The organism is Aminobacter aganoensis, assembly GCF_014206975.1.
Classification (GTDB): Bacteria; Pseudomonadota; Alphaproteobacteria; order Rhizobiales; family Rhizobiaceae; genus Aminobacter; species Aminobacter aganoensis.
Genome location: NZ_JACHOU010000014.1, coordinates 57,016 through 114,686, shown reverse-complemented (window position 1 = coordinate 114,686; position 57,671 = coordinate 57,016). Strand labels below are relative to the sequence as shown.

Here is a 57,671-nt window from a genome sequence, read left to right as displayed (position 1 = left end):
CGAGGCGCGTACCTTCGGCATGGCCAACCTGTTCCGCCAGGTCGGTATCTATTCGCCGGTCGGCCAGCTCTACGAGCCAGAGGATGCCGGCTCGATGCTCTACTACAAGGAAACCAAGAACGGGCAGCTGCTCGAGGAAGGCATCACCGAAGCAGGTGCGATCTCGTCCTGGGTGGCCGCCGCGACGTCCTACAGCGTGCACAACCTCGCCATGCTGCCGGTCTACATCTACTACTCGATGTTCGGCTTCCAGCGCGTCGGCGACCTGATCTGGGCTGCCGCCGACCAGCGCTCGCGCGGTTTCCTCATCGGGGCGACCGCAGGCCGGACGACGCTGGCGGGCGAGGGCCTGCAGCATCAGGACGGTTCGAGCCTGCTGGTGGCCTCGACCGTTCCGAACTGCCGCGCCTACGATCCGACCTTCGCCTATGAGCTGGCGGTCATTCTCGACCACGGCGCCCGCGCCATGATGGAGCAGGGCAAGGACGAGTTCTACTACATCACCGCGATGAACGAGAACTACGCCCAGCCGTCGATGCCGGCTGGCGTGGAAGCCGACATCATCAAGGGGCTGTACAAGATCGCCGGCCACAAGCCCAAGAAGAGTGCCGGCCTTGTCCGCCTGCTCGGTTCCGGCACCATCCTGCCGCAAGTGATCGAGGCGGCGCAGATGCTCGCCAATGATTGGGGCGTCGCCTCCGAGGTGTGGAGCGCCACCAGCTTCTCCGAGCTGTCGCGCGATGCCCGCGAGGCGGAGCGTCACAACCGCTACAACCCGCTCGGCGAGCCGGTGGTCAGCCATCTCGCCCACTGCCTGCCCGGCAAGGCGCCGATCGTCGCCGCCACCGACTATGTCCGCGCCTATCCGCAGCTGATTGCGTCCTATGTCGAGGCGCCGTTCACCGCGCTCGGCACCGACGGCTTCGGCCGCAGCGACACGCGCTCGGCGCTGCGCGATTTCTTCGAGGTCGACCACCGCCACATCGCCGTGGCAGCCCTGGCTTCACTCGCCGCCGAAGGGTCGGTGACGCGCCAGACGGTTGCCGACGCCATCGCCCGCTACGGCCTCGACGTCGCGGCCGATGCGCCCTGGCTGCGCTGATCCGGGTCGAGTTCCAGTTCTGAAAGAGTTGATATGAGCCAGCAAATGGAAGTCAGGTTGCCGGACATCGGCGACTACAAGAATGTCCCTGTCGTCGAGTTCCTGGTGAAGCCGGGAGACGTCGTGGCGGTGGAAGACCCACTGATGACGGTGGAATCCGACAAGGCGACGATGGAGATCCCGGCACCTTTCGCCGGAACCGTCAGGGAGTTTGCGGTGTCGATCGGCACCCGCGTGTCGCAGGGCGCGCTGTTGCTGACGATCGATGCAACGGCGCCGGCAACGGCGCCTGCAGCACTGGCGCCGGAAACCAGTAAGCCCGAAGCGGCTCCGGCAGCTCCGCCCGTCAAGGCCGAGCCTCCGGCTCAGGTGCAGGCGTCACCAGCGCCAGCACCAGCGCCGGCGCCCGTGAGCAGTGGGCCGGCGGTGGCCATGGAGACCTCGGCAGGCGCCCATGCGACGCCGTCGGTGCGCGCCTTTGCGCGTGAGCTCGGCGTCGACCTTGGCACGGTGAAACCGTCCGGCGCCAAGGGCAGGATCCTGCGCGAAGACGTTACGGCGCACATCAAGGAACGCCTGGCGGGCGGATCCTCGGTGCAGGTGTCGGGCTCCGGCATCGGTGCCGGCCTGCCGGCCTGGCCTGCGGTCGACTATGAGAAGTTCGGCCCCGTCGAACGCCAGCCGCTGTCGCGCATCCAGAAGATCTCGGGCGGCAATCTCACCCGCAACTGGCTCACCATTCCGCATGTCACCAACTTCGACAAGGCCGACGTGACCGGGCTCGAGGAGTTCCGCAAGGAACTCAATGCGGCAAACAAGGACGCCAAGGTGACCATGGTCGCCTTCCTGATCAAGGCGTCGGCGCTGGCGCTCAAGGCCTATCCGCGTTTCAACGCCTCGCTCGACGGCGAGGAGCTGGTGCTCAAGAACTACGTCCATGTCGGCTTTGCCGCCGACACGCCGAAGGGGCTGATGGTGCCGGTGATCCGCGATTGCGACCGCAAGGGCGTGCTCGAGATCGCCACCGAGATGCGGGCGCTGGCCGACAAGGCGCGCGGGGGCGGTCTGTCGGCCGCCGACATGCAGGGCGGCTGTTTCTCGGTGTCGTCGCTCGGCGGCATAGGTGGGGCAGGTTTCACGCCGATCATCAATGCGCCCGAAGTTGCGATCCTCGGTGCCGGCCGTTCGGCGATGGAAGCCATATGGGACGGCAAGGCCTTCCAGCCGAAGCTGATCATGCCGGTCTCGTTGTCGTGGGATCACCGCGTCATCGACGGTGTCGCCGCGGCCAGGTTCCTTGGCCACATCGCTGCCCTCCTGGGCGACTTCCGCCGCGCGATCGTTTGAGGCCGAGATGAGCATCACCGAAATCAGGGTGCCCGAAATGGGCGACTTCAAGGATGTCGCCGTCATCGAGGTGCACATCAAGCCGGGCGACGACGTCGCCGTCGAGCAGACGCTGATCGTGCTCGAATCCGACAAGGCTTCGATCGACGTGCCGGCGCCCTTTGCGGGACGCATCGCTTCGGTCGAGCTTGCCGTCGGCCAGCGCGTTTCCAAGGGCGCGTTGATCGCTACTGTGGAAGCGGCAGCTGCCCCAGGCGAAACCAGGCCGGCGGCGAAACCGGAAGTACCGGCCACCGACGCCACGCCGACCCCGGCAGCCACGCCGTCGCCGGCCCCGGGTGCGGCGCCCGACTGCGACGTGCTGGTGATCGGCGGCGGACCGGGCGGCTATTCCGCCGCCTTCCGCGCTGCTGACCTCGGCCAGCGCGTGATCCTGGTCGAGCGCGAGCCGACGCTGGGTGGCGTCTGCCTCAATGTGGGCTGCATCCCCTCCAAGGCGCTGCTCCACGTCGCGGCGATCAAGGAGGAGGCCGAGCGCCTCGCCGACCATGGCGTTGCCTTCGACACGCCGACCCTCGATCTGGACAAGCTGCGCAACTTCAAGGCCGGTGTCGTCTCAAAACTGACCGACGGGCTGAAGGGCATGGCGCGGTTGCGCAAGGTCGAGGTGGTCAGGGGTACGGCGACATTTGCCGACGCCAACGCTGTCGACGTTGCCCTGTCCGACGGCGCGAGCCGCAGGATCGTCTTCGCCAAGGCGATCGTCGCCGCCGGCTCTGTGCCCGTCCGGCTGCCGTTCCTGCCGGACGATCCGCGCATCGTCGATTCCACCGGCGCGCTCGAACTGCCCTTCATCCCTGAACGCATGCTGGTCATCGGCGGTGGCATCATCGGGCTCGAAATGGCCACCGTCTACAGCGCGCTCGGCGCGCGCGTCGACGTGGTCGAGCAACTTGACAGGCTGCTGCCCGACGTCGACCGCGACGTGGTTGAGATCTGGCGCAAGCGAAACGCCCACCGCTTCGATGCCATGCTTCTCGGCGCGCGCGTCGAAAGCGTCGTCGCGGAGACGGACGGGCTCGCGGTGACGACGAGCGGCGAGGGCGCTGGCGTCAGGCGCTACGACCTGATCCTGCAGGCGGCGGGCCGGCGACCGGCAGCCGAGGCGCTGCAACTCGCTGCGGCCGGCGTCACGCTCGATGCCAGGGGCTTCATCGAGGTCGACGCGCAGATGCGCACGCGCAACCAGAACGTCTTCGCCGTTGGCGACGTCACCGGAAATCCGATGCTGGCGCACAAGGCCGTGCACCAGGGCCATGTTGCCGCCGAGGCGGCGACAGGGCTCAAGAGCTTCATGGACGCCAAGATCGTGCCGTCGGTCGCTTATACCGATCCCGAGATCGCCTGGGTCGGCGTGACCGAGGACGCGGCCAAGGCTGCGGGGCGCGCCATCGAAGTTGGCAAGTTCCCGTGGGCGGCGTCCGGTCGGGCCATCGCCAACGGCGCCGACTACGGCCTGACCAAGCTGGTGTTCGACAAGGAGACGCACCGCATCATCGGCGGGGCCATCGTCGGACCTTCTGCCGGCGACATGGTCGGCGAGATCTGCCTGGCCATCGAGATGGGGGCGGATGCTGTCGACATCGGCAAGACCATTCATCCCCACCCGACTCTCGGCGAGACCATCGGCATGGCCGCCGAGGTCGCAGAAGGCGTCTGCACCGACCTGCCGCCAATGCGAAAGCGTGGCTGATGCAGCGGGCTTGAGCTGACTGCGAAGAGTGGTCCCGGAACGAAAAGAGCGGCGCGTCGGCGCCGTTCTTTGTCGAAGCCAGGCCTCGTTGGCCACCGGCATTTTCCGTGCAGATATTGCCACCGTCGTGATGGTGGAGCGCGCCTTCGGGCCCTGACCATCATGCCGCGCCGCGCTTCCGAAAGAGGTGCACCGCTTCACGCTTGGGCATTGTCCTGTTTTCAGGACGGTGCAGCCCAATTTCGATGGCTACCACCTCCTTTGTCCCGGACATACCTTCTTCCATCGAGGCGAATGCCTTGGGCGCGAGCAACGAATCGATAGGAAGCTGACATGAATCCGAGACTTTTTGCCGCCATGGCGGCCATGCTCTGGGGCTTTACCTACATCATCACCACGACGATGCTGCCGCAGAACCCCATGTTCATCGGCGCAGTCAGGGCGCTTGGCGGCGGGCTTCCGCTGCTGCTGTTCGTGCGCGAATTGCCACCCCGAGGATGGTGGTGGCGGCTCGTCATTCTCGGAACGTTGAACAGCGGGCTGTTCTTCGGGCTGCTCTTCGTTGCCGCCATCCGTTTGCCGGGTGGTGTCGCCGCGACGTTCCAGGCGCTGGGGCCGCTGTTCATGATCCTGCTGGCTTGGCCCTTGCTCGGGGCCATCCCCTCCGCACGGAAAGTCGGTGCCGTCGCCGTTGGCGTTTTTGGTGTTGCGCTGATCGTTCTCAAAGGAAATGCCGGCATCGACCTGCTTGGTGTGTTGGCAGCACTGGGTGCGGCCCTGTCGGTCGCACTGGGTGGCCTGCTGGTGCACAAATGGGGGCGTCCGAAGTCTCTGCTGGCCTTCACCGGTTGGCAATTGGTGGTGGCGGGTGTCGAATTGTCGGTCGTTGCCGCGCTGCTGGGCGACGTTCCCGCCACATTGACTGGCACCAACGTGCTGGGCCTCGCCATCCTGGCGATCCTGATCACCGCCGTCGCATTCATATTCTGGTTCAAGGCCATCGAAGGGGCCGGCGCAGCCGCGATCGCACCGTTTTTCCTGCTGACGCCGCTCACCGCGTTCTCGCTGGATGCAGTGTTCCGGGGAATGGTGCCGTCAATGATTCAGAGCGTCGGCGTGCTGCTCGTCGTGGCGAGTCTGCTCTATGGCCAGCATGTCGACCGGCGCGCCTTTCGTATCGCCCATCACCACGCTGGAAAGGGCAAGAAGACTGACGGCGATTAACGCGCACTGACACGCCTGGAGCGTCGCACGTGATCTGCAATCAGAGATTTTGAACCAAGGATTTCGGGAGTGACCATCATGCAAGACCAATCCGCCACCAAGCTGGTGCTGCCCGGCATGGGCAGGTTCTATGGCCATGTCGCCCAACCGTTCGCCTTCCTGGGGTTGCGCCTGGTAGTGGGGGCCATGCTCGTGATCGAAGGCTGGCCAAAGATCCAGTCGCCTTTCGCCATGGCTGGTTTCACCGAGGCCATCGGCTTTTATCCCGGATGGTTCTGGTCAGCCGTGCTGGCTGCGTTGCAGTTTGTTGGCGGGCTGATGATCCTGGCCGGCTTCCTGACCCGCCCCGTCGCGCTGGCCAATGCGCTCATGCTGGCTGTCACCTTCTGGTTCCACTGGAGCAATCCCTATGGCGCCATGGCCTTGACGCAGGAGGGCATTGTGGCCGCCCAGGCTGCCGGCCAGGCGCTCTTCACCGCCGACGGCATCCGCAACCTGGCTGCTGACGGCGGCGCGATGTTCCTGCATCAGGTGCAGTTCAAGGCGGAGGGGTTGTCGGCCTTGTGGACGGTCGCTGCGCTGTTCCTGGCCGCCTTCGGCGCCGGTCCGCTATCGGTCGACCGCACCTTGCTGAAGCGTGAATTCTGACGAACAGCCGTTACCGGCTCGCCGGAAAAGCACCGTCTGCCGTCGTATGGTTGTGATGTGGGGCGAATGCGTGCCGTCCGTCACCACTCGGCGAAGGAGCCGTCGGCGTGGCGCCAGACCGGGTTGCGCCAGCGGTGTCCTTCCTTGGCGCGTTCCTTGACGTAGTCCTCGTCGACATCGACGCCGAGGCCGGGGCCATCGGGGATGGTGACGTAGCCGTCCTCGTAGCGAAACACGTCCTTGTTCCTGGCGTAGTCGATCAGGTCGTTGGACTTGTTATAGTGGATGCCGAGGCTCTGCTCCTGGATGAAGGCATTGTAGCTGACCGCGTCGAGCTGCAGGCAAGCAGCCAGCGCGATCGGCCCGAGCGGGCAGTGCGGTGCGACCGCCACGTCATAGGCTTCGGCCATGGCCGCGATCTTGCGGCATTCGGTGATGCCGCCGGCATGGGACAGGTCGGGCTGGATGATGTCGACCACGCCTTCCTGCAGCACGCTCTTGAAGTCCCAGCGACTGTAGAGCCGCTCGCCGAGCGCGATCGGCGCCGACGACAGGGCGGCGATCTCCTTGAGCGCCTCGCGGTTCTCGCTCAGCACCGGCTCTTCGATGAACATCAGCCGGTAGGGTTCGAGCTCCTTGACCAGCACGCGCGCCATCGGCCGATGGACGCGGCCATGGAAATCGACGGCGATGCCGATATGTGGGCCGACGGCCTCGCGCACCATGGCGACGCGCTCGACGGCGGCGTCAATCTTGTCGTGGCTGTCGACGATCTGCAATTCCTCGGTGCCATTCATCTTGAGCGCGGTGAAGCCGCGCGCCACCACGTCCCTGGCGCCGTCGGCGACGTCGGAGGGCCGGTCGCCGCCGATCCAGGAATAGACTTTGATGCGGTCGCGGCATTTTCCGCCCAGCAGCTCGTGCACCGGCACGCCCAGTGCCCGGCCCTTGATGTCCCACAGCGCCTGGTCGATGCCGGCGATGGCGCTCATCAGGATCGGGCCGCCGCGGTAGAAGCCGCCGCGATACATGACGTTCCAGTGGTCCTCGATGAGCCTGGGATCCTTGCCGATCAGATAGTCGGACAGTTCGTGCACTGCCGCCTCCACAGTGTGGGCGCGGCCTTCGATGACCGGCTCGCCCCAGCCGCTGACGCCTTCGTCGGTCTCGATCTTCAGGAACATCCAGCGGGGCGGAACGATGTAGGTCTTGAACGCGGTGATCTTCATGGCTCGACGCTTCTTTCCAATGCTCGCGCGGTGTCAGCTCGGGTTCTTCTGGGCCTTGGCCCGCGCAAGGTCGCGCGCCGCGAGGTCCAGGATTTCGTTGGCGGCCTTGCGCGCTGCCGGGCCGTCGCGCATGCGCAGTGCCTCGACGACGCCATAGTGCACCTTGACGGCTTCATCGCGCCGGTCGACGGAGTTCGCTGTCGCCTCGAGGGCGAAGTTCAGCGCGGTTTCGATCAGACCGCCGATCTGCCGGAAGATCGGATTGTGGCAAGCGCCATAGAGGACCTGGTGGAAAGCGGCGTCCGAACGGGCAAAACTTGCAACGTCGCTGCCGGCCGCCTCCATGCCTTTCCAGGCCACTTCCAGGTCGGCGATTTCATGCAGGGAAGCGCGCTGCGCCGCGAGCTCGGCGACCAGCGGCTCGATGGCGCGCCGCGTCTCGAGGATGGAATCGAACAGCTTCGGATCGAGGGTATTCGGCCGGTGCCATTCCAGGACCTGGGGGTCAATGATGTTCCAGTTTTCCCTCTCGCATACGACGGTGCCGATCCGCGAGCGGCTGAGCACCAGTCCTTTGGCAGCCAGTATCTTCAAGGCTTCGCGGATGACGGTACGGCTGACGCCGTGTTCGACGCCAAGGTCGTTTTCGCTCGGCAGGTTTGCGCCGGAGGGATAACGGCCGGACAGGATGTCGGCGGCTATTGCCCGCACCACGTCCGGCATCACACGCGGACGGCGCGCTTTCGACGCGGTGCCCATCGTACCAGCCCTGGCGCTGTCCATGCATTCCTCCCTGATGGTCAGTTCGTTGTTCTTATGTGTGCCCCACAGGCCGGACAATCCTCCGTCACCGCACGCAACACATCTCCTCCGAAAAGAAACTAGCTCATTCATCATACCAAGGCAATTGACTGGTATGATGAATAACGCTAGCTTTTGTCATCCGGGCTGCCTGCCCGGCGCGTTTTTGGGAGGAAACCATGCGATTTGTGAAGAAGGCGCTCGTTGCGGGCGCCCTTGCCGTCCTGTCCGTCACCACCATTGCTTCTGCCTATGCGCAGGAAACCAAGATCGGCTTCATCGTGAAGCAGCCCGAGGAGCCGTGGTTCCAGGACGAGTGGAAGTTTGCCGACCAGGCCGCCAAGGAAAAAGGCTTCACGCTGGTGAAGATCGGCGCCGAGGACGGCGAAAAGCTGATGTCGGCCATCGACAATCTCGGCGCGCAAGGCGCCCAGGGTTTCATTGTCTGCACGCCTGACGTGAAGCTCGGACCTGGCATCGTCGCCAAGGCTGCCGCCAACAACCTCAAGCTGATGACCGTGGATGACCGACTGGTCAGTGCCGACGGCAAGCCGATCGAAGAAGTGCCGCATATGGGCATTTCGGCAACCAAGATCGGCGAGGCGGTCGGCCAGGCCATCGTGGACGAGATGAAGGCGCGCGGCTGGAAGGCCGAGGAAGTTGGTGCCATCCGCGTCTCCTATGACCAGCTGCCGACGGCCGTCGACCGTGTCGAGGGTGCAATTTCGGTGCTGAAGGCGAATGGCTTCAAGGCCGAGAACATCTTCGACGCCCCGCAGGCCAAGACTGACACGGAAGCCGCGCTCAATGCCGCGACCGTCGTCCTCAACAAGAACGCAGGCGTCAAGAAGTGGGTCGCCTTCGGTCTCAACGACGAAGCGGTCCTGGGTGCCGTGCGCGCGTCCGAAAGCGTGGGAATCCCGGCAGACGGCGTGATCGGCGTCGGCATCGGCGGTGCGGACTCGGCCATCAACGAGTTCAAGAAGCCGGCAGCCACCGGGTTCATCGGATCGGTGATCATTTCGCCGAAGCGGCACGGCTACGAGACGGCGCTCAACATGTATGACTGGGTCGCCAACAACAAGGAGCCGGAAAAGCTGATCCTGACCGCTGGTGCCCTTGCCAAGCGTGACGACTTCGAGAAGGTCCGTGCGGAACTCGGCATCGAGTAATCGCACCATTGAACGGTGTCCGGCGGCGGGGTTCACTGTTGCCGGACATTTTGGAGGACCGTCGATGTCGTTTCTCGAATTTTCGCATATCTCGAAATCCTATCCCGGCGTGCAGGCCTTGTCGGACGTGTCGTTCGATGTCGCAAAGGGCGCCGTGCATGGCCTGATGGGTGAGAACGGGGCCGGCAAGTCGACCCTGATCCGCATCCTGTCGGGCGACCAGCACTCCGACACCGGCGAGATCAAGATCGACGGCCAGGTCCAGAAATATTCTTCGACGCGCGATGCGTTTCATGCCGGCGTCATCGTCATCCACCAGGAACTGCAACTGGTGCCGGAACTGACGGTCGCCGAGAATTTGCGGCTTGGCCGCTTTCCCGCAAACGCCGGTGTCATCCAGGCGAGGCAGATGTTCACCGAGGTCGGCGAGAAGCTGAAATCGGCCGGCATTGACATCGATCCGCGCCGCAAGGTCAAGACGCTTTCGATCGGCGAACGCCAGATGGTCGAGATCGCCAAGGCGATCATGCTCGACGCCAGGGTGATCGCGCTCGACGAGCCGACCTCGTCGCTGTCGTCGCGCGAAAGCGAAATCCTGTTTGCGTTGATCGAGCGCCTGCGCGCCGAGGGCAAGGTCATCCTCTACATTTCGCACCGGCTCGACGAGGTGTTTCGCCTTTGCGACAGCCTGACGGTGTTGCGCGACGGCAAGCTTGCCGCCCATCACCCGAGCCTCAAGGACGTCACGCGCGAACAGGTCGTGGCCGAGATGGTCGGCCGCGAGATATCCAATGTCTGGGGCTGGCGGCCGCGCGAACTGGGCAAGGTGCGCCTGAAGGTCGAAGGCATGTCGGGCGAGAAGCTGCCCGTGCCAGCCAGCTTCGAGGCGCGCGCCGGAGAGATCCTCGGTTTCTTCGGCCTCATCGGGGCCGGGCGTTCAGAGCTGATGCGTCTCGTCTATGGCGCCGATGGGCGTCGTGGCGGCTCGATGGCGATCGATGGCCAGCATGTGGAGATTGCCGATCCGCGCCAGGCGATCCGCGCCGGGATCGTACTCTGCTCGGAAGACCGCAAGCACGACGGTATCGTCCAGGGCCGTTCGCTGGAGGAGAACATAAATATCTCCTCGCGGCGCCACCATGCGAGGTTCGGCATCCTCGACCTGCGCAAGGAAGTCGAGATCGCCGAAACCTTCATCAAGAAGCTCAAGGTGCGGACGCCCTCGCGCAAGCAGGATATCGTCAACCTGTCGGGCGGCAACCAGCAGAAGGTCATTCTCGGCCGCTGGCTGTCCGAGCAGGGCGTGCGCGTCCTGATCATCGACGAGCCGACCCGCGGCATCGACGTCGGTGCCAAGTCCGAGATCTACGAGATCCTCTACCAGCTTGCGGAAGACGGCATGGCGATCGTCGTCGTCTCGAGCGAGCTTCCCGAGGTGATGGGGATCTGCGACCGCATCCTGGTGATGTGCGGCGGCCGCATCTCTGCGCATATCGACCGCGAGCAGTTCAGCGAGCGGGCCATCCTGGCCGCGGCCCTGCCCGACAAGAAAACGCCAGACGCAATCGCATCCTAGAGGGACCGCGGCATGACAAATTCCTTCAAGAAGATCTTGCTCGGCGACCAGGGGCTGGTTGTCATTTTCGTACTCGCCTTCGTTCTGGTGTCGATCTTCGTCCCCAACTTCCTGACCGAACGCAACATGCTGGGTCTGCTGCAGTCGGTCGTGACCGTCGGCATAGTCGCCTGCACCATGATGTTCTGCCTGGCGGCGCGCGATTTCGACCTGTCGGTCGGTTCTATCGTCGCTTTCGCGGGCATGGTCGCGGTGATGGCGTCGAATGCGACGGGATCGATCACCATAGGCATACTGGCCGCGCTCCTTTGCGGTGCTACCGTCGGCTTGATCAATGGCGTCGTCATTGCCAAGTTCCGGATCAATGCGCTGATCACCACGCTTGCGACGATGCAGATCGTTCGAGGCCTGGCGCTGATCTCGTCGGATGGCCGCGCTGTCGGGATCAACGATCCTAATTTCTACCAGCTCGCCCTGTCCAAGTTGCTCGGCGTGCCGACGCCGATCTGGGTGCTGCTGGTACTGTTCGTGGTTTTCGGCTTCGTGCTCAATCGAACCGTCTTCGGCAAGAACACATTGGCCATCGGCGGCAATCCGGAGGCTTCGCGCCTCGCCGGCGTCAATGTCGATCGCACTCGTATCTGGATCTTCACGCTGCAGGGGGCCGTCTGCGCCATAGCCGGCATCCTGCTCGCCTCGCGCATTACCTCAGGGCAACCCAATGCGGCTGTCGGCCTGGAACTGTCGGTCATCTCGGCCTGCGTGCTCGGCGGCGTGTCGCTGGCCGGTGGCCGGGCCGCGATTGCCGGTGTCATCGTCGGCGTGATGATCATGGGCATCGCCGAGAATGTCATGAACCTGCTCAACATTCCGGCCTTCTACCAGTACATCGTTCGCGGCGTGATCCTGCTGCTGGCCGTGCTGCTCGACAATCTTCGTTCGAATGCGCTCGGACGGCGTTAAGTTGCCCGATGCCCGATTTCATCACGCTCGAAAATGATCGCCTGGCCTTGCGTGTCTGTGCGCAAGGCGGAGCAGTCCTCGACGGGGTGACCCAAGACGGCCGTCCATTTCTGCGGCCCTACGCGGGTGGCGCGTTCGACGTGCTGCGTTCGGCCTGCTTCCCGTTGGTTCCGATCGGCAACCGCGTCGAAGGCAATGGGTTCGAACTCCGCGGCAAATGCTATCGCTTCCAGCCCAACACCGCCGAGCCAAGCTATATCCATGGCGACGGCTGGCTCGCGGAGTGGAGCGTCGAGGACACGTCGTCCGTGCATGTGAGGTTCGCCTTGCAGCAACTGCGGCCAGCCAACTCGCCTCATGCCTATCGTGCGGTCCAGACCGTTGCCATCGATGGAGCGACGGTGCGGCTGGAGCTTTCAGTGACAAACCGAGGCAAGGAAGCACTGCCATTCGGCATCGGGTTCCATCCCTATTTTCCGCGCACCGAGGCCACGAGCCTCATGGCTCCGGCGGCGACATGGTGGACAGAACGCGAGGGCTATCTGCCCGGAGTACGCACGCCGATCCCCGTCTTGGCCGACTTCTCTGCCCCGCACCGCTTTCCGCGTCGCAGGCTGAACAATTGCTTCGAAGGCTGGAGCGGTGAAGCCAGGATCGTCTGGCCGGAGGTTGGGCTTGCCGCCGACATTGCGGCCGATCCAGTCTTCTCCAGATACATGCTCTACGCGCCCGAAGACGATACGAGCTTCTTCTGCCTGGAGCCGATGTCCCACACCCCCAACGCGCTGACGCTTGCCGGACCGGCGGCGCTGCACATGCTTGCGCCCGGCGAGGCACTGTCTGGGGGCTTCTCGATCACCGTTTCGAACCTAGAGGTCGTCCCATGAGCCAACGTCTTGCTGGTAAGCGCATCTTCCTCACAGGCGCGGCACAAGGCATCGGCCTTGCCATCGCCGAGGAGTGCCTGAAAGAAGGCGCGCGACTTTTCGTGGTCGACCGAGATGGCACCCTGTTGCGCGAGGCCATGGCGCGGCTCGGGGCAGGCGAGGGCATGTTGGCCCATGCCGAGGCAGACATTGCTGACGCCCAGGCGATCGCCGCCGCGATGGCCGCGGCCGGCAACGCCATTGGTCCGGTCAATGCGCTGATCAACAATGCCGGCATCAACGTCTTCAACACACCGCTGGAAACCACCGACGACGAATGGCAGCGCTGCTTCGACGTCAATCTCAAGGGTGCATGGAACTGCTGCAAGGCGGCGTTGCCGGGCATGATCGCCGGCGGCGGCGGAGCGATTCTCAACATCGCCTCGACCCACTCCTTCACCGTCATTCCGCACACCTTTCCCTATCCCCTCGCCAAGCACGCCTTGCTCGGAATGACCAAGTCGCTGGCGCTCGAATATGCGGCCGCCGGCGTGCGCGTGAATGCGCTGGCGCCCGGTTATGTCGAGACGCAGAAGAACATCGACTACTGGAACAGCTTTCCCGATCCGGCAAAGGCGCGCGCCGAGACGATGGCGCTGCATCCGGGCAAGCGCATCGCCTCCACGACCGAGATTGCCAAGGCCGCGGTGTTCATGATCTCCGACGAATGCCCGTTCATGAATGCCGCCAGCCTCGTCGTCGACGGGGGCTTGAGTGTGCTCCAGCACGCCGTCGACTGACGCTTGGTTGAGCATCCCGGATCAGGGCGTTAGCGGGCAACGCGGTTGCACCTGCCGCGTAGCTGGACACCGGTAGGGCCCGGTGCTATCTCCTGCGCAGCAGCCGGGTGTCGGTTGCTTACGCAACAGGGACGACCCGTTGCGACCTAGCATTGAGGGGACGACCCCGACAGGGGTCAACGTGATGTCCTCTCCTGCAATAGCCAACACCTCTCCTTCGCCCGCATCTCTAGGTGAGTTGTTCCCCAAGGTGACCATAGCCCGGCTTCTGATCGCCTGGGCGGTCGTGATCGCGTTCCAGATCGGGGGGGCTTCCTGGCTTGCCGAACCGATCTCGCCTGTCGTCGCCATCGTCTGTTTCGTGGTGCTGTTTGCCACGATCCTGACTGCGGCTTTCGGAGTTGTGCGTGAGGCCGATCACCTCGCCCACCAGCTTGGCGAGCCTTACGGCACGTTGATCCTGACCCTGTCGATCGTGTCGATCGAAGTGATCCTGATCGCAGCCGTCATGCTGGGGCCAGGCGAGGCACCCACGATCGGCCGGGATTCGATCTTCGCCGTGATGATGATCATCCTTAATCTGGTGACTGGCATCTGCCTGCTGGTGGGCGGTCTTCGCTATGGCGAGCAGGAGTACAATGCCCAGGGCGCGCTGGCCTATGTTTCGATGACGGTGCTGCTTACGGGAACGGCACTCGTGCTGCCGAACACGCTGAGCACCGGGAACGGCACTTTTTGGCCGGCTCAGGCAGTCGCCTTTGCTGCCTTTACCGTCGTCCTCTATGGCGCGTTCTTGCTGATGCAGATGCGCGGCTATCGCCGGCTTTTCATGCAGCCCGAGCCGGGGGCGCTGTCGATATCTGTCCAGAAGGGCAGTGGGCAGGATGCCGGCGCAGCGCATCCGAAATCCGTTCTGGACACCCGAGGCAACATAATCCGGTCGATCACCCTGGTCGGCATGATGCTTCCGATCATCCTGCTGGCCCATGATCTGGCGATCCTGATCGACCACGGCATAGAGCTCGCGGGTGCGCCTGTGGCTCTCGGTGGAGTCTTGATCGCGATCATCGTCTTCACGCCCGAGTCGATCACGGCGATCAAGGCGGCCCTGCGCAACGAAATGCAACGTGCCGTCAATCTTTGCCTCGGTGCGTTCGTCTCGACTGTCGGCCTTACGGTTCCGGCGGTGCTGGTGGTCGGGCTTGTCACCGGGAAGACCGTCGTCTTGGGCATCACCCCGACGGAGACGGTGCTGCTGCTCCTGACGATCGGCCTGACAGCCTTTACATTCCTCGGGCAGCGGACTTCGGCCGTGCAGGGCCTGATGCACCTGATGTTGTTCGCGGTGTTCAGCGTCCTGCTGTTTGTTTCCTGAGCCATGACATGACGGCAGCCTGTTGAGCGGCTGCCGTTGTCTCGCGAGATGCGCCGTCGCGCCCGCCATCTGGAGTGCCTGGCTCCCTGGGGAGCACAGTCTCCATGTCGGGCATCGGAGAGGGACAGTCGTGAGTGACGACCGGCACTTCTTCGCAACGGTCGAAACAGCTCAGCACCGCGGCGGGCGTTGTCGCTTGCCGGATGAGGTGTCGCGTTGTCTGGTCGCGGAAGGTGCGAGCCACGTAGGACAGGGCCGGCAGGAAAGTGCCCAGGTTGCTGCGTGGCCAAAGCAAGCCGAACAGGATGTCTACCGGAGCGTCGTCGATCGCGCCAAAATCGATTGGCTCTTTCAGGCGCGCCATGCAGGCGACCGGCTTGGAAAGCCCATCCATTAATGCGTGTGGAATTGCGATACCCCATCCGACTCCCGTCGCTCCCAGGCGCTCGCGCGCCAAAAGTTCGAGGCGGATGGGCTTGTCGTCGATGCCCGCTTTGGTTGCGAGCATGACCGCAAGCTTGGCCAATGCAGAATGCTTTTCCTTGGCGACAAAGGCCAAGTCGATGCCGTCTTCCGCAAGGATCTCTTGGAGTTGCATGGCGGCCTCCGTGCGTACTTGCCAGCGTCGTGCAGCACGCGAGTTGCAGCGCCGACAGACTCAAAGGGAACGGGAATGGGGGCCTGGCTCTCCCGGACGCCCGGCCAGGGGTTCGTCGACGTCCGGGCTAGGTTCCTGCTTTGAGCTTCCCTGGCTCAGTTCGTAAGAACGGCATGAATTTCATGTCTTATTGGTAGCTGTTTCAGCCTGTCAATCAAGCCGATAGATTCGAAACGGCCTGCGATAAAGAATATTTGAAGCTAATTTCGAAAAAAATGTCGCGCAATTGATGAGGGCAATTTCAGGGTTCTTATCCGTCTATTGGCGTCGTTCAGAAGACGCGTTCGGGTAATGCATGGATGGCTTTCCGATATTGTTCCTTGCGACGGAAAAGGCTGAATTCCGGGCGTTTGCGCGTATCATCGGTTCTTCGTGGCACCACTCAGGGAACCGAACAATAGAGGGCGCGCAGCTCTTGCGACGCTGAAATGACCTCAAGATGTTGTCAACTTCCAGTGGGAGCCCAAAGGAATGTTGCAAGCTGTCGTTGACCTCGGCCATCATGTGTTTACCATGCCTTAACCGTGTTTGTTTACCACCTGGTTATCATTACGGCGTGGTCCCTCGACCCGCCCCGCGTGCATGAACTGGTCTAAGAAAACGGGTTGGCGATAGCTGATGTCCTACTACAGAACGGCTGTAGCGGTTTTGAGTGCCTGCGTTGCCCTTGCCGGCTGCGCCAGCGGCGCTGCTCGCCAGGCGTCTGCTCCCGAGCCCGCCAAGGTCGTGACCGGTACCGTCAGCAATTTGGCGTCGATCAATACCCATCCGGAAATATTGGCCGCCGATGCGCGGCGCGATGCAGCCGGCGAGGAGATTGCACGCGCGCGGTCGACCTTGCTGCCAAACGCTGGCATCGAGGCGAGCGCCGGAGTTGCCGCCGGCGATGGCGACGAATTCGACTCCCGCACGACCGGCAATGCCTATTCCTACGCGCTGACGGTCGACATCCCGCTCTACCAGGGCGGCAGGGGACAATCGGCGGTGGCCGCGGCCAAGGCGGACTACCGTGCCAGCGGCGAGGTCGCCAATGATCGGCGCGTCTCGGCCGCCTATGAACTGGCACTGGCGCTGATCGAGGTCCACCGCCAGAAGGGCGCCGTGGAGATACTGGGCAAGCAGGCAGCCATTCTAGGCAGCCTCAAACGCGGTATCGAAACTGAATTGAAGGCTGGCGCGGCGAGCCGTGTCGACGTCGATGACGTTGGGCGCCAGCTGTCGCGCCTGTCGGTCGAGCGTGAGCGCGCCAGGCTGCTGATTGCCCAGGCAAGCCGCACCGCGCTCCGGCTCGGGATCGCGCCCGAGACGAAGCTGCCGGAAGTCTCCAGGCTCCAGCTGCCGAGCGAAGAGCAGGATCTGATCGAACTGGCCGTCAACAACAATCCGCGCGTCAAGGAGCGCGATGCCCGCGCCGATGCGGCGAAGGCCCGGGTCAGCCAGGCGAAGGGCGACCTGCTGCCGACGGTGTCAGCCGGTCTGAGCGTGCGGGGTGGCGAGGATACGCTTCCCGGCGTCGACCGCCATGTCGCGGGTCGTGGCGAAGTCCGGTTCTCCATGCCGATCTACACGGGTGGCCGCGTCAGCGCCGGCATCAGGCAGCGCAACGATGAAAACCGCGCGGCGGTGTTCGAAGCCGATGCCGCGCGAATCGGTGTAACCGCCGCGATCCGGTCCGCCTTCGACCGCCGCGTTCTGGCAAAGCGCATGCAGACCCTCGCCCAGGCGGAACGGCGCAATGCCGCGTCGGCCCTCGAGGGCGTGCGGGCCGAACGCAAGGTCGGCGAGCGCTCGACTTTCGACGAGATCAGGGCGATTGCCGACCTCGCCAGCTCGGAAATCAACCTCAACAATGCGCGCTACGACCTGATCGCCGCCGAATACACGATCGCGGCGGAAACGGGGCTGGTCGGCGAACTGTTCGGCGTGCCGGGCGTCCAGCAGACGGCGGACGCCGAATAGCTATTCCGCCGCCATGCCGTAGGCGCGCGCCGGTTCCTTGAGCCGCTTCCGGATCCGGTCGGCGAGAATGCGCACGAAGGGCTCGAGCACCATGCTGTCGTGGTCGCCGGGTACCTCCTGCACGGTCAGGTCGGCGGCAAAGGGCGTCCAGCCATTGTCTTCCATCGCGACGTTGCGGCCGTCCTGCAGCATGCGGCCACCGCTCAGGCGATAGATGACGTTGAGCTTCGGTCGAAGCAACAGCACGCTGCCCGCATAGGGCTTGAGCTCGTAGCGTGGCAATGCGGCGCGGAAGGCGTTTTCGATCGCCAGGTTGTGGAACTGCTCGGAGGCCTGTTCGGCGTCCTCGGCATCGGCGCGGCCCGCGACTTTCTCTTTCCAGCGGCGGCGATTGTCGATCCAGTTGGCAATGAAATTGTGCCGCTCCCGGCGTAGATCCTGAAGCTTCATCGAGAACCGGTCAAGCACCGACAGTGGCGGCTGTGTTGGCAAGGGCGTGTCCAGCAGGATCAATTGCGCGACCTCTTCGCCTTCGTCGCGTAGCTGCAGCGCCATCTCGTAGGCGACGAGGCCACCGCCGGAGAAGCCGCCCAGCAGATAGGGCCCGTGCGGCTGGATGGCGCGAACTTCCCTGAGATTGTCGCGCGCCATCTCGACGAAGTTGTCGTGAGGTTCCTGGTCGCCATAGAGACCGCGTGCCTGGAGTCCATAGACCGGCCGGTCGGTGCCGAGCTGCATGGCCAGCTGGCGCAGATTGAGCACGTTGCCGAACATGCCGGCGCAGAGGAAGAACGGTGTAGCTCCGCTCGCCCGACCCGCGCTCATCGTGACCAGGTGCGTGGCCTTTTCGATCCTGGCTGTGTCGTTGTCGGAGGTGGCGGAACCTGTGGTGCCAGCATCCATAGGCGTGACCTGCTTTCCGATCAGCGCCGCGCATTCGGCAATGGTCGGCGCCTCAAACAGCACCGAGATCGGCAGGTCGAGTGCGAATTGCTTCCTGATCATGCGGAATAGCCGCACCGCAATCAGCGAATGGCCGCCAATGTCGAAGAAGCTGTCGTGGACGCCGATCTTCTCGACGCCGAGCAATTCGCTCCAGAAACCGGCGAGCGTGCGCTCGATCTCATCCCGGGGCGCGACATAGTCGTTGTCGAGATCGGGGCGTTCGAAGACCTCGCCCGAACCCTGCACTTCGGCGCGCGGTTGGGCCGCGCGCTTGCGTAGCGCGCCGAGGTCCATCGAGCTGACGATCGGTTGCGGCTGGCCGGTGGCGAGCGCGCGCAGCATGGCGTCGAAACCCTCGGCCGGCAGGATGCCTTGGCTCACCTGTGCGGCAAGCTGCAACGCGGCCGGCGACAATGGCTCCTTGTCGTCGCCCGCAGGCTTGCGTGCGCGGTCAACGCGCTGGGCCGAAGCCAGGGCAAGGTCGTCGTCCAGCCGCTTCATGACGAAACGTTCGATCTCAGCGACGATGTTGCCGTCTGGTGTGGCGATGGTGATGTCGAAGGTCGCGAAGCCGTCACCGAGATCCGATGCCTCGCTCAGCCTTGCCCAGCTGACGATCGCCTCGGGCAGCCTCATGTAGAACGCGATGCTGCCATAGGACATCGGCGCCCACAGGGCGTGGGATGTTGCATGGCCGGGGGCGAGGTCGAGCGCAAAGCCGGTAGCGATGTCGAGCAGCGCCGGATGGGCTATGAAGCCGGCGATGTCGCCGCGATAGGCCTCGTCGAGCCTGAGTTCGGCAAGGGCCTCCCGATCCCCGCGGGCCAGCGAGCGCAACACCTTCCAGCGTGGACCGAAGCGGATGTGATCTTCCTGTACCGAGGGAAGGGCAGCCTTACCCTCGGCGCGTTGCCCGGCGATCAGCCGCGCCGAGGCGGCGGCGACATCGGCAGCGGCATGCGGCTTGGCGAGACGCTTGCGCAGGCTCGCTTCGGCATGAACGGTGAAGCCTTCCGACATGAGTTCGGCGTCCGCTGCGGTGACGAGCGCGTGCTGACGATCACCATCGTTGGCAAGCCGTACGCGCAGGATCTTGTCGCGCCCGTCATCCACTTCGAGCGGGCGCAGGAAGAAGAGATCGGCAATATCGCTGCCCTGGTCGATGCCATACTCCTTCATAGCCTGGGCAATGATTTCTATCGTGCCGGTACCCGGAAGGATGGCCTGGCCGGAGACCAGCCGGTGCTCGTCGAGCATCCAGTGGCTGCGCGGTGAAATGCGCGCCTCGAGCCACACATCGCCTTGCGCGTCTTCCACCCAGTCGGTGAAGAATGGTCCCTGAGCTTTGCCGCGATGCGGGCTTGGCGCGTCGGCTTGCCCGGCCTGGCCGGTGGCGCGCGCCGCCAGTCCGACAGCGTTCCAGACGCCCCAGTGGAGTGCTACGGTCTTGCGCGAGCCGTCGCCAAAACGGCTATCGGCATAGGCGTTGAGGTAGGCATTGGCGGCGACGTAGTCGACCTGCCCGGCGGGAGCCGTGTCGGTACTGGTCGACGAGAACAGGACGAAAAGATCGAGAGGCCTGTCGCGGAAGACCTCGTCGAGAACCACGGTGCCGCGCAGCTTGGGCGACAGCACAGTCTCCATCTCTTCCAGAGACTTCAACTGGATCAGGTTGTCGTCGACGAGACCGGCCGCGTGGAACACGCCATTGATGCCGCCGAATGCGGCGCGTGCCTGGTCGGCCACTGCAGTCATGTCTTCGAGGTTGCCCACGTCGGCGGTGACGTAGAGCACTTCCGCGCCCTTGGCCTCCAGCGCCTGGATCGCTTCGATGGCGCGGCGCGTCCGGTCGTTGCGCGAGAGCGGGAGGGTCAGGGTCGCCCATTTCTCCCGAGGCGGCAATTCGAGCCGCCCGGCCAGGACCAGCTTTGCCTGGAAACGCGATGCGAGTTCGCCGGCGACGACCTGAGCGAGATCGCCGAGACCACCGGTGATCAGATAGACGCCGCCTTTGCGTAGCAAGGCACTGTCGGCATTGGCTTCGGCGAGCGCCAGTTTCTTGTAGCTGCGTATCCAGCGCTTGCCCTTGCGGTGGGCAACCGTTTCAGAAGCGGGCGCAGCGAAGATGTCGTCCCACAACTGGTCGAGTTGCTGGCCCTGCAGCGCGGTATCCAGGTCGCCTGCAGGCTTCCGCGTTCGCATGAAGCCGCTCGTGCCTGGCCGAGACGGCGCAGAATGTTCAAGATCGACGAGGCGGACCGTGGCCCCCGCCATTTCTTTCGGCATGACCAGGGCTGGACCGACGATGGTTGCCTTTTCCGGATAGGGCAGGGGTTCGGCACCGACCCGCTGCATGCCGTTGGTCACCACGGTGATCTGCGGCTCGAAGCCCTCGATGTCGCCAAGCGCCTGGGCGATGAAGAACAGGCTCTGGAAGCCGCGTTCCTGGTTGCGGTTGAAGAAGTTCGAACCCGGGCGGAATGTTTCCTCGCCCGTCGTGAGCCAGAGGTGCACGATCCGCTCGGGGATGCCGCCGTCGCCAGCGAGACCTGAGAACAGCGCATCATAGCCCGGCCGTTCCTGTTCGGCGCACAGTGTATAGTTGCCACTGTCGTGCCTGACGAAGCTGTCGCCGGCCTTGACGGTCGCAACGCGATGATCCTTGGCGCGAAGCCGTTCGACCAGCGCCGTACCAAGACCGGTATCGTCCATGAAGACCAGCCAGGATTCCGGCCGGGCATCGGCGTCGATCGTCACGTCGGCCAAGGCCTGTTTCCAGCTGGGCTGGAAACCCCAGTCCGTCATGTCGGGCAGCTTGCCGATGAAGTCCTGCTCGTTCTCATTTGTCACCGCCGCGACGCTGCGCTCGATGAAGTAGCGCTGGTGCTGGAACGGATAGGTTGGCAGCGACACGCGCCGCGCACCGCTGCCTTCCCACAGCTTGGCAATGCTCACGTCGAGACCGGTCGCCCAGGCACGGCCCAGGGCGGCGAGGAAGTGGACCCGGTCGTCGGTCGCCTCGTCGGGATGCGGCAGGCTGTTGATGACCTGGTTTGCCTCGACGCCCGGCTGAAGCTTGACCAGCGACGACAAGGCGCGGCTCGGTCCGACTTCGATGTAGACCCGCCCCGGCTGCGCCGAGACCGCGGCGAGACCCTTGGCGAAATGGACCGTCGAGCGGAGATGGCGGACCCAGTAGAGCGGGTCGCGGGCCTGCGCGTCGCTGAGCCACTCGCCGGTGAGGTTGGAGACGATCGGGATTGACGGCGCGCGCAGGTCGATGCTGTGCAGGAACGCTTCGAAGCGCCCGAGGATCGGATCCAGCATCTGCGAATGGGCGGCGATGTCGATTGCGATGCGTGATGCGTCGATGCCGCGTTCGGCCAGCCTGAGGCCCAGCGCCTCAAGGTCTTCGTTGCGGCCCGAAACGACGCAGAGTTCCGGCGCGTTCACCGAGGCGAGGTCGAGCGCAGGGTTCATGTGCTCGGAAAGTGCTTCGGGCGACAGCGGCACGGACAGCATGCCGCCAGCCTCGACCGTGTCGAACAGTTCGCCGCGCAGGCGCACGAGATTGACGACATCGCGGAAGCTCATGACGCCTGCGATGCAGGCGGCGGCATTTTCGCCCATGGAGTGACCGATCAGCGCCGACGGCTTGACGCCCCAGCGCATCCACATACGGGCAGTGGCGATTTCGACGATCAGGATGGCGGGAAGCTGCACCGAAGGCCGCAAGAAGTCGCTCGCCGCCCGGGATGGGTCAGTATCGGCCGCGAGCCAGACGCGGCGGATCTCGGTTGCGGCTTCCGGGGTGAGATAGTTCAACCCCTCATCGACTGTCGCACGGAAACCAGCGTCCTCGGCGTACAGGCTGCGCGTCATGCCGACATGCTGTGCGCCGCCGCCCGGGAACAGGAACACAGCGTTGGCAGCCTCGATCGTGCTGTGGGTGTGGACGCGCCTCGGTTCGGAACCGGAGAGAAGCGCTACGGCCTCGTCGCGTCCGCGTGCTGCGACGGCGCGGCGGTGCTCGAAGTGCTTTCGGCCGGTAAACAAGGTGTGCGAGACATCGGTGAGCGGCAGCGCCGGCCGTCGCGTGATTTCCTCGCCGATCTGGTCCATGGCGCGGTCCAGCGCCTTGCGGTTCTTGGTGGCAAAAAGGAAGAGCTGCGGCTCGCTGTCGCCCCTGGCTGCGGCGGCTATCGACTTGGGTGCGGCCTCGAGGATGGCATGGGCATTCGTTCCACCGACGCCCAGCGAGTTCACGGCCGCGCGCCGCGGTCCGGAAACTGCCGGCCACGGGGTCAGCTTGTCGTTGACGACGAACGGACTGCGCGCGAAGTCGATTGCCGGATTGGGCTTCTCGAAATTCAAGGTCGGCGGCATCTCGCCGTGCTTGAGCGCCAAGGTGGTCTTGATCAGGCTGACAACGCCGGCAGCGGTGTCGAGGTGGCCGATGTTCGACTTCACCGAGCCGACGCGGCAAAAGCCGGTGCGGGCGGTGCTTTGCCGGAAGGCCTGGGTCAGCGCCTCGATCTCGATCGGGTCGCCAAGATAGGTGCCGGTCCCGTGGCACTCGACATACTGGATCTCGTCGGCGGAAACACCAGCAAGGCCTTGCGCCTCGATGATGGCCTCGGCCTGGCCGGTGACGCTTGGCGCCAGATAGCCGGCCTTGCTGTTGCCGTCGTTGTTGACGGCCGTCGCCTTGATGACGGCGTGGATGATGTCGCCATCGGCAATCGCGTCGGACAGGCGGCGCAGGACGACCACACCAGCGCCGCTGCCGAAGACGGTGCCGTCGGCGCGGTGGTCGAACGCGCGGCAGTGGCCGTCGGTCGAGAGAATTTCGCCGTCCTGGAACAGGTAGCCGCGGCGATGCGGCAATTCGATCGTGACGCCGCCGGCCAGCGCCATTTCGCATTCGCCGGCAAGCAGGCTCTGGCAAGCGGTGTGGATTGCGACGAGCGAGGTCGAGCACGCCGTCTGGATATTGACGCTCGGTCCACGCAGGTCGAAGGCGAACGAGGCGCGCGTGGCGAGGAAGTCCTTGTCGTTGCCCGTGTGACGCAGCAGGAACATGCCGACCTGGTCGACAAGTTGGCGATTGCTGCAGACGTTGAAGTAGAAATAGGAGCCCATACCGCAGCCGGCGAAGACGCCGACGGGACCGGCGCTGGAATCGGGCGTGCGCCCGGCGTCTTCCATCGCCTCCCAGGCACATTCGAGGAAGTGCCGGTGCTGCGGATCCATGATCGCCGCTTCCTTGGGGCTGAGCCCGAAGAAGTCGGCATCGAACATCTCCATGCCGGGAAGTTCGGAGGTGCGGCGCACATAGTTGGGCAGATGCATGCGCGCGGCCGACTCGCCGGCAGCCAGCAGTTCGTCTTCCGTCAGGTCGCGGATCGACTCCACGCCGCCGCGCAGGTTTTCCCAGAATTCTCGGACATTGCGGGCGCCCGGCACGCGAAGCGCCATGCCGACAATGGCGATGTCGTTCGGAGACACCTGATCGGTTTCATACATCGCGTAATGCCCCGAGAGCCTATTATTCCGTTGGCAAGCCAAGCCTGGATACGGGTAGCACAGTAGCCGATATCCAATCGTCCTGCCGATAGGCTCATTCTAAGAAACACGTAGAATGAAAACGGCGTTAAGCTTTCCGCTGTCAGGTCAGACCCGCAGCCCCTGCGACGATATTGATGCCACTGTCGCGCTACAGCCTTAACCAAACATTGAAGTCCTGATGGAAAACAAGGAGGGTATTCTCATTCTTGTTTAGATCAATTCGTATATAGATACGGCAGCAATCGCAGTTCATGGGGTCGGGCACATGCCATCAGGGCAATTGGAATGCGTTCTGATCGGGGACGAGTCGCTTCTTGTGCAATGCGCCGAGATCGTGCGGGCCCATGGCCATGCAGTGGCGATGATCGTGACGGACAACACATCGATCCGGAACTGGGCGGAAGGCCTCGGCCTCCCGGTCTGCGCATTCGACGGCGACGTCGAGCCCCGGCTTGCGTCGGTCTCCTATGATTGGCTTTTCAGCGCGGCCAACCTGCGCATCATCCCGGATGCGCTGTGGCGCAATGCGCGACAGGGTGCGGCGAATTTCCATGACGGTCCGTTGCCCCGCTATGCCGGCCTCAATGCCCCGGCCTGGGCGATCATGGAGGGCGAGACCCGTCACGGCGTCACCTGGCATGCGCTGACGGCGCACGTCGACGAGGGCGGCATCTATGCCCAGCGCATGGTCGAGATCGGTCAAGACGAGACGGCGCTGACCCTCAATACGAAATGCTTCGAAGCGGGCATTTCGACATTCGAGGACATGCTGACCGCCATCGATGAGCGGACGCTCGCGCCGCAGCCGCAGGATCTGTCGCAGCGTACCTACTACGCCAGGGACCGCCGCCCGGCGGCCGCCGGAACGCTGCGTTTCGACCGCGATGCGCAGACATTGTCGCGCGCGGCGCGCGGGCTCGATTTTGGCTCGGGCTACGCCAACCCGCTGGCCCGCACCAAGGTGAGCACGGATGGCGGCCTTTTCGTCGTTACCAGGTTCGAGACTATGGAGCACGCCGACGGCCAGGCCGCAGGCACGGTGATCTCCGTTTCGGATGAGGGCGCCGTCATTGCTGCGGCGGACCGGCATGTGCTGGTTCAGGGAATCGGTCTTGGACGGAATGCCGGCAAGACGCTGAGTTCCTGCCTCAGCCAGGGAATGCGCCTGCCGCCGATGGCCGACGCAGAAGGACAGGCGCTGGACGAGGCAGTTGCGCGGGCCGCCCGCCATGAAGCGCGTCATCGCAAGGCGCTTGCCGCTGTGCGCGATGTCGATCTGCCCGACGTCAAGGCATGGACGCCGGACAGTCAGGTGCAGATACTCGCGCAGCCGCTGCAAATGGCGGTTCCGGCGGACTCGCGCGCGGCCGCGATTGCCGCCTTCCTGGCTCGATTCTCCGGCCAGGATTCGCTCGACATCGCCTATGCGACGGATGCCTTCGCAGTGCTGGACAGCCAGTTCCCCGGGTATTTCGCCAAGTCGGTTCCGTTCCGTGTCGAGGCTCTTGACGGTGAAACGGCCCAGGCTTTCGCGGCGCGGACAAACGAAGCCCTGGGCAAGCAGCGCGAGCGCGGCATCTATGTGGCCGACCTCGCGGAGCGCGTTCCCGGGCTTGTTGTTCCGCGGCTGACCGTCGGGCTGGTGGAAGCCGTTTCACCGTCCCAGGCCAGCCTTGTCGAAGGGTCGGCCCTGACATTCGTGCTCGGTGCGGACGAGACCGCGGTATTGGCGGACCAAGCGCGGATTGGGGCGCGCGACCTTGCCGACATGCTGTCCCGGCTGGGCATATTCGCCGCTGCATTTGCGGCCGGCGACAAGGGGGTTTCAGACCTGCCGCTGATGTCCGATGACGAGCGCCAGCGCGTGCTCTACGGCTGGAACGAGACTGCACGCGACCATGATCGCACGGCTTGCGTGCATACGCTGGTCGAACGTCAGGCCGAACTGACACCGGACGCGATCGCAGTCGCCTTCCGCGAGCGGTCGCTGAGCTATCGCGAACTCGACGAAAAGGCCAATCGGGTCGCACACCGGCTGATCGAGCTCGGCGTGAAGCCTGACACGCTGGTCGGCCTCCATGTCTCGCGTTCGCCGGAGCTGGTGATCGGCGCACTGGCGATCCAGAAGGCAGGCGGCGCTTATGTGCCGCTCGACCCGATGTTTCCGGCCGAGCGCCTTGCGCTGATGGTCGAAGACAGTGGCGCGCCGGTGGTGCTGAGCGAACGCGCGCTCGATGGCGTGCTGGCCGCGGACGGTGCCCGGCGTTTAAACATCGAGGACATTCTTGCGACACCCGGCAATGCCGAGCGCCCCCGCAGCGGGGTCACGGCGGCCAATCTCGCCTACATGATCTACACGTCGGGTTCGACAGGGCGGCCGAAGGGCGTGATGGTTGAGCATCGCAATGTCGCGAATTTCTTCGTCGGCATGGATGACCGCATCACCATTGACGAAGCCGGGCAGCCTGTTTGGCTCGCCGTCACGAGCTTGTCCTTCGACATCTCCGTGCTGGAGTTGTTCTGGACGCTGGCGCGTGGCTTCAAGGTGGTCATTCATGCCAGCGATGTGCATGAGCACAAGAGCGAGGCAGCGCCGCGCCGCCGCGCCAACGGCAAGGCGCCGATGGATTTCGGCCTGTTCTACTGGGGCAATGACGACGGGGCAGGGCCGGCGAAATACCGGCTGCTGCTGGAAGGTGCGAAGTTTGCCGACGAGCATGGCTTCCAGGCACTGTGGACACCGGAGCGGCATTTCCATGCCTTCGGTGGTCCCTATCCGAACCCGGCGGTGACGGGAGCTGCCGTCGCTGCCGTGACGAAGAACCTGTCGATCCGCGCCGGTTCATGCGTCCTGCCGCTGCATCATCCCGCGCGCGTCGCGGAAGAGTGGGCCATCCTCGACAATATCAGCAATGGTCGCGTCGGTCTCGCCTTCGCCTCCGGCTGGATGCCTGAGGATTTCGTGCTGCGGCCGGAGAATGCGCCGCCGCACAACAAGGCGGCCATGCTGCGCGACATCGAGACCGTCCGCCGTCTCTGGCGCGGCGACAAGGTCGAGTTCGACTTCGGCACGGGCAAGCTGGCTGTCGTCACGCAGCCGCGTCCGGTGCAAAAGGAACTGCCGGTCTGGATCACCACCGCCGGCAACACCGATACCTATCGCGAAGCCGGTCGACTGGGCGCGAATGTGCTGACCCATCTGCTCGGCCAGTCGATCGACGAACTGGCCGGCAAGATCCGCGTCTACCGCGAGGCGCTGGCCGAGGCGGGCCACGATCCGAGCGCGCACAAGGTCACGCTGATGCTGCACACGCTGCTCGGCGAGGATCGCGAGGAGGTGCGGGAGCGCGCCCGCGGTCCGATGAAAGACTATCTGCGCAGCGCCGCGGCACTGATCAAGCAATATGCCTGGGCCTTCCCGGCATTCAAGAAGCCGCAGGGCGTGGTCCAGCCGATGGACATCGACCTGCAGTCGCTGCAGCCGGATGAACTCGACGCAATCCTGGAATTTGCCTTCCTGCGTTACTTCGAAGACAGCGGCCTGTTCGGCACCGTAGATGATGCGCTCGACCGCGTCGACCAGATCGCGGCCATCGGCGTCGACGAGGTTGCTTGCCTGATCGATTATGGCATCCCCAGCGACATCGTTCTGGAGCGGTTGAAGCCGCTCGCCGAGGTGGTCGCGCGGTCGCGCGAGAGCGATACGAGCGAGTCGATGCCGCAGAGCGCGCTCGCAGCCGATATCGCCGCCCACGGCGTGACCCATCTGCAATGTACGCCTTCGATGGCGCGCATGTTCCTGGTCAATGACGAGGACCGGCAGGCCCTCGGGCAGGTCCGCCATTTGCTCGTCGGCGGAGAGGCATTGCCGGCGTCCTTGCTGTCCGAACTGCGCAAGGTGACGTCGGCGCCGGTCGAAAACATGTATGGCCCGACGGAGACGACCATCTGGTCCTCGACGATGACCGCCGACATCGGCGAGGGCGTCGTGCCGCTTGGCAAGCCGATCGCCAACACGCAACTCTACGTGCTCGATGCTTCGCTTCGTCCAGTCGCGCCCGGCATGGCCGGTGAACTCGTCATCGGCGGCGAGGGCGTGGCGCGCGGTTATTTCGGCCGTGACGACCTGACCCGCGAGCGTTTCGTGGCAAATCCCTTCGCCGACGGCAGGATGTATCGCACCGGCGATCTCGTGCGCTATACGACCGACGGCGTGCTGCAGTTCCTTGGCCGCACTGACCATCAGGTCAAGGTGCGCGGCTATCGCATCGAACTCGGCGAAATCGAATCGCGGATCGCTGAGTTCCCCGGCATCGCCGAGACCGTCGTGATGGCCCGCGAAGATCGGGCCGCCGACGTGCGCATCGTCGCCTATCTGCGGCTCAGGGACGGCAAGCTCGACGAAAGTGCCTTGCGTACCCATCTGGCCAAGTCACTGCCGGAGTACATGGTCCCGGCACATTTCGTGGTGCTCAATGCCTTCCCGTTGACACCAAATGCCAAGGTCGACCGCAAGGCGCTGCCCAAACCGGAGGCCAGGCGCGAAGCTGAAGCCGAGATCTACGTCGCACCGGTCGACAACGTGCAGCGCGAGATCGCCGAGACTTTCCGCCGTATCCTCGGCGTCGAGCGTGTCGGGCTCAACGACAGCTTCTTTGCGCTCGGGGGCCACTCGCTGCTGGCGGTGCAGGCGCACCGGGAGCTGAAGGCATCGGTCGCACCCGATATCGCCATCACCGACCTGTTCCGCTTCCCGACGGTGGCGGCACTGTCCGGGCATCTTGCCGACCGCGGCAAGTCCGATGAACGGCTAAGCCAGGTTGCAGACCGCGCCGCCATGCGCCGTGCCGCGCTCGGCGACCGCCGCGCCGCGATGCAACGGATGCGAGAAAATTGATGGGCCTGCTTGCCGGGCTCTTTCATGCGGACGTGGCGACAGCGCAGGGTGATCCCCGGTCGCTTGCCGCGGTGATGTACCCCGTCGAGCGATCCTATGTGTCGCGCGCCACGGAACCCCGTCGCCGCGAATTTGCGGCAGGCCGCGCGCTGGCGCGGCAGGCCATGGCGTCGCTGGGCGTAGCGCAGGCCGCGATCCCCGCAGCGGCCGATCGAGCGCCGGTCTGGCCGACCGGCATCGTCGGAAGCATCAGCCATTGTTCCGACTGGTGCGTCGCCGCCGTGGCGCGCGAAAGCCAGGAGTGCAGCTCGATCGGCATAGATGTCGAACCGGCGATACCGCTGGACGACGATTTGCTGGATGTGATCTGCACCGACGCCGAGCTTCGCTGGCTCGGACGGCAGCCGGCGGGGCAGCGCCTGATGCTCGCCAAGGCGATCTTCAGTGCCAAGGAGTCCTTCTACAAAAGCCAGTACCCGCTGTCGAAAACGCTCATCGACTTCCAAGCAGTGACCATCCTGCCGGACGTGGCGAGGGGCCGCTTCGAAGCGCGTCTTGAGGTCAACGTGGCGCCCTTCCTGGCTGGTCAGATACTGGAAGGCCGCATTCGCATTGCATCGGGCTTCATCTCGACAGCGATGATCCTGTCAAGGCGCATGGCCAACTCTTCGACCGGCGGACATGGGAGAATGCAATGACGCGCGTGACAGGTCGGCAAGCGATCCAGCGATTGTTGCGAGGGCTGCGCCGCCGCTGGGCGCGCAGCGCCGCGTCCTACCGATACGGAGTTGCGGAGCGTGCCGTCGTCGGTGCGGTAAGCAAGCGCAAACCTGTGGTTCGGCTGCTGCTGGTCAGCGACGGGGCCGAGTATACAAGCGAGCAGCAGTTTGCGCCCTTGATACGGCACCAGCGTGCGTTGCGCAGGGAGCTGGGAATTGTTTTCCGCATGATTTCACAGGAGGCGGCCCTCGCCAGGCCGGGCGCCTTCTTTCTTGACTATGATGTCGTTGGGCTGAAGCTGTCGTTCAGATCCAAGCCAGGGGATGTCGAAAAGGCGCTTGCCCATCTTCGCAAGGTGGTCGACCGGACAACGACGAAACTGGTCTATTTCGACGGTGACGACGATCAGAGCATGCAATGGCCGAATGTCTGCGAAGCAGTCGACTTGTATGTCAAGAAGCATGGCTTCGCTGACATCTCCGCGTATCGCAAGGCATATCGTGCAACTGCAAATGAGACCAAGATCAACAACCTGACCGACTATGTCGCTCGGCTCGCCGGAGACGATGTGCCTGACCAGACCGTCACGTCGGTGCCGGTCGGCGATGAATGCCTGGGCAAGCTGCACGTAGGTTGGAACATCGCGCTTGACGACAAGATCGAGCAGCTTGTCGCCCGGCCGGGCGAAGCTGGGGCGCAAGTTCGATCCATCGATATTCTCTGCCGCGCCCATGTTCCGCCAGAAGCCTGGATCGCGCCGATGCGCAGTTCTGCGATTGAGGCGGTGACCAGACTGTCCAGCCGGTTCAACGTGCTGGCGCCGCGATCGCGCGTGTCGCAGGAAGAATACAATCTGGAGCTGACCCGGAGTCGCATATGCGTCAGCCCCATCGGCTACGGCGAACTTTGCTGGCGCGATTTCGAAGCGATTCTTTCGGGATGCCTGCTGGTGAAGCCCAGCATGGACCACATCACGACAAAGCCGAACATTTTCGTTCCGCACTCCACCTATATTCCGGTCAACTGGGACTATTCCGACCTTGAGGAAAAGTGCGCTTTCTATCTGGAGAATGAAGCAGAGAGGGCGGCCCTCGCATCGAGGGCGCGTTCGACGCTCCTGAATGGCCTGACCGAAGAGTGGTTCCTGCGCGAATTCTCTGAGCTCATGGCAAGGTTGATCCCAAGCGAGACTTCGGCCGTCCGGCGTGAGAAAGCGCCGGCGTCGGCAGGCTTGTCCGTTACGTTCCCTCCGGCTGCAGGGTAGCTCGATGTATGACTGGTTGATCGTGGGCGCCGGATTTGCCGGCTCCGTCCTGGCCGAGCGGATAGCGAGCCAGCTCAACGAAAGGGTCTTGGTCGTCGATCGACGCGACCACATTGGTGGCAATGCCTACGACATGCATGACCAGGCTGGCGTGCTGATGCATCGCTACGGGCCACACATTTTTCATACCAATTCGCAGCAGATCTTCGACTACCTGTCGCGCTTTACCGAGTGGCGCCCTTACGAACACAGGGTATTGGCGGAGGTTGATGGGCTGCGCGTGCCGATTCCCATCAATCTGGATACCGTCAACAGGCTCTACGGGCTCGATCTCACATCGGAACAGTTGGAGGGCTGGTTCGCCGAACGCGCCGAGGCCGTGGATGAGGTGAAGACATCGGAGGATGTCGTCGTCTCGAAGGTCGGCCGCGAACTCTATGAGAAGTTCTTCCGCGGATACACGCGCAAGCAGTGGGGCATGGATCCGTCGGAACTCGACAGGTCTGTCACCGCCCGTGTCCCCACCCGCACCAACCGGGACGACCGCTACTTTACCGACGAGTTCCAGTTCATGCCGAAGGGCGGCTACACCAAGCTCTTCGAGAAGATGCTCGATCACCCGAACATCGAGGTGATGCTGCAGACGGACTATCAGGATGTACGGACAAAGATTCCGCATCGGCGGCTAATCTATACCGGGCAAATCGACGAATACTTCAACTTTCGCTTTGGCAGGCTTCCCTACCGGTCGCTTAAATTCGAGCATGTCACGCTGAACACGCGCCGCTTCCAGGAGGTCGGCACGGTCAATTTTCCGATGACGCAGGACTACACCCGCATCTCGGAATACAAGCACATGACCGGCCAGGATCATCCGCAGACCACGGTAACCTATGAATACCCTTCGGCGGAGGGCGACCCGTATTACCCTATTCCCAAAGCCGAGAACGAACAGTTGTACAAGCAGTATGAGCGGCTTGCGGGCGAGACGCCGGATGTGTGGTTCGTCGGCAGGCTGGCGACATATCGCTACTACAACATGGATCAGGTCGTCGGCCAGGCGCTGGCGACCTTTCGCCGGATGGCTGCAGCGAGGGAGAGCCGACCCGAGGATGCGGGCGCACCCGCGTGATGCGTTTCACCCGTCGTTGGCTTGTCCTATTTCTTTGTGTTCTTGTCCTGGCAGGTTCCATGTCACCAGATGCAGCGAAGTCGGCGTCCCAGCCTGAGCAGCCTCCCGTGACAACAGCCGCCCCCCGAAGCCTGTTCGTTTCCGGCCACAGTCTCACCGACCGGCCGATGCTCGACAAGCTTGCGGAAATGGCCGCCGCCTCGGGCCGGCCTATTCTCTGGAACATGCAGAACATTGGCGGTTCGTCGCTCGAACGGCGCTCCATGGGGACCGATCCCGCGCGACCATGGTCGGGTTTCGCGGACGGCACCGATCGCAGTGGCGGTTCGGTCGATGTTCTCGTCGAGTTCCGCCGACCGTCCGTAGGGGACAGTGCCTATGATCTTCTGCTCGTGACGGAGTTGCACTCCCTGCTCGACACGGTGATGCGACAGGGCACGGTGCGTTATCTCGCCGAGTACAAGCGTCGTTTCCTCGAGGCTAGTTCTGCGGGGTCGATGTGGTTCATGGCGCCGTGGCTGGATATCTCGGACAAGGAGGATCCCAGCGACTGGATCGCCTATGAGCGGCTTGCCTTGCCGGTCTGGCGATGCGCGGTGCAAGCTGCCGGCGGGAGCGCTGCATCGGGCGGCGAGAGCGCTTCCGGCATAGGCTTCATCCCGGCGAGCCTGGCCCTGGCCGAACTGGTCGACCATCTCGTAAGTGCGCCCCGCCAAGGCTTCGAGAACATGACACCGGGCGATGTCGTTCGGGCGCTTTTTACCGACAGCGTCCATCCGACTGAACTCGGCGAGGCCTTTGTCGCGCTGATCGTGCTGGCGACGATCGATGGGCTGGACGCGCAGACCGCGCGCATGCCGGCGGGCGTGAGCGAGGCGCAAGCGCAGACGCTGAAGATTTTCGCAGCGGATTTCCTGAGCCGCTATCGCGCTGCCCAGCCGTTTGAGGCGTGCTCCGGCGGCGTTGCGCCGTCCTTTGCCTGGGCCTATGCCGGTTACGCCAACAAGATCTACCGTGCCGACTTCTCCTGGCCGCGTGCAGCGATCCAGCGCATGCGGGATACGGCCCGCTTCGGCTGGAACCTGCGCAATGCCTTCAGCGATTGACCTCCTGCCGTGCTACTGCCGGCCATGCAGGTAGAGCGCCAGCGCGGCCATCGTGGCGATCGACTGGTGCACCGTAAATTCCTGCTGCATGATGACCGCGGGGTGCTCGACCAGATATTCATGGTAGGGCAGGGAAAACCGTGGCGGCTCGATGCGGCGCTGCGCTGCGTTTTCGGCGGTGCCTGACTCCGCCAACGGCGACCATGCCGGGCCGAACACCCAGCTATAGGCGGTAGCCGACTGGGACGCGAACCCGAAAATGGTGATGCCGCTCGGCGCGTCTACCCCCATGGCGCGATGGTCTTCGTGCAGCGGATGCAGGATCTGTCGTGCGCCGATCCCGGTCACGAAGCTCAGGCCCACCTGATTGACCCCGACCATGGCCTGGTATCCCTGCTCCATGACCTGCAGGATCTGCGGATTGGCAGATAGCAGATGCGCGCGGATCAGCGTCTGCGTCTGGTTGTAGTCCGGTGCGCCGCCTTCTCCCCAGCCGGCAGGTGCATCGGGATGCTTCATGTTGGGATAGGCGGCATGTTGCTGGGCGCCGGTGATGATTGCCGCTTCCGCAGCGAACCGCGCTGTTATCTCCTCGCCTATTTCCGCATCCGAGCCCGCAGTCTTGAGATAGTCCCAGGCAGCGTCGCCCTTGTGCGCAAAAAGCCCCTGATCCTCGCGCCAGTACGCTTCGAAGATGTCGCGGTGTTCCGGACTGTCGAGCAGCCTGTAGAGTGCCGCTGCGGCTGCGCCTCGATATTCGCGAGCGATCGCTTGCAACTGTTCGCGCCGTGCCGGCCAGCCGCCTGGTCCGAATGAGCCGCTCGCCGTGGCGGCAAGGATCGCGTCGCGATAATAGGTGTCGGGATCGGCGAAGCCGGGTTCCGCGGCAGCCCACGCTGCGCGGGCGCTGTCTTCGAACAGCTTGGCGGCGTCGGACTTGCCCAGCGTTTTCAGGATGCGCGCCAGCTTCGCGGCGACAGCGGCATATTTGTAGGTCGAAATGTGGTCGGGCGCGTAGGCGTAGACCTCCTGTCGCTCGAGATAGCTTGGCTCGCCCAGCATGGGATGGGCTGCACTTTCGATGCCGCCGCGAATGCTGCCGTCGTCGGTCTGCAGCCGTCGGAAGAAGTCCATCACCCAGATCGCTTCATGGATGAGGTCAGGCAGGTCGTCGGTGTCGCGATAGGCTGGGTTGGTCAGCAGGGTGCTTGATTTCGGCAGATTGAAGCTGGTTGCGGGCTGTCCTTCAGGCAGAGCCTCGAAAGTTTCCAACAGGAGGGACGCTACCTCGACATGCTGGATGCGGCGGTCCCAGTCGCCTGCATCCATGTAGCCGCCCCAATAGCTGTCCGGCGCCTTTCTGTCGGTGCGCCAGCGCGGCTTCACCCCCTCCTCGAAAGCAATGAAACCGGTATCGAAATTGGACGACCAGGCCAGTGGCAGTCGGCTTTCGACGATCGACATATCGGCGCCGGGGCGGAAGGCGACAGGCCGGCTGTAGCCGAAGCGCCCGTCGATCGCGATGCCGCTGCGCTGATGGTAGAGGCCGGTCATGGAATTGCGCGCGGCATTCAGCCAGGTGTCCGGGTCGACCCGAAACGGGTCCGAAACGCCGAGGCCTCGAATGCGCAGCCGGTATGGCCCGCCCGCTTGTGGCGCCCACGCGGAGTAGTCGAGTTCAAAGACGAAGGTCCCGGCGCGGTTGGCGCTGTAGGCGGGGGTGACGGTTGCCTGTGGGGATAGGGTCGCCGGCAGCGGCCCGGTTGGTTCGGCCAGTGTGAATGCACTGCCCTTGACCTCGGATACGATGGCGAAGATCGCACTGGCATCCTGGTCGCCGCCCAGGCGCTCGAGTCCGACGCGCTGGCCGTCAACCAGGTTATGTCGCACAACCGTCGTCACGCGCCTGGAATTCGGATCGAGTGACCGGATGGCGATACGTGGTGCGATCGCGTTGGTGTAGTTGATCAGCGGCTTGGGCAGGCCATTGCCTGGTTCGGGGTCGCCAGGGCTCTTGCGCAGGCTTATGGCGCCAGAAAAGACGGTCCTGCCTTTGGGATCGACGATGTCGAAGCTGTCGATGCCGTAATCTCTGAAATCGACCGCACCATCGTCGTTGCCGCCGGGCAGCCAGAGCGCGAGAAAGCCGGTCTTCGCCGTGTCCTTTGTCGCATGACCAAGCAGTGTCGAGCGGATCGCCATGGCCCGGGTTGCCCGGTCGTCGAAGGTGAAGCTTTGGTCGGCAAGCACGCCGTTCGGCCAGCGGATGACATGAGTGCCTTGCGGCAAGGGGCCATCGAGCCTGAGGTAGACCTGGTGCTTGAAGGCAGCGCCAGTGCGTGTGTCGCCATTGGGGCCTGGATAGAGCCCGGAATCGTAGGGCATGGACTTGCGGTAAACCGAGATGACGCGGCGTCCGCCGATATCGCCGTAAAGGCCGGCGTCGTCGATGCTTTTTCGATCGAGAAATCTACCCGGGGGCGTGTCCGAGAGCCGGACATTGTCGGCTTTCGGTCCGATGACCAGTCCGGGTACCCCATCGACGTCAGTCCACCGCCCGCGCATATCAGGCATCGGCTTGGGCAAAGTCACGATACGTCCATGCACGAACTGCGGATCGCGCAGTTCGACAGCGATGATATCAGGTGCCGCCATTGCGATCTCCGCGATTTCGATCGCAGGCGAACCGGCGCGAGCGCTGGCCGGCAGGACCAGCAACGCCATGAGAAGGACTCGAAATACGAAGACCACGTTGTCGTTAACCTTCCGTCGGGTTGTTCTCGGGCGTTAACCTGCAGTTCCCAGGCGCCATGTTATTGCACGCATGTCGAGCCACAAGGGTTATCGTTCTTTGAAGTTCGGGGTGCTTTTTCTCGCTTTGCTTGCGATTTTCCCGCTCGGCTTGCTGCTAAGAAGCACGCCCGTGCTGCGCAAGCCATTCTGGATCGTCTTCGGCGCCCTGCCATTCTTTGCCGCAGCCATCCCACTGTTCGATGTCGGCCTGCTCTCCTGGGCCGGTCGCTGGGTAGGCTTCGTCTACGGCCTTCAGATTTCGATTGTCGATATCCTTGCCGCAGCGGCTCTGTTCGCAATGCCACGCGGCAAGCTGCCGTGGTGGTGCAAGCTGCCATTTCTTCTCTACCTCCTCGCCACCGCGCTTTCGCTGCTGCAGGCCGCCGAGCCGGTAGCCGCCAGCTTCGGCCTGCTGCAATTCGCCCGCATCTACCTGGTCATGGTGGTCGTGGCTCGTGCCTGCGCCGATCCGGATGTGCCGTTCCTGATGCTGAAAGGAATGGCGATCGGCATGGCGGCGCATTTCGTTGCCGTCCTCCATCAGCGGTTCCAGCTTCAGCTGCCGCAGACGATGGGTCTGTTCATCCATCAGAATACGCTCGGCATGGCAGCCCATTTCGTGCTCTTCCCGCATCTCGCCCTGTTGCTGGCGGGCTATCGCAACGTTCGCTACCTGGTCGGCACGGTTCTGGCGACGATCGTCGTGGTCGTCTTCACCGCCTCGCGCGCGGCCGTCGGCTTTGCGGTGATCGGGCTGGGGACGCTTTTCGTGACGCAGGCGCTTGCCGGCCTGACGCAGCGCAAGATGGCGGTCGGCCTTGCAGCGCTCGCCTCGCTTCTCATCGTGGCGCCGTTGGCTGTTTCCACGTTTTCCAACCGGTTCGAGCTCAGTCCGCTTGGAGAAAGCCAATATGACGAACGTGCAGCTTTCAATCGGGCTGCGTCCTTCATTCTCGAGGATTACCCGCTTGGCGTCGGGATCAATCACTATGTGCATGTTGCGCGTGACCTTGGCTATTCGGAGCGCGGCGGCGTCATCGGCTTCGAGGGCAACCGCAACAACATCGTCCATAATGCCTATTGGCTGACTGCCGCTGAGGCGGGGTACCCGGGTGTGATCGCGTTCTGCATCATGCTCGTCGTGCCACTGTTCGTCGCAATCAGGACCGGCTGGCGCATGCGTCGCACCCTGGAGGGCAACCTGTTGCTCGGTTTCGGAGTCGCGCTTCTCGTCGTCTATCTCCATTCCTTCTACGAGTGGGTGATCTTTGCGAGAGAGATCCAGTACCTCCTGACCATGACCATGGGCATGGTCTTCGGCATTGCGCTGCGCCTCAGGGTGCGCGATCGCGCGAGGCAGCCCCGGTCAATCCAGGCCATGCAATTGAATGCACAATCAGGATTGCGTTAACCATGAAACACGAAAGTTGCGGCGATATGACCGGCGCATCGCGTTTCGCTGAACGTCTTCAGCCTATTTCAGGAGTTGTACGGTAACAGCCTTGGGTTGTTGCCAGATGTTGTTGGAGCGGTTCGATGAATTTGCTTGGTGCACTGAGAAAGCTGCAGAGGGGAAATGGCGCTGTCGTGGCTGGCCTCGCCTCGCTGGCCTTGCTTGGCCTGTCCGGCAAGTCCCTGGCCGATACGGCCGAGTATGAGCTTGGTCCGCAGGACCGGTTGCGCATCCATATCTCCGAATGGCCAGCGCTGACCGGCGAGCTTACCGTCGGCGCCGGCGGCGACATATTGATGCCGATGCTTGGTCAGATCCCGGCAAAGGGTTTGAGCACGCCCGAACTCGCGGCCTCGATCGCAGCGCGGCTGCAGGAAAAGGCCAATCTTCAGCAGATGCCGGACGCGACGGTGGACATCGTCACTTATCGTCCCTTCTACATCCTCGGCAGTGTGACCACCCCAGGCGAATACGCCTATCGTCCCGGCATGATGATTCTCAATGCCCTGAGCCTCGGCGGTGGTGCCTATCGGCCGGAGCAAGGCTCGCAATGGGACCTCGAGCGCGTGGCGATATCGAGCCGCGGCGATCTGAAACTCAACGAGGCTCGCCGTTCGGATCTGTTGGCCGAACAGCAACGTTGGCAGGCGCAACTGGATGGCGCAGAGGGCATTGGCGCAGCGCCCGGCGATGCACCCCCCGAATATGCGAAGGCTGTCGAGGAACAGGGCCGTCTCTTTGCCACTGAACTTGGGCGCCATCGCGCCGAAAGACGCAGTCTTGAAGCGTCGATAACCATGCGAGAGCAGGAGCTCGAGGCGCTTGACCGGCAGCTTGCCGACGTCGCGCTTAAGCTGGAATCGACGAAAGGTGAACTTGAGAAGATCCGACGACTGGCCAAGCAGGATCTCGCCGTTCATCGCCTTGGTCCGCTGGAACGCAGCATGAGTGATGTGCAGCGCGAGCAGCAGGACCTGGAGATAGGCAAGCTGCGGGCGCGCCAGGAGATCAATACGGCGACGCGCGAGATCGCTGCTTTGGACGAGCAGCGCCGTGCGACGGCTCTCGCCGGCATCCAGCGCATTGCCGTCGATCTCCGCGCCATCGCCGAAGCAAACGACACCTCTGCCCGGATCCTGGATAGCGCTGCCTACTATTCGTCGAATCTCGCCCGCCTTGCCGAGTCCGAGACTGCTCCGCAGTTGCGCTTCAGAATTGTGCGGACCGACGACAACGGCACATCCGAGTTCGATGCGGTCGAAACGACGCGCGTACAGCCCGGCGACATCGTCAAGGTTTTCCGCGTAACGACGGAGATGACCGGCGCGCTGGGGGACGAAACGACGACGAAGCGCCCCTGACCATCGCAGCACTGACTTACCGTAGGCTTCAATATGCTTGAATCGCGACACCCCCAGGAATTGCCGATCCAGCAGGGCGTCGCGCCGGATGCCAGTCTCTACGACTGGCGCTGGATGGTTCGTTCGGCCCTGAATGGGCTCTGGCTTATCCTCGCCGGCGGTCTGCTGTGCGGAGCGATTGCTGTAGCCTATGTCGCGCTTCGTCCATCGCAATACACGGCCTCCGCTGTCCTCAACATCACCAACTTGCGCTTGACGACGAGCGGCGAGGACGCGTTTTTCACCGAGTCGCAATTCGACCCGACATTCCTTGAGACACAGATTGAGACGATAGGCTCGACCCCGGTTCTCTCCAATGTCATGCAGACGCTGAAGCTTGGTGGTCCCGACGCATCCGATCATCAGGGAGCGCTAAAGGCACTGCGTGGTGGTCTGGCCATTCACCGCCTTGGCCAGAGCAATCTCGTGGAGATCCGCTATACTTCAGGGACGCCTCAGAATGCCGCTACTGTCGCCAACGAGGTGGCGCGAGCCTACATGGCCAAGCAGGAGTCGGATCGCGCCGAAGCCGTTCAGTCGGCCAGCGGATGGCTGCGAGACCGGCTTCGCGAGGCAGGGCCGAAGGCGCAAGTGATGTCGGCCGCCACACCGCCGGTCGAGAAGAGCAATCCGCGCGGCTTGATCATCATCGCGCTGGCGGGAATTGTCGGCGCCGCCGCGGGTTTCGTCGTCGCGCTGCTGCTGGCGTTTCTCGATCGCAGTTTCCGTCGGCCTGACCGGCTCGCCTCGGTTGCTGGAGTGGAATGCTTCGGCGTGATTCCGAACCTGGTTCGCGATCGCGCTTCTTCAAATAGTGCTGCTCTGCACCTGTCGGAGATTTCCCGCCGTCCCGGAACACCGGAATGGCAGACGCTGAGGCTCGCCGCCGTCAGCATACTGCCCCTGACCGGCAGCCCTCATGTGCGGTCGCTGGGCGTCACCTCGGCACTCCCGGGCGAAGGCAAGACCTTGCTGGCCGCCAACCTTGCGCTTCATGCGGTTCAGATGGGCAAACGAGCACTGCTCGTCGATGCCCAGTCCTATCGGCCGGAACTGTCGAAAGCCATGGAGCATGCGAACCGGCGGGGCCTCCTCGATTATCTCGAGGGACGCGAAGGCGACCTGAAGGCTTTGATCGTCAAGGACACGAAAACGGGACTGGACATCTTGCCCTATGGCCAGGCCGGAAAGACCCCGGCGATGCTGTGGGCAGGGCAAATGGAACAAGTCCTGAGCCAGTTGGCGGCGTACGATCTGGTGGTTTTCGACCTGCCGCCGCTCGATGCCGCTGGCGATCTCCGTGCATCTGCACGCTTCATCGATTCTTTCGTCCTCGTTGTCGAAGCCGGACGGGTCTCGGACGAGGCGCTGTCGGCGGCATTGTCGGCAGCGCCGCCCGTTTGGGAAAAACTCGTTGGGACGATCCTTAATCGGTGCGATCCCGAACGGGTGTTCAAGTGGCTGCCGGCTTTCGGGCGCTAGGCTCGTTCTCTGCTCTCAGGCAACAGGATTGGTACGAGCCTGATGGCTATTTCGTCTAAACGCCTCCTTCACGGGGCAATCTGGACCACTGGCGCCTATTTCGTCTCGATCGTGCTGCGCTTCGGGTCGAACGTGGTTCTGTCACGGCTGGTCATGCCGGAAGTGTTTGGCACGATGCTGATCATCAGCACCTTGCGTAACGGCATCGAACTCGTCTCCGACGTCGGCATCGGCCAGAACATCGTCCACAACAGCAAGGGCGAAGAACAAAGGTTCCGCGACACGGCCTGGACCATCCAGCTGGTCCGCGGCGCGATCCTGTTTAGTCTGATGTTCGCCCTGGCCGCGCCGCTTGGGCAGCTCTACTCGCTCCCAGCCTCGGCGATCCAGCTGTCGGCGTTCGGCCTCGTTCTGATGGGCAGTGCATCTGTCTCCATCTACATGCTGCAGCGCCAGCTTCAATTCGTGAAGCTCAACTTGTTCGACCTCATGGTCGAGTTCGTGAATGCCTGTTTCGTCATCGCGCTGGCGCTGTACAGTCCGACGATCTGGTCGCTGCTGGTTGCCAATATCCTGACCATCGTGGTGCGGACGGCAGCGAGCTATCTCTTGCCCTATGGCCGAACATGGCTGGCGTGGCAGGCGTCCTACGCTCGTGAGATCCTGTCGTTCGGCAAATGGATATTTCTCTCTTCGCTGCTGTCCTTTCTCTGCGCGAGCTTCGACAAGCTCTACCTCGGCCATGCGGTGCCGCTTGCCGTGCTTGGCGTCTACGGCATTGCGCGCACGATTGCGGACCTCCCGGCGGCCTTGGTCGGCAGGCTAAGCTATTCCTTGATCTTTCCGGTGGTTTCATCGCGCAAGGATCAGGATGTGGGTGCGCTCCGCGCCGAGATGCGGCCACTGCGCCTGAAGCTCTTGCTGGCGTTCGCCGTGTGCATCGGCTTTGGAATTTCGGTTTCGGACTTCGCCGTCTGGCTTATCTACGACCAGCGCTACCATGATGCCGGCTGGATACTGCCGATCCTGCTCCTCGGCGTCTGGTGTTCTCTGCTTTGCACGATTTCGGAATACTCGCTGCTGGGCATTGGACGCCCGCTCTATGGTGCGGCGGGTAACATGGCGAAGCTGGCGTTCATGGTCGTCGCCATTCCGCTCGGCCTGCAGTTTTATGGCATCGCTGGCGCGATCCTGATGATCGCTGCCAGTGACCTCTGCCGCTACATGCCCATCCTGTTCGGCCAGTACCGCGAGCGGATCGCCTTTTTCCGGCAAGACGTGGCAATGACTGCGTTGCTCATTCTGTTCATCCTGGTCTTTTCCGTCGTTCGTTATGAGGCCGGCTACGGCACGGCATTCGACGGCGCGCTGGAGGCGTTCCGCACATGAATGCTGCAGCCCCGACAGTTGGCGTGGTGGTGATCGGCCGCAACGAGGGTCCACGCCTTTTCGCCTGTCTCGAGAGCCTCGGCGGGCTGATCGCCAAGGCTGTCTACGTCGATTCCGGTTCGACCGACGGCAGCGCCGAGGTTGCGGAAAGGCTGGGTGCGGCGGTCGTCCAGCTCGACATGACGGTTCCATTCACTGCGGCGCGTGCTCGCAATGCCGGATTTGCCGAACTCCGCCGCTTGGTTCCGGGCATCGAGTTGGTGCAGTTCGTCGATGGCGACTGCCAGATCGCTGCCGGCTGGCTGGCGAAGGCTGCCGGTTTTCTCTCCGAGAACCGAGTTCACGCGATCGTCTGCGGACGCCGCCGTGAACGCTTTCCGGATGCAACGATCTACAATGCCCTATGCGACCGCGAATGGGACACGCCTGTTGGCGACGCACTCGCCTGTGGCGGCGATTGCCTGGCGCGGGTCGATGCGCTTGCCTCCGTAGGTGCCTATGCGGCAGACCTGATTGCCGGCGAGGAACCGGAAATGTGCGTGCGCCTGCGCGCCGCTGGCTGGAAGATCCATCGGCTGGATGCGGAGATGACGCTCCACGATGCGAACATCAGGCGCCTTGGCCAATGGTGGAGCAGATCGAAACGCGCCGGCCATGCCTTCGCGGAAGTGGCGCATCGCCACCTCGGATTGCCCGAAGGCATCTGGGGACGCAATGTGCTGAGGGCGGTGTTCTGGGGCTGTGTATTGCCGTTGGTTGCGCTGTTCGGCGCGGTGGCATGGACTCCTGCATTCCTGCTGCTGTTCGCCGCCTACCCGCTGCAGATCGCTCGCATCGCCATGCGTGAGGGAGGCGGGCGCACCGCATGGCTCTACGCAACCTTCGCTCTGCTGGCCAAGTTTCCCGAGATGCAGGGCGTTGCGCAATATGCGCTGAATCGGCTGATGGGCAGACGCCAGCGGCTGATAGAATACAAGTGAATTCTATTCGCCGGCCGGCTGGAATTTTGGTCCGCCCTGGAGCGGGCTCTGCGCCGAGCTGCTGTTGCGGCCGGTGCCGGTGGCTTCCTTGAAAAGCCGCTGCAACTCGAGAGCCAGACGCCGCCGGTCATGCAGGCGTTCGACACGTTCGCGCCCGACCTTGCCCATGCGCGCCAGTACCTCTGCCGGAGCAGACAGCGCCATCCGCATCGCTGTGACAAGTTGCATATGGTTACCTGGCTCGACCAGCCATCCGCACTCTTCGTCCACCAGTTCAGGGATGCCGGCGATCGTCGTCGAGATTACTGGCCTGGTCAGCGCAAGCGCCTCCATGATTGCCACCGGCAGGCCTTCGGCATAGCTCGGCAGCAGCATGGCGCGGCTCCCTTTCAAGAGCGCTCGAACCTCGTCGTTGGATGCCCATCCCGGCAGCAAGACCTGAGCACCGACATCATGGCGTTTGATTTCGGCCTCGATTTCGGAGCGGCTTTCGCCGTCGCCGACCAGCAACACCTTCATGTCGGGGAATTCGTCTCGCAATGCCGCGACCGCGGCGGGGATATGGACCTGGCCCTTCTGTGGGCAGAGCCTGCCGACGCAGACCAGGGTGCGATCGTCGGCGGGGACCGGCGTCGGCTCAAAGTCGTCGAGCTTGAGTCCACATCGCGCGATGACGATCTTGCGCGCATCGCCTTGGTCGGCGAGCGAGGCGAGCAGGTTGCTGCAGTAATCCGAGATCGCCACGACGAAAGCGGCATGTCTGATCTTGAGGTCGAAGCTCAGATAGGCGGCGTCAGTGAATTCGTCAGGGCCATGCGCGGTGAAGCTGTAGCTCGGTCCGCCAAGCAATCTCGACAGCAACGCCACGGCGGCCGGGTTCGTACCAAAATGCGCATGGATATGGGCGATGCCCTGCCTGCGGGCCTCCTGGCGCAGATAACAAGCCTGCATCAGGTAGGCGATGTGGTGGACAAGCCCGGAATAGGCCCTGCCGCGCATCTGCCGCAAGACGGGAAGGGTGCGCAGCAGTGCGCGCGGATTGGTAATCGCTTCGCGCCCGAATGCAACAAAGAGCCCGACTGCATTGCCGCTGAGCAGATAGCGTGTGGCCTCCGTCTCGGCCCGGTCGGAGCGGTCGACCAGCGTTCCGCCGAAACGACGAACGGAAAGCCTGCCGATATCGAGGCCGAGCTCTTCCAGCGCCTCGATTTCCCCGCGGATGAAGGTCGTGCTTGGTATCGGATATGTATTGAGAAGATAAGCGATCTTCACCCTGCGCTCCTTGTATTGCTCAGTGCAGGACTATCGGACGGCAATTATCGATTTATTGAACGACATAACTTTTTCGAACGCTATTTCCGCATCCGGAAACAAGGACTTCATCTGGCTTGCAGAGAGCAAGCGATGGTGTCGGACAAGCCAGGATGCATCGTTCCAGTCGCGCTGCCGGCTGAAGAAGCCGAGCGCGAAACGGTGCAGCATTTCGATGCGCAGGCGTTCCGGCAAATACTGAAAACCCAGGAAGCGGAAATGCGGTTCGTAGGGGAACCAGTAGTTGGGGGTCTGGATGTAATAGCGGGCAGCCAGTCGCCGCACATTGTCGGCAAAGAGCTTCATGTCGGCGAATTGCCCGACATGTTCGATCACCGAATTGGAGTGTACGAAATCGAACTGCTGTCCCTGAAGCAGGGTTTTGTCGGTGGCGCTGCCTTGAATCGAGGCAAAGACGCGCGAGTTCTTGACGTCGATGGGGTCGGTGTTGAGCAAGGTAATTTGCAGCTTGTCTTCATTTCCGCGGATGAAGTCGGCGCCGATATCCCAATATCGTTCCGTTCCGCCGAGGTCGAGAACGGTGCAACGGCCCTTTTCGCGCAGGACCGATTGCATGATTTCCTGGACCAGCTTGAAGCGGTTGGCGCGGAACCGGCTCTCCCGGCTGTTGCGGTTCGCATAGGGGTCTGCACGTCCCGTCGCAGTTCGTTCAATCGCTTCTTTTGTATTCGCATCGTCCATACGACACACCCCCGGCACTAAGCACTCGTCAGGGTTGATGTAGCAAATATCGTTAGCGAATGTAGGAAATTGTTAACGATTGGTTAATTGAAAGCTTAGTCCACCTCCGTGGGACTGAACTGGCCCAGTTCGTGGAAGCTCATAGACGCGCAAAGTCCTTCGAGCCGACTGAATATGCAAAGACGCCGATCGCAACTGGACGGCAGCCAGAGTAGGGATTTTTATTGTGTTTCCAAAGCAATGCGGGTCTTGGGACAGACCGTTCGTCCAAGCTGGATGCCAGATAATGGCCGCCCTCATGGAGCTCAGGCGTTATCCAGCAATGCCGAGCCTCTCGGACAGGTTGTGGTCAGCCGGGTCGACTTCGATCGCATCGGAGGTCTTGAAAGGCAATGTCGGATGCGGCGCGGTCAGCAGTGCCCATTGTGCCACGTCGCAATCGAACAGGATCGGCGCTTCCGGAAGCTGCTGGGCCTTCAGTTGCGACCGCGTCAAGGGTTCGAGGTGGGAAGGACGGATGGAGATGTAGCGTACGGCGTGACCCGCTGAAGCCATCTTGCGGACCGCTTCGACCGCGGCGGCGTTGGCCTCTACCTTGTCGAAATAGGGTTCGAAATACAGCGAGCCGCGCTGAAACAGGAAGCCGTCGACGCTGACCAGGAAGACGCGCTGTCTTTCCAGCCGTCGCCGCCATTCGGTGACCGTACCCCAATCTTCGTAGCTCTTCGCCTTGCGTGCCTTGAAGATGTGGCCGTTGAGGGCCATGAAGGCGATGATCTCGGACAGATAGAGTTCGCCTCCGGCGAGCCGAGTTCCGCGCAACATCTCGTCATAGGCGGCGAGGAATGCCTTCGGTTCGGTGAAAAAATAGCCGCCTACGCTGAACAGGTCGGAGATCACCTTTTTTTCGCGGAAATTGATGATGATGTCTTCCTGGTCAACCTGCACGTAGCTCTTGTTCTGCGGGTTGACCTGGTCGAAGTCTTCAAGTGAAGCCACCGAGACGTAACTGAATTTCTCCTCGATCGCGCCAAGCTCGAAGTAATTGTCGCTGTCTTTGACCAGGAATGGCTCATCGATGCCGGTTCGGCGCAGCGTCTCGACAACGGTCTCCGACTGGCTGGATGTCGGTTCATCAAGCACCACGCAATGCACTGGCTGGCCAAAGGCGCGCTTCAGGCCTTCGATGGCGTTGAACCGCTGTTGATGCTCCGCAAGGATGGTGACGACGAGATCCTCGACAGGCGCGTTGAGTCCACGAATGGCTTTGTAGACCATGGGCAAGCCGTCATTGTCCGGCAGCATCCATTTGGGCAGCATGTTGGGAAAGCGCGAGGAACGGCCCGCGCATGGTACGATGATCTTCATCGCTGGCTCCTTATGGCTTCGATGGCGGCGCTGCCGAAGCTCACGACGCGGCGCGCGACGAAGGCGCTGTCGGCCTCGTTGCGCGCATAGGGGAGAATGCGGGCAAAGGTCAGCCCGAGATAGAAGTAGTGCCGTGCCGGATAGAGTGGCGACTGGCCCGCGGCAGCCTTCATCCAGCGGTCGCGCAGCCACCAGGTCACGCTGGTAGCGATCGAGCGGCCACGATGGGCATGCCAGTGACCTTCGCATTCCTGGAAGAGCTTGGACCAGTCGAACCAGTAATGATCAAAGGGAGATTCGATGGGGTCGATCAGGCAAAGATCGCCGCGCCGTCCGACAAGTATGTTCTCGAATGTCAGGTCGCCATGAGACGCCGTCGGCAGGTCGGAGTCGGTGATTTCGCCCATGAGAGAAAGGGCTTCGTGGAGTGTCGCCAGTTCTTTCGCGTAGGTGCCGCCACTCCGCTCGGCGATTTGCGTGAGCTTGGCCTCGATCGTCGCACGGCTGGGCGGGGTTGCCGGCGCGCGAGGGCTGGCGGCAGCAAGCGCCCGCATCAGCTGTTCGACACGGTCGGAGAACATGGCCACCTGCTCGAAAGTGGCTGTCGAAAGGTAGTTGATGGCATCGCGGGCAGGTGCGAACTCCATGTCGTAGAAGCGCAAGCCCTGTGCCTCGTCCTCGCCAATGACGCGCGGCACAGTCGCGATGCCATCGATGGCTGTCCGCAGCCATGCCTGTCGCGCGGATTGCGCGACGATCCCCGCGTTGGCGGCTGGGCTGTTTGCCGCTTTGCGGACGAAGGGATTGCCGGAACTGGTCCGCAGCAAAGCCACCGTCGCGCCGGAAAACCCCGAAAGCGGGATCACTTCGGAGAATTCGGAGAATGCCGGGTGATCTGTTGGCGCGATCATCGGCCGCTAGCTGAACTGCGTGACGTCGATGACGGACATGCCCGCGGCACGGCCGGACGCCAGGCCAGCCTCGGCATCTTCCAGTACCAGGCAGCGCGCCGGCACAACGCCAAGCATTGCAGCGGCCTTGAGATACGGTTCCGGGTCCGGTTTGCCGTTGACGACATCGTCGCCGCTGACGACAGCGCCGAACACCGCCGTCCAGCCCATCGTTTCCAGTATGGCCATTACCCCGTCGCGGTTTCCCGACGACACGAGCGCTAGCTTCCTTTCGCCGGCGGCTTCGATCAATCTCGATGCGGCGAGGGCCTGCGGCGCACTGGTTCGAAGAATTTGCGTGAAAGCTATTTTCTTGGCGCGATGGATGGCGAGCACCTCCTCCGGCGTTGCAGGCAGCATGCCGGCGGCCTGCGCCATCAGCGGTATCGCCGCGCGTGCGGGTGCGCCGACAGATGCCATGTAATCCACCAGGCTGAGTTCTGCCCCGCGCGCTGCGAACACCTCGGCATAAGCGCGGTGATGCAGGGGCATCGTGTCGACCAGCGTTCCGTCGAGGTCGAAAAGCAGCGCATCGTAGTCGTGAAGTTGAACCGCAGACAGCAACCTGCCGACCGAAGGAGCGTCGGCGCCGGCGGCCTTTTCTGCGGAGCGGAGGCGCAATTTATCAACCTCTTTGCGATAGGTGTGACGATGGGTTCTGTTTTATTTCAGTAGTCGACAGTTCCTTATATTTGGATAATGGGCCGAATATCTTGACTGAACCTGTGACCACATCGCTGCGCCAGTTCGCAGATCATTTTCTCGCGGAACCGGAAGGAACTCGCGACTATGCGGAGGCAGCGAAAGTGCTGCTGCAAGCGATCCTCGAGGGCTCCGAAGACACGGATTGGCCTGAAGAGGTACGACACGCCTTTTTCCATGCGGTGATCTTGGGCGAGCTTGCAACGAACACGTCCTCGCAATTCGTTGCGCGTCTGGCGGAGGCGCATTCGGCCAATTTGTCCCATGTAATGCCAACCGTTGCCCGTCGGCTCGATCCATTCCTCCGCGAGGCCTGGTCGCAGAAGCCGCTGCCGAAAAGTGCTGTCCTGTTGTTCTTGCAACTGCGGCATCTTCTCGGGCCGTGGCTGGATCAGGCGGAGCTCTCACGAACCCACCTGGAGGCACTGCCCGAGTTCACGCTTGCTGACATGGCATTGCCCTACAATTCGATGTTCGACCCGGTGAGCTTCGCTCGCAATGTCGCGGACGTCGCCAGCCTCAAGCAAGAAGACATGGATCGGTTCCGCTTGTTTCAGGTCGTGCTGTTCAATTGGATCACGGGACAGGACTTCGAGATCGGCCAAGGCGCGATCGACGACGCACTCGCCGGCAGGGGCCGCGAGCAGGATCTGGCGGCAGCGAAATCGCTGTCTCACAGGCGCGCCAGGCATGGCAACGCCGTATCGACGCCCCGGCTGAAATTGATGCAGGCCAAGCCCTACCAGGCTTTCCATGCCGCAAAAGCCGTCTTGCGCGGGCGATTCAAGGTGCCGGGGCGCCGCAAGCCGCGCGTTGCGGTGTGCATCTCGGGCCAGTTGCGTGGCTTCCGCAAAGCCTTTCCGAGCCTCCAGCAGTTCCTTCTGCCAGGAACCGATCATGAGATTTTCGTCGATACATGGCAGGATATCGGCCGTTCGGGTGCCGAGCCGTTCCGCAAGGTCCTGCCTTTTGCCGGTGTACATTTCGCCGAGGCCTATCGCGAGCACTGCACGCGGGTTGGCGTGGAGGAAATGCGCTGCCGCTACGCCTCGCTCTTTGCGAAGCTGGCCAGCACGGGAATGATCACGGCCGGCGAGGTTGGCGCTTTTTTCGGCACCGACAATGTGTATGTCGAGGACGACAAGGCAGAGCGGTTCTCGGCCTTCTCAAATTCCGCCAAGATGCACTACAAGATTTCCGCGTGTGCCTCGCAGGTTGAGGCTAGCGGTAAGGAATTCGATCTTGTCCTGCGTATCCGGCCGGACAAGCCTGTCACGATGGTTGGGTTTGGCTGGCCCGATGTCCAGGCGGTTTGCCGAACCGGTTCCTTGCTGTTCGCCGATCAAGGCTTTGGCCATCAATATGCAAGGTTGTTGGTCGGCGACCAAATGGCTGTCGGGTCACCGCAGGCGATGCGCATCTATGCAAGCACGTTCGAGGCCTATCCCGGCTACGCCGAACAGGGGTTCTTGCAATGCGCGCCAGGCCTCCATGGTCATTCCAGCCTGGCGCAGACCTGCTGGCTGAATGGCATCGATGTTGAACGTCTTGCCATCCGTTTTGCCCCCCTGGCGGAAACAGAACCGTTGTCGACGCGGGACATCATGATGACCATCGAACAGGATTCGACGGGCCGCATGGATGCTGTCGACATGGCGCTCATGAATGCTACGCGGCGAGACTTGCTCGGGTGATGGACGATGCGGCTAGTGGCTGGTCGCGGCAGGGGCGATTGCTTGCATCGCGAACATTGCGCCAGCCCGTCGGCCTGAGATGCGAGGGACGCGTCGCAGTGCCATTTTGGACTTCTGCCGCTTTCCGGCATGCGGGATGACTGCGCCCCGTGGATATGTGGCCGTCGCCAGCACGCGTGCCATCCGATCCATCAGAAGGGTGGAGATCGACGATGGAAGTCAGCGGAATTCGGAATGCTACCTCCCCGGACAGCTTTGGTTGGCCAGATACGCGCTGCGTCGAGCCATCGGACGGGAGGGGCCAGCAACAGACGCGGAGGCCGACCGCAAATGTCCTTATCCTCGTCGTCGACGGCTTCTCGCTGATGAGCCTGTCTGGTCTGGTCGAGCCACTTAAGCAGGCGAACGACGTCACCGGGCATGGGCATTTCCGCTGGCGGATGATCGGCATTGAAAAGGCCCAGGCGACCTCGTCATCCGGCATTTCCGTCGGGCTGGACGGCTGCCTTGGCGACTTGCACGCCGGCGACATCCAGGCGCGGCCCGATACGGTGCTGGTCTGTGCAGGCGAAGGGGTCGAAATTCACGCCGCCTGGCAGGTCCGCTCTTTTCTCCAGCGGATGCGGCGGCATGGCGCCATGATCGGCGGTGTCGGCACCGGTGCCTGGCTGGTCGCCGATGCAGGGCTTCTTGCGGGGCGCGACTGCACCATCCACTGGAGCAAGATCCCGGCCTTCGCCGAAAAGTTCCGCGATGCCCGGATCGAAAACCGGCTGATCCAGCAGGACGACAACATCCACACCTGCGCGGGCGAGATGGCTGCCTTCGACATGTCGATCGGCATGATCAACCGCGCTGTCGGCCATGACACCGGCCAGCGTGTCAGCAATCACTTCGTCGCCGATATTGCGCGCGCGCCCAACGACCGGCAAAGGCTGCCGCAGACGTTGAAATACCGTTCGCCGAGCGACCCTATGATTCGCGCAATAGCGCTGATGGAAAGCAACATCGCGACACCCAGGACGATGAGCGAGATTGCCTCGCAGGCCGGGTTGTCGCGGCGCCAGCTCGAGCGGCTGTTCAAGCAGCATCTTGGCAGCACGCCGCATCACTACTATCTGGCGTTGCGGCTCGACTGGGCGCGCGACCTGCTGCGCCAGACCAAGATCCCGGTCACCGAAGTGGCGATCGCCTCGGGTTTCGCCAGCACCTCGCAGTTCTCCAAATCGTTCCGCGATGCATATGCTTGCCGACCGTCCGATGTCAGGCAGGTCAGTGCCGCGTCGACTTGAGGTCCTGGTTCCGGGCTTGCTGTTGGTTGCAAATTTCCGCACAAGCGCTAACCAATGAGGCGTCGCTCGAACCGGATCAATATGGGCCCTATCATCGATGACTGATGCAAAGCGTGGCCTCAAGGCCGGGAAACGGTCGGCTGCGCCGGCCAGCCAGGCCCCGGACCAGGCGGGTTCGGATGCAGGGAATCATCCGAAGATAGGTGCCCGCAAGAACTCGCTGACCGAGCGCGCCTACCAGGAGATCAAGAGCCGCATCCTGACTGCGCAATACGAGCCGGGCCAGTTCCTGCAAGAGAATGCGATTTGCGACGACATCGGCATCGGCCGGACGCCGGTGCACCAGGCGTTGCAGCGCCTGATGCAGGAAGACCTGCTCGAAGTCATCCCGCGCAAGGGCATATTGATCCGGTTGGATTCGCTCAATGAGATCATGATGGCGCTGGAAATCCGCAGCGTGCTCGAACCGCATTGCGCGGCGAAAGCAGCCGCCCGGCTAACGCCTGCGGAACTCGCCGAACTGCGCCAGATCCTCGACGAAACGATCAAGGCCACGAAAACCGCTTCGAAGGACGCGCTGATGGTTCGTGACCGGCGTTTCCATTCCATCGTCACCGGTGCCGCCGGCAACCCGCTGATCGCCGATTTCCTGCAGCCCGTGCACGAGCGCCTGAACCGCCTATGGTTCCAGCCGCAATGGTCGCCGCAGGATTTCGCCCTGACCGAGGGCGAGCACGAGGCGATCTACGATGCCTTGCTGGCGCGCGACCCCGAGCGTGCGAGTGCCGCCATGCGCGAGCACATCCGCTCGCTGCACGACCGTCTCCTGTCGTCGAGCCGCGGCTGACGCTCTCCGGCAGCGAAGTCGGCTGCTTCTTCAACCTGAAGAGAGCAAGGCGCTGACGGGCTCAGCCCGGTGCCAAATTGGACTATTGAGAGCGGCCTCGCTCTCGCAATGTCGCGCTTGAAACTGCGCGGCATATATCGGGTACATTTGCTCGCCTGCCGCTGCAGTCATCCAGTGCTCCGCATCCAGGAGCCGCAGCAATGGCGGGAAGCAAAGATGGACAGTCCAACCAGCAGGCGCGGCGGCGCTGCAAATCGTCGCGAGGCATTGGCCAGGCGGGGCAACGTGCAGCGCCCGGCGCTCCAAAACGAGTTGCCGGCCTATTCGATCCTCAATGACGAACGCAGCGAGCGCGTGCTCGAGTTGGCCTTCACCATCCTGGAGAAGATCGGTATCGAGTTCCGTCACCCCGAGGCGCCCAGGATCTGGCGCGGTGTCGGCGCCGACGTCGATGGCGCGCGCGTCCGCATCAAGCGCGACCTGTTGCTCAAGCTGATCGAGACCGTGCCGTCCGAGATCACGCTCAATGCCCGCAACCCTGAACGCACGGTGACGCTTGGCGGGCCACGCACCGCTTTCAGCGGCTCCTATGGCGCGCCGCACGTGCTCGACTTCGACAATGTCAGGAAGTCGAGCACGCTCGAGCACCTGCGGAACTTCGCCAAGCTGGCGCATCAGGCCAAGACGATCCAGATCAATGGCGGTGTACTGGCAGAGCCGCAGGATGTCGATGTGCGCCTGCGCCATCTGTATCTGGTCGGCGAGCCGCTGCTGCTGTCCGATAAGCCCTATATGGGCGCGGTCACCTCGCGGACCGCGGCCAACGACACGGTGAAGCTGTCGCAACTGGTGTTCGGCGAGGAATTCGTCGACACCAACACGGTCGTCGGCTCGCTGGTCAACTGCAACACGCCGCTCGTCTGGGACGAGACGATGGTCAACGCGCTTGAGATCTATTCGCGTGCCAACCAGGCGGTGATCTGCACTCCCTTCATCATGGGTGGAGCGAGTTCGCCGGTCTCGACGGTCGGCGCCTGCGCCATGATCATCGCCGAGGCGCTGACCGGCATGGCCTATTCGCAGATCATCCGAAAGGGAGCACCGGCGATCTTCGGCTGCGTCGCCCAGACAATCTCGATGAAGTCGGGCGCTCCACTTCAGGGCAGCCCGGAACCGGTGCTGATGAACCTGATCGTCGGCCAGATCGTGCGCAAGCTCGGCCTCGTCTGGCGGGCCTCCGGCCTGTGGTCGACGGCCAAGGTGCCCGACATGCAGGCCGGTTACGAATCGATCATGTCGACCTGGGGTTACATGCTGGCCCAGGCCAACTGGATCATCCATTCGGCCGGCATGGTGGAGGGCGGACTTGCCATCAGCTACTCCAAGTTCGTGCAGGACGTCGAGCAGATCGACATCCTCTACGAGATCTTCAAGCAGCCGAAATTCGACGACCTCGACGAGGTTCTGGAAACGCTGATCAAGGTCGGCCCGGGCGGACACTTCCTGGGTGAGGCGCATACGCGCAAGAACGCCTTCTACATTCCTGAATTGTCGGATGCCAACAGCTACGAGCAATGGCGCGACGAAGGCCGTCGCGACGCCCACCAGGTCGGCCTCGACCGCGCGCGCAAGCAACTGGACGAATATCAGGCGCCACCGATCGACGACGGGCTGAGGGACAGCATCGGTGATTTCATGGCCAGGCGGTCCAGGGAAATTCTCAGCGGAGACTTTGAGCAATGACCAGTTTTGACACCTCCGCCGTCGTGAGCCCCGAACAGCCGAACTGGAGCCTCCATGCCCTGCGCGAATATCGCCTGGCGCGGTTGCGCGAGCAGATGAAGCTGAACGACGTCGCCGGCGTGGTGCTGTTCGACAGCGTCAACCTGCGCTACGCCACCGACACCACAAACATGCAGGTGTGGGGTCACCACAATCCTGTACGCTACGCCTTCGTTGCCACCGAAGGTCCGGTCATCGTGTTCGATGCCACCACCATGCTGCATCTCTACGAAGGTTTCGACCTGATAGACGAACTGAGGCCGTGCATCCCTTGGACCTATTTCACCGCCGGCCCTCGGTTCGAGGAAAATGCCAAGGCCTGGGCCGGCACCATCGCCGACCTGGTGCGCGCCCATGGCGGCGGCAACAATCGCCTTGCCGTCGACCGTATCAATCCGTTCGGCGTCTGGGCTCTGGAACGCCAGGGCATCCAGGTCGTCGAAGGCCAGGGTATCATCGAGCATGCCCGGGTGATCAAGTCGCATGACGAGCTCTGCGCCATGCGCTGCGCCATTGCCACCGCGGAAGACGGCATGGAGCGCATGCGCGAGGGGCTGCAGCCGGGTGCGAGCGAGCGCGAGGTCTGGTCGATCCTGCACAAGCGCAATATCGAGCTTGGCGGCGAGTGGCTGGAAGGCGCGCTGTTCTGCTCGGGCCCGCGCACCAATCCGTGGTTCAAGGAGGCCAGCGACAGGCGCATCGAGAACGGCGACATCGTCGCCTTCGATACCGACCTGATCGGCAACTACGGCTATTGTGCCGACATCTCGCGCAGCTGGATCTGCGGCGATGCCAAGCCGACCGCCGAGCAGGATTATCTCTACAAGACGGCGATCGAACATCTCGACGTCAACATGGAGATGGTCAAGGCTGGACTGACCTTCGGCGAATTTGCCGAGCGGTCTGAAAACCTGCCGGAGAAATTCCGTCGCCAGCAATATGTCTGCGCCGCCCACGGCATCGGCATGTGCGACGAGTATCCGCAAATCCTCTACTGGCGGGACTATAAGAATTTCGGCTTTGACGGCGTGCTCGAAGCCGGCATGACGATCTGCGTCGAGAGTTATGTCGGCGAAGTCGGCGGCCGCGAAGGCATCAAGGTCGAACAGCAGATCCTGGTGACCGAAGGCGGTTACGAGCTGCTGTCCAAATATCCGATCGAGCTGTTGAACTCGCGCTGAGCCCAAGCGATACCCAACGAGAAAGGCCCCGCAATCCCAATGGAGTGCGGGGCCTTTTTGATGCGGTGTCACGCCTATTGAAGCGTGGCACGGGGTTGCCGGCTACCAGGGCTCTCCCATGCCCGATTGCGGATGATTGCTTGCGGTCACGGCTGCACGCTCCGTCCCTCGGCTGTTGCGGTGCTTGAACCAGAGCACGGGGAAAGTCAGCAGGAAAAACAGGGCGGACGGACTGGTGGCCATGGCCTTGAGGAAGGCCAGGAAATCGTCGGGCGACATGTGGACGGTCGTCTGCATCGCCTGGGACGGGTGGCTGTTGATCAACAGCGTGCTGCCGTCCCGTTCGATGCGCCCGAAGCGGAATTCGACGTCCGCAAGCTTGCTGGTCACTCTCATCTTGGCCCTCCAGAATTGCGGCGCGCGCGGGGCGAAGGCCCGGCGGATTGCCATCGACCGAAATGCGGTCGGGCCACGCCATGGGTCGCTCAATAAGCGCCACCCGCACGACGGCCTAGTCACGAATGGGACAAGCATGAGCCGGTCCTCCGCCCTATCAGGTCATCATTCAGGACGCGTCCGTCCGGTCGGCGGGCGTCCCCCATTTCAAGTATCGGGAATTCGAGCATGTTTGCGACTGTCGAGGCGGTGGAGAAGGCTTTCTACAAGGCGATCGAGGATCATGATCTCGAGGCCATGAAGGGGATCTGGGCGCAGGCCGACGATATCATCTATGTGGGTCCGGACGGCCAGGCTTCTGTCGGTCGCGTGGCCGTGCTCGAAACGCTGGCGCAGGCGTTTGCTACGGCACCGCTGGTCCGCTTCGATCTCGTGCGCTCGGTCGACTTCGGCACCGATGCGCTTGCCGTACGGGTAAACCGCGAGAACGTCACCCTCGTCGAGAGCGACAAGAGGACCGCGCTCGTCGGCGCCAACAATTTTCGCCGCGAGGCCGATGGCTGGCGGGTCGTGCTGCATCAGGCGACGCGTATCGCGGCGTGACGATCGACTGGCAGCGGGAGGATTTCGATCATGATGTTTGATGCAGGGCAAGCTTTCCGGAAGCTGGGGATCGAGCAGGTCAATTCGGGCGCCTATTGCAGCGCCGGCGGCTGGTCGGCGCCGAACAGGGAGGACGCATTTGCCGCAATCAACCCGGCGAACGAGACCGAGCTAGCGCGGGTGACCAACGCGACCAGGGCTGACTATTGCCGCATCATTGAAGGCGCCATGGCTGCCCAGCGCCGCTGGCGCATGGTGCCCGCGCCGGTGCGCGGCGAACTGGTCAATCGCATCGGCCAGTTGGTGTCGGAGCATCACGACGCGCTTGGCGCGCTTGTCTCGCTCGACACCGGCAAGTCGATCATGGAGGGGAAGGCCGAGGTCAAGGAAGTGATCGACATGGCGACCATGGCCGCCGGCCAGTCGCGCATGCTCTATGGCTTCACCCAGCAGTCGCAGCGCGAACGCCATCGCATGTATGACCAGTGGCTGCCGCTCGGCGTCGCCGGCATCGTCACCGCTTACAACTTCCCGGCTGCCGTATGGGCCCAGAACGGGTTCCTCGCCGCCATTGGCGGCAATACGGTGATCTGGAAGCCGAGCCCGAAGGTGCCACTGACGGCGATCGGCCTGCAGCATCTCGCCAACCGCGCCATGACCGAGATGGGTCATGAGGGCGTGTTCTCGATGTTCGTAACCGAGGACAATTCGGTTGCCGAAAAGATGGTCGCCGACCCTCGGGTCGCACTCGTTTCCTTCACCGGTTCCTCGGGCGTCGGCCACAAGGTGGCGAACATTGTCGGCTCGACTCTCGGCCGCCGCTACATGCTCGAATGCTCCGGCAACAATGGCTGCATCGTCGACGAGACCGCCGACTTGGAACTCGCGGCTGCCGCCATCGCTTTCGGCGCCGTCGGCACCACCGGCCAGCGCTGCACCAGCACGCGGCGTGTCATTGTTCACAAGAGCGTGTCGAGCCGACTGGTCGAGCTTCTCGGCAAGGCGTTCTCCCGCATCAAGGTCGGCGATCCGAGCGACAAGGATACCCTCGTCGGCCCGCTGGTCGACAAGGGCGCGGTCGAGAAGTTCCAGCAGACCGTGGCAGCGGCGACCGCGCTTGGCGGCAAGGTCGTCGCAGGCGGCAGTCGCATGCCGCGCGCCGGCTATTTCGTCGAGCCGACCATAATCATCGACGCGTTGAACGAATGGCCTTGCGTGCAGGACGAGACCTTCGCACCGATCCTGTTCGTCATCGATTATGAGCACTGGGACGAAGCGCTGGCGATGCACAACGATGTCGCCCAGGGGCTGGCCTCGGGACTGCACAGCACCAACATCACCAACATCGAGTCTTTCCTCTCGGCCGAAGGCAGCGACTGCGGCATTGCCAAGGTCAACATGGGCACGACGGGTGCCGATGTCGGTGCTGCGTTCGGCGGCGAGAAGGAAACCGGTGGCGGCCGGACCGCGGGTTCGGACGCGTGGAAGGGCTATATGCGCCGCCAGAGCGTGTGCGTGAACTGGAGTCGCGAAACGCCGTGGCGGCGCCTGGTCGAGGCTTGAGCCGATGGATTATCATGATGTCATCGTGATCGGCGGCGGCGTGGCGGGCGCTTCGGCGGCGGCCGAGATCGCGGCGCACGCCACCGTACTGGTGCTCGAGGCCGAGGACCAGCCCGGCTACCATTCGACGGGCCGTTCGGCCGCCTTCTTCACCACGACCTATGGAAATAGCGCCTCCCAGGCACTGGGGCGGATCAGCGAACCTTTCTTTCGCAATCCGCCCGAAGAATTCTCGGAAAGCCCGCTGCTGCATCCGCGCGACCAGATCGTGGTTGCCAATGCCGACGGGCTCGACCGCCTGCAGGCGATGCAGCAATCGATCGCAGGCGATGTCGTGGCGATCTCAGCCCATGAGGCGCTCGAACGCGTCTCGGTGCTCAATGCCGGTGAGGTCGCAGGCGCATTCGTTGACCGTACCGGCGGCGAGCTCGACGCCGGTGCGATCCTGGGGGGCTATGTTAGGCTGCTGAAACAGCGTGGCGGCAGCTTCGTTGGCAATGCCAGGGTCAGCGGACTGAGCTATCTGGATGGACTGTGGACGGTGACGACCGAACGCGGCGATTGCCATCGGGCACCGATCGTCATCAATGCTGCAGGCGCGTGGGCTGACCAGGTCGCCGAGTTGGCCGGGCTCACCCCGCTCGGTATCAAGCCGCTGCGCCGGACGGCCATTCTCGT

Annotated in this window: 41 protein-coding genes (2 of these 41 only partly in view); 30 read left to right on the top strand and 11 right to left on the bottom strand. The window is 63.2% G+C overall.

All coding sequences use genetic code 11. The annotated features are described in order from the left end of the window. The 5 genes from mdeB to GGR00_RS21310 all read left to right on the top strand — a co-directional run. Positions 1-1,102, top strand: partial view of an alpha-ketoglutarate dehydrogenase gene (mdeB, locus tag GGR00_RS21330; protein WP_184700993.1) — the 3' portion only. The gene continues 1,592 nt to the left of window position 1, outside the view; 1,102 of the gene's 2,694 nt are visible here — the last part of the coding sequence; its start codon lies off the left edge, out of view; the stop codon is at positions 1,100-1,102. A 33-nt stretch (positions 1,103-1,135) separates the two neighbouring features. Further along, positions 1,136-2,449, top strand: coding sequence for a dihydrolipoyllysine-residue acetyltransferase (gene aceF, locus GGR00_RS21325; protein WP_184700991.1), 1,314 nt, complete (start codon positions 1,136-1,138; stop codon positions 2,447-2,449). 7 nt (positions 2,450-2,456) lie between these two features. Further along, a complete protein-coding gene (lpdA, locus tag GGR00_RS21320; protein WP_184700989.1) occupies positions 2,457-4,202 on the top strand; it encodes a dihydrolipoyl dehydrogenase in 1,746 nt (581 codons plus the stop codon). A gap of 357 nt (positions 4,203-4,559) precedes the next feature. Continuing rightward, complete coding sequence (locus GGR00_RS21315; RefSeq protein WP_210315102.1) at positions 4,560-5,426, top strand: DMT family transporter; 867 nt, start codon at positions 4,560-4,562, stop codon at positions 5,424-5,426. 78 nt (positions 5,427-5,504) lie between these two features. Further along, positions 5,505-6,074 (top strand): DoxX family protein, encoded by a 570-nt coding sequence (locus GGR00_RS21310; protein WP_184700985.1) that lies wholly within the window; start codon positions 5,505-5,507, stop codon positions 6,072-6,074. Between the two features lie 80 nt (positions 6,075-6,154). Here GGR00_RS21310 and dgoD read toward each other — a convergent pair whose 3' ends face one another. Both dgoD and GGR00_RS21300 read right to left on the bottom strand, forming a co-directional pair. Further along, a complete protein-coding gene (gene dgoD, locus GGR00_RS21305) occupies positions 6,155-7,303 on the bottom strand; it encodes a galactonate dehydratase (protein WP_184700983.1) in 1,149 nt (382 codons plus the stop codon). Between the two features lie 33 nt (positions 7,304-7,336). Continuing rightward, positions 7,337-8,086, bottom strand: coding sequence for a FadR/GntR family transcriptional regulator (locus tag GGR00_RS21300; RefSeq protein ID WP_184700981.1), 750 nt, complete (start codon positions 8,084-8,086; stop codon positions 7,337-7,339). A 197-nt stretch (positions 8,087-8,283) separates the two neighbouring features. Here GGR00_RS21300 and GGR00_RS21295 point away from each other — a divergent pair, with 197 nt between their 5' ends. The 6 genes from GGR00_RS21295 (at position 8,284) to GGR00_RS21270 (ending at position 14,856) form a co-directional block, all read left to right on the top strand. Then, the gene (locus tag GGR00_RS21295; RefSeq protein ID WP_184700979.1) at positions 8,284-9,276 is read left to right on the top strand and encodes an arabinose ABC transporter substrate-binding protein; all 993 of its coding nucleotides are present in this window, start codon (positions 8,284-8,286) and stop codon (positions 9,274-9,276) included. Between the two features lie 64 nt (positions 9,277-9,340). Beyond that, positions 9,341-10,852: an L-arabinose ABC transporter ATP-binding protein AraG gene (gene araG / locus GGR00_RS21290; protein WP_184700977.1), complete on the top strand. Its 1,512-nt coding sequence runs from the start codon at positions 9,341-9,343 to the stop codon at positions 10,850-10,852. Positions 10,853-10,864: 12 nt separating this feature from the next. Then, positions 10,865-11,815 (top strand): L-arabinose ABC transporter permease AraH, encoded by a 951-nt coding sequence (gene araH, locus GGR00_RS21285; RefSeq protein WP_184700975.1) that lies wholly within the window; start codon positions 10,865-10,867, stop codon positions 11,813-11,815. An 8-nt stretch (positions 11,816-11,823) separates the two neighbouring features. Further along, a complete protein-coding gene (locus tag GGR00_RS21280; protein ID WP_184700973.1) occupies positions 11,824-12,702 on the top strand; it encodes an aldose 1-epimerase in 879 nt (292 codons plus the stop codon). Continuing rightward, the gene (locus GGR00_RS21275; RefSeq protein ID WP_184700971.1) at positions 12,699-13,481 is read left to right on the top strand and encodes an SDR family oxidoreductase; all 783 of its coding nucleotides are present in this window, start codon (positions 12,699-12,701) and stop codon (positions 13,479-13,481) included. The genes GGR00_RS21280 and GGR00_RS21275 overlap by 4 nt, the downstream gene beginning before the upstream one ends. 184 nt (positions 13,482-13,665) lie before the next feature. Beyond that, positions 13,666-14,856 carry a calcium:cation antiporter gene (locus GGR00_RS21270; RefSeq protein ID WP_184700969.1) on the top strand — a complete coding sequence of 397 codons (1,191 nt, stop codon included), beginning with the start codon at positions 13,666-13,668 and terminating at the stop codon, positions 14,854-14,856. On the opposite strand, the gene GGR00_RS21265 is transcribed toward GGR00_RS21270, so the two are convergent. Further along, a complete protein-coding gene (locus tag GGR00_RS21265) occupies positions 14,831-15,454 on the bottom strand; it encodes a PTS sugar transporter subunit IIA (protein WP_184700967.1) in 624 nt (207 codons plus the stop codon). The genes GGR00_RS21270 and GGR00_RS21265 overlap by 26 nt on opposite strands. A gap of 678 nt (positions 15,455-16,132) precedes the next feature. On the opposite strand from GGR00_RS21265, the gene GGR00_RS21260 reads away from it, so the two are divergent. Continuing rightward, complete coding sequence (locus GGR00_RS21260) at positions 16,133-17,473, top strand: TolC family protein (RefSeq protein WP_184700965.1); 1,341 nt, start codon at positions 16,133-16,135, stop codon at positions 17,471-17,473. Here the strand turns inward: GGR00_RS21260 and GGR00_RS21255 are convergent, their stop codons facing one another. After that, positions 17,474-23,944: a type I polyketide synthase gene (locus tag GGR00_RS21255; protein WP_184700961.1), complete on the bottom strand. Its 6,471-nt coding sequence runs from the start codon at positions 23,942-23,944 to the stop codon at positions 17,474-17,476. Positions 23,945-24,347: 403 nt separating this feature from the next. Here GGR00_RS21255 and GGR00_RS21250 point away from each other — a divergent pair, with 403 nt between their 5' ends. The 5 genes from GGR00_RS21250 to GGR00_RS21230 all read left to right on the top strand — a co-directional run bounded on the left by GGR00_RS21250 (position 24,348) and on the right by GGR00_RS21230 (position 33,105). Then, a complete protein-coding gene (locus tag GGR00_RS21250; protein WP_246441530.1) occupies positions 24,348-28,883 on the top strand; it encodes a MupA/Atu3671 family FMN-dependent luciferase-like monooxygenase in 4,536 nt (1,511 codons plus the stop codon). Beyond that, complete coding sequence (locus tag GGR00_RS21245; RefSeq protein WP_184700957.1) at positions 28,883-29,581, top strand: 4'-phosphopantetheinyl transferase family protein; 699 nt, start codon at positions 28,883-28,885, stop codon at positions 29,579-29,581. Before GGR00_RS21250 ends, GGR00_RS21245 begins: the two co-directional genes overlap by 1 nt. Further along, positions 29,578-30,867: a glycosyltransferase gene (locus GGR00_RS21240; RefSeq protein ID WP_184700955.1), complete on the top strand. Its 1,290-nt coding sequence runs from the start codon at positions 29,578-29,580 to the stop codon at positions 30,865-30,867. The genes GGR00_RS21245 and GGR00_RS21240 overlap by 4 nt, the downstream gene beginning before the upstream one ends. 4 nt (positions 30,868-30,871) lie before the next feature. Beyond that, positions 30,872-31,999: a UDP-galactopyranose mutase gene (gene glf, locus GGR00_RS21235; RefSeq protein WP_184700953.1), complete on the top strand. Its 1,128-nt coding sequence runs from the start codon at positions 30,872-30,874 to the stop codon at positions 31,997-31,999. 107 nt (positions 32,000-32,106) lie between these two features. Continuing rightward, complete coding sequence (locus GGR00_RS21230; RefSeq protein ID WP_184700951.1) at positions 32,107-33,105, top strand: hypothetical protein; 999 nt, start codon at positions 32,107-32,109, stop codon at positions 33,103-33,105. Positions 33,106-33,117: 12 nt separating this feature from the next. Here the strand turns inward: GGR00_RS21230 and GGR00_RS21225 are convergent, their stop codons facing one another. Beyond that, positions 33,118-35,760: a glycoside hydrolase family 9 protein gene (locus tag GGR00_RS21225; RefSeq protein ID WP_184700949.1), complete on the bottom strand. Its 2,643-nt coding sequence runs from the start codon at positions 35,758-35,760 to the stop codon at positions 33,118-33,120. A 169-nt stretch (positions 35,761-35,929) separates the two neighbouring features. On the opposite strand from GGR00_RS21225, the gene GGR00_RS21220 reads away from it, so the two are divergent. From GGR00_RS21220 to GGR00_RS21200, 5 genes are all read left to right on the top strand, one after another. After that, complete coding sequence (locus GGR00_RS21220; RefSeq protein WP_184700946.1) at positions 35,930-37,309, top strand: hypothetical protein; 1,380 nt, start codon at positions 35,930-35,932, stop codon at positions 37,307-37,309. A gap of 125 nt (positions 37,310-37,434) precedes the next feature. Further along, the gene (locus GGR00_RS21215) at positions 37,435-38,712 is read left to right on the top strand and encodes a polysaccharide biosynthesis/export family protein (protein WP_184700944.1); all 1,278 of its coding nucleotides are present in this window, start codon (positions 37,435-37,437) and stop codon (positions 38,710-38,712) included. A 33-nt stretch (positions 38,713-38,745) separates the two neighbouring features. Further along, the gene (locus GGR00_RS21210) at positions 38,746-40,233 is read left to right on the top strand and encodes a Wzz/FepE/Etk N-terminal domain-containing protein (RefSeq protein ID WP_184700942.1); all 1,488 of its coding nucleotides are present in this window, start codon (positions 38,746-38,748) and stop codon (positions 40,231-40,233) included. Between the two features lie 42 nt (positions 40,234-40,275). Further along, positions 40,276-41,622: an oligosaccharide flippase family protein gene (locus GGR00_RS21205; protein ID WP_184700940.1), complete on the top strand. Its 1,347-nt coding sequence runs from the start codon at positions 40,276-40,278 to the stop codon at positions 41,620-41,622. Next, positions 41,619-42,602, top strand: coding sequence for a glycosyltransferase family 2 protein (locus GGR00_RS21200; RefSeq protein ID WP_184700938.1), 984 nt, complete (start codon positions 41,619-41,621; stop codon positions 42,600-42,602). The genes GGR00_RS21205 and GGR00_RS21200 overlap by 4 nt, the downstream gene beginning before the upstream one ends. A gap of 3 nt (positions 42,603-42,605) precedes the next feature. Here the strand turns inward: GGR00_RS21200 and GGR00_RS21195 are convergent, their stop codons facing one another. From GGR00_RS21195 to GGR00_RS21175, 5 genes are all read right to left on the bottom strand, one after another. Beyond that, the gene (locus GGR00_RS21195; protein ID WP_184700936.1) at positions 42,606-43,874 is read right to left on the bottom strand and encodes a glycosyltransferase; all 1,269 of its coding nucleotides are present in this window, start codon (positions 43,872-43,874) and stop codon (positions 42,606-42,608) included. Positions 43,875-43,904: 30 nt separating this feature from the next. Then, entirely contained in the window at positions 43,905-44,615 is a 711-nt protein-coding gene (locus tag GGR00_RS21190; RefSeq protein WP_184700934.1) for a class I SAM-dependent methyltransferase, read from the bottom strand. 312 nt (positions 44,616-44,927) lie between these two features. Next, entirely contained in the window at positions 44,928-45,983 is a 1,056-nt protein-coding gene (locus GGR00_RS21185) for a glycosyltransferase family protein (RefSeq protein ID WP_184700931.1), read from the bottom strand. Then, positions 45,980-46,894, bottom strand: a complete 915-nt coding sequence (locus GGR00_RS21180; RefSeq protein WP_184700929.1) for a phosphotransferase — start codon at positions 46,892-46,894, stop codon at positions 45,980-45,982. Before GGR00_RS21180 ends, GGR00_RS21185 begins: the two co-directional genes overlap by 4 nt. A 6-nt stretch (positions 46,895-46,900) precedes the next feature. Beyond that, the gene (locus GGR00_RS21175) at positions 46,901-47,554 is read right to left on the bottom strand and encodes an HAD family hydrolase (protein ID WP_184700927.1); all 654 of its coding nucleotides are present in this window, start codon (positions 47,552-47,554) and stop codon (positions 46,901-46,903) included. A gap of 92 nt (positions 47,555-47,646) precedes the next feature. On the opposite strand from GGR00_RS21175, the gene GGR00_RS21170 reads away from it, so the two are divergent. From GGR00_RS21170 to GGR00_RS21150, 5 genes are all read left to right on the top strand, one after another. Further along, the gene (locus tag GGR00_RS21170) at positions 47,647-49,329 is read left to right on the top strand and encodes a hypothetical protein (RefSeq protein ID WP_184700925.1); all 1,683 of its coding nucleotides are present in this window, start codon (positions 47,647-47,649) and stop codon (positions 49,327-49,329) included. 155 nt (positions 49,330-49,484) lie between these two features. After that, positions 49,485-50,621, top strand: a complete 1,137-nt coding sequence (locus tag GGR00_RS21165) for a GlxA family transcriptional regulator (RefSeq protein WP_343065609.1) — start codon at positions 49,485-49,487, stop codon at positions 50,619-50,621. A 97-nt stretch (positions 50,622-50,718) separates the two neighbouring features. Then, complete coding sequence (locus tag GGR00_RS21160; RefSeq protein WP_184700921.1) at positions 50,719-51,468, top strand: GntR family transcriptional regulator; 750 nt, start codon at positions 50,719-50,721, stop codon at positions 51,466-51,468. Positions 51,469-51,684: 216 nt separating this feature from the next. Beyond that, positions 51,685-53,211 (top strand): trimethylamine methyltransferase family protein, encoded by a 1,527-nt coding sequence (locus GGR00_RS21155; protein ID WP_184700919.1) that lies wholly within the window; start codon positions 51,685-51,687, stop codon positions 53,209-53,211. Continuing rightward, complete coding sequence (locus tag GGR00_RS21150; RefSeq protein ID WP_184700917.1) at positions 53,208-54,431, top strand: M24 family metallopeptidase; 1,224 nt, start codon at positions 53,208-53,210, stop codon at positions 54,429-54,431. The genes GGR00_RS21155 and GGR00_RS21150 overlap by 4 nt, the downstream gene beginning before the upstream one ends. Positions 54,432-54,533: 102 nt before the next feature. On the opposite strand, the gene GGR00_RS21145 is transcribed toward GGR00_RS21150, so the two are convergent. Next, positions 54,534-54,827 carry a hypothetical protein gene (locus GGR00_RS21145; RefSeq protein WP_184700915.1) on the bottom strand — a complete coding sequence of 98 codons (294 nt, stop codon included), beginning with the start codon at positions 54,825-54,827 and terminating at the stop codon, positions 54,534-54,536. Between the two features lie 228 nt (positions 54,828-55,055). Here GGR00_RS21145 and GGR00_RS21140 point away from each other — a divergent pair, with 228 nt between their 5' ends. The 3 genes in view from GGR00_RS21140 to GGR00_RS21130 are tightly spaced (at most 30 nt apart) and all read left to right on the top strand, a layout consistent with a single transcriptional unit that may run on beyond the window. Then, positions 55,056-55,430: a YybH family protein gene (locus tag GGR00_RS21140; RefSeq protein ID WP_184700913.1), complete on the top strand. Its 375-nt coding sequence runs from the start codon at positions 55,056-55,058 to the stop codon at positions 55,428-55,430. Between the two features lie 30 nt (positions 55,431-55,460). Beyond that, positions 55,461-56,993, top strand: a complete 1,533-nt coding sequence (locus GGR00_RS21135) for an aldehyde dehydrogenase family protein (protein WP_210315101.1) — start codon at positions 55,461-55,463, stop codon at positions 56,991-56,993. A 4-nt stretch (positions 56,994-56,997) separates the two neighbouring features. Beyond that, positions 56,998-57,671, top strand: the 5' portion of a protein-coding gene (locus tag GGR00_RS21130) for an NAD(P)/FAD-dependent oxidoreductase (RefSeq protein WP_184700911.1). 448 nt of this gene lie beyond the right edge of the window; the window shows 674 of its 1,122 coding nt (coding positions 1-674); the start codon lies at positions 56,998-57,000; the stop codon falls past the right edge of the window.

Coding starts and splice junctions, on each gene's coding strand:
- GGR00_RS21140 (WP_184700913.1), top strand. CDS start 55,056: ATGTTTGCGACTGTCGAGGCGGTGGAGAAGGCTTTCTACAAGGCGATC.
- GGR00_RS21205 (WP_184700940.1), top strand. CDS start 40,276: ATGGCTATTTCGTCTAAACGCCTCCTTCACGGGGCAATCTGGACCACT.
- GGR00_RS21220 (WP_184700946.1), top strand. CDS start 35,930: ATGTCGAGCCACAAGGGTTATCGTTCTTTGAAGTTCGGGGTGCTTTTT.
- GGR00_RS21295 (WP_184700979.1), top strand. CDS start 8,284: ATGCGATTTGTGAAGAAGGCGCTCGTTGCGGGCGCCCTTGCCGTCCTG.
- dgoD (WP_184700983.1), bottom strand. CDS start 7,303: ATGAAGATCACCGCGTTCAAGACCTACATCGTTCCGCCCCGCTGGATG.
- GGR00_RS21145 (WP_184700915.1), bottom strand. CDS start 54,827: ATGAGAGTGACCAGCAAGCTTGCGGACGTCGAATTCCGCTTCGGGCGC.
- GGR00_RS21315 (WP_210315102.1), top strand. CDS start 4,560: ATGGCGGCCATGCTCTGGGGCTTTACCTACATCATCACCACGACGATG.
- GGR00_RS21275 (WP_184700971.1), top strand. CDS start 12,699: ATGAGCCAACGTCTTGCTGGTAAGCGCATCTTCCTCACAGGCGCGGCA.
- GGR00_RS21225 (WP_184700949.1), bottom strand. CDS start 35,760: ATGGCGGCACCTGATATCATCGCTGTCGAACTGCGCGATCCGCAGTTC.
- GGR00_RS21185 (WP_184700931.1), bottom strand. CDS start 45,983: ATGAAGATCATCGTACCATGCGCGGGCCGTTCCTCGCGCTTTCCCAAC.
- GGR00_RS21190 (WP_184700934.1), bottom strand. CDS start 44,615: ATGGACGATGCGAATACAAAAGAAGCGATTGAACGAACTGCGACGGGA.
- lpdA (WP_184700989.1), top strand. CDS start 2,457: ATGAGCATCACCGAAATCAGGGTGCCCGAAATGGGCGACTTCAAGGAT.
- GGR00_RS21200 (WP_184700938.1), top strand. CDS start 41,619: ATGAATGCTGCAGCCCCGACAGTTGGCGTGGTGGTGATCGGCCGCAAC.
- GGR00_RS21135 (WP_210315101.1), top strand. CDS start 55,461: ATGATGTTTGATGCAGGGCAAGCTTTCCGGAAGCTGGGGATCGAGCAG.
- GGR00_RS21180 (WP_184700929.1), bottom strand. CDS start 46,894: ATGATCGCGCCAACAGATCACCCGGCATTCTCCGAATTCTCCGAAGTG.
- GGR00_RS21265 (WP_184700967.1), bottom strand. CDS start 15,454: ATGCAACTCCAAGAGATCCTTGCGGAAGACGGCATCGACTTGGCCTTT.
- GGR00_RS21245 (WP_184700957.1), top strand. CDS start 28,883: ATGGGCCTGCTTGCCGGGCTCTTTCATGCGGACGTGGCGACAGCGCAG.
- GGR00_RS21280 (WP_184700973.1), top strand. CDS start 11,824: ATGCCCGATTTCATCACGCTCGAAAATGATCGCCTGGCCTTGCGTGTC.
- aceF (WP_184700991.1), top strand. CDS start 1,136: ATGAGCCAGCAAATGGAAGTCAGGTTGCCGGACATCGGCGACTACAAG.
- GGR00_RS21160 (WP_184700921.1), top strand. CDS start 50,719: ATGACTGATGCAAAGCGTGGCCTCAAGGCCGGGAAACGGTCGGCTGCG.
- GGR00_RS21300 (WP_184700981.1), bottom strand. CDS start 8,086: ATGGACAGCGCCAGGGCTGGTACGATGGGCACCGCGTCGAAAGCGCGC.
- glf (WP_184700953.1), top strand. CDS start 30,872: ATGTATGACTGGTTGATCGTGGGCGCCGGATTTGCCGGCTCCGTCCTG.
- GGR00_RS21165 (WP_343065609.1), top strand. CDS start 49,485: ATGTGGCCGTCGCCAGCACGCGTGCCATCCGATCCATCAGAAGGGTGG.
- araG (WP_184700977.1), top strand. CDS start 9,341: ATGTCGTTTCTCGAATTTTCGCATATCTCGAAATCCTATCCCGGCGTG.
- GGR00_RS21215 (WP_184700944.1), top strand. CDS start 37,435: ATGAATTTGCTTGGTGCACTGAGAAAGCTGCAGAGGGGAAATGGCGCT.
- GGR00_RS21270 (WP_184700969.1), top strand. CDS start 13,666: ATGTCCTCTCCTGCAATAGCCAACACCTCTCCTTCGCCCGCATCTCTA.
- GGR00_RS21155 (WP_184700919.1), top strand. CDS start 51,685: ATGGACAGTCCAACCAGCAGGCGCGGCGGCGCTGCAAATCGTCGCGAG.
- GGR00_RS21240 (WP_184700955.1), top strand. CDS start 29,578: ATGACGCGCGTGACAGGTCGGCAAGCGATCCAGCGATTGTTGCGAGGG.
- GGR00_RS21255 (WP_184700961.1), bottom strand. CDS start 23,944: ATGTATGAAACCGATCAGGTGTCTCCGAACGACATCGCCATTGTCGGC.
- GGR00_RS21210 (WP_184700942.1), top strand. CDS start 38,746: ATGCTTGAATCGCGACACCCCCAGGAATTGCCGATCCAGCAGGGCGTC.
- GGR00_RS21150 (WP_184700917.1), top strand. CDS start 53,208: ATGACCAGTTTTGACACCTCCGCCGTCGTGAGCCCCGAACAGCCGAAC.
- GGR00_RS21250 (WP_246441530.1), top strand. CDS start 24,348: ATGATCGTGACGGACAACACATCGATCCGGAACTGGGCGGAAGGCCTC.
- GGR00_RS21310 (WP_184700985.1), top strand. CDS start 5,505: ATGCAAGACCAATCCGCCACCAAGCTGGTGCTGCCCGGCATGGGCAGG.
- GGR00_RS21260 (WP_184700965.1), top strand. CDS start 16,133: ATGTCCTACTACAGAACGGCTGTAGCGGTTTTGAGTGCCTGCGTTGCC.
- araH (WP_184700975.1), top strand. CDS start 10,865: ATGACAAATTCCTTCAAGAAGATCTTGCTCGGCGACCAGGGGCTGGTT.